A 55660-nucleotide genomic window follows, 5' to 3' on the forward strand; every position below is an offset into this window, starting at 1 on the left:
AGATCCGGTGCGCGGTCGCCGCCGGAGACGAACCGGGGCTGTGCGAGACGCCGCGGGAGGTCTCGGCCGGGGAGCCGGACAGCTACTCGGCCGTAGCGGAATTTGCAGTTCCGGATGATGAAGGCCAGCTGTTGTTGCGGTCCGGGAGCAACTCACCGGCACCGGAAGACGGTTGAGACCGCCGGAAATGGAAGGGCCCGGTCGCTGGCGACGGGGGATGCACCAGCGACCGGGCTACAAGAACGGTAACAAGAGATCGCCTGTTCGCAAATTCGATCTCTGATATTCAGACATCGATTTGCAGACGATTAGCGGGAGTTGTGACACCGGTCACCGGTTACCGGTCACCCGTCCCGCGCGGGGTGCCGGTCAGCTGAGGGTCACCTGTCGGTTGGTGAGCCCGCCGCGCGCCCGGCGCTCCTCCGTGGTCAGCGGGGTGTCCGTGGCCAGTGTGGCCGTCAGCCGCTCCGCGAGCTCGGCCGCGGGCTTCTCGACGTCGTCCGCGGTGACCCCGGTGGGCAGGTCCCAGACGGGCACCATCAGGCCGTGCGCGCGGAAGGAACCGACCAGCCGGGTGCCCTCGCCGAGCGAGGACGTGCCGGCCGCGTGCAGCCGCGCCAGGGCGTCGAGCAGCTTCTCCTCGGGCTGCGGCATGACCCAGCGCAGGTGGTTCTTCTCGGGCGTCTCGCACCAGTAGGCCGCGTCCACACCGGCCAGCTTGACGGTGGGAATGGCGGCCGCGTTGGCGCGCTCCAGGGAGGCGGCGATCTCCGGGGAGGCGTTCTGGGCGCTCTCCGTATCCGGAATCCAGAATTCGAAGCCGCTGTGCACAACCGGCTCGAAAACGCCGTCGGTGTCCAGGAGATCCTGAAGTCGCGGCCCTTCGGCCGGAACGCGCCGAGCCGGCACCGGAGTTCCCGGGTCCGCCGCGAGCGCCCGCTCCAGGGTGTCGGCCATGTCGCGGCTGAGGTCCCCGGTGGACGACTCGTTCTGCAGGCCGAGCAGGACCGATCCGTCCTCGCGGCGCAGGGCCGGCCAGGCCATGGGCAGTACGGTCACCAGCGTGACCGAGGGAACGCCCTCGGGCAGCCCGCCCTTGAGCGCCAGCGCAACGGTGGCCGCGGGCACGAGCTCGCGCAGCGCCACCCAGTCGCACTCGCCCGGCAGCCCCTCGAAGGGGCGCTGGACGTGCTCGGTGACGGCGTGCGCGGCCGCCGCGCCGTGGCAGGCCTTGTAGCGGCGCCCCGACCCGCAGGGGCAGGGCTCGCGTGCGCCCACCACCGGGATCTCACCGTGGTGGAGCTGCGGCTTTGCAGTCTTCGCTGCGGGGCGCTTCTTGGCCATCGTGGGTGTCTCCCGGTTGCGGCGGTACGGCGTCGTGTCTGGGCGCGAGCCTAGCCGTTCGTACCGCCGGAACCGGTGGAGTGCGGCCGGGAGCACGGTCGGCGTGCGCTCCCGGCGGCCGCTGTACGGATGACCGGTACTACTGTCGGGGATCTGGGGATCCGGTCAGTGGTCAGGGATCCAGATCGTCGAAGACCCTGCCGAAGTCGATCGCCGGGGGCGCAACGCGCGTAGCGAAATCCTCATGCCGGGGCCCACAGGCGACGATCACCCACACGGTGACCTCACCCGCCGCTCCGTCCCGGACACCCCAGTCCTGGGCCAGGGCGCTGATGATGTTCAGCCCTCGGCCGCCCCGTGCGGTCACCGAGGGCGTGGCTGGAACAGGGCGGGTAGGACCGCCCCCGTCCGTGACCTCGACCGTCAGCCGCCCCGCCTTGTCGACGCGCCAAGCGGCGCGTATCTCCCCGTCTCCGTCCCCGGCCTCCCGCGTGCTCAGGGGCCTGCCATGCCGACAGGCGTTGCTGAGCAGTTCGGAAAGGATCAGTACGGCATCGTCCACGACGGATTCGGACACTCCGCTGATACGCAATTGCTCGCGCATACGGTGTCTCGCCTCGGCCACGCCAGCAGGCCCATGGCGTACGTCCATGCACGACGACGTGGGCACTTCTTGTGCCACCACCAACGCCACCCCCGGAACCTCCTTAGCCCCACGCATGATCTGGATGCCCCCCTGGCCTGGACCGGAAACCGCCGATGGGGGGCCCTCTGAGGCATTCAGGGCCGTCGAACGCGGAGCGGATGCGCCGGAGCACACCCCGTCACGAGCGGGTCAGCGGTGACGGGTGCGCAAATCGGGGCGTCAGCGCCCTAGTTGTGACAGAACCTGCCGGGGCCTGTTCGTGATGATCGCTTCTACACCCAGATCAGCGCACAGCTGAACGTCATCTGGCTCATTTACGGTCCATACGTGTACGGAATGCCCCGCGCCCTGAAGCTTGCGGATGAAGCCGGGGTGGTTGCGCACGATCCGCATTCCCGGACCCGCGATCGTCACTCCGGCGGGCAGTCGCCCGTCCCGCATCCGGGGCGAGATGAACTGCATCAGGTACACGGTCGGAATCGTCGGTGCGGCCGCGCGCACCCGGTGCAGGGAGCGCGCGGAGAAGCTCATGACGCGAACCGGGTGCGGGCCCTCGACGGGCGGGGCGTCGAGACCGAAGCGCTTGAGGAGGAAGAGGAGGCGCTCTTCCACCTGTCCGGCCCAGCGGGTCGGATGCTTCGTCTCGATCGCGAGCTGGACCGGCCGCCCGGCCGCGGAGACCAGCTCCAACAGGCGTTCCAGGGTGAGGACGGAAGTGCGCTCGGGGTCCGCGTCCCAGTCGGGGGCCTCCTCGCGGTCCTTCCAGGAGCCGAAGTCCAGGGCGGCGAGGTCGGCCAGCTCCAGGGCGGAGACGGCGCCGCGGCCGTTCGAGGTGCGGTTCACCCGGCGGTCGTGGACGAGGACCAGATGGCCGTCGGCGGTGAGCCGGACATCGCATTCGAGGGCGTCGGCGCCGTCCTCGATGGCCTTGCGGTAGGCGGCCAGGGTGTGCTCGGGGGCATCCTCCGAGGCGCCGCGGTGGGCGACGACCTGGATGGGGCGCGGCGTTGCGTGGGTCACCGGGTCATGGTGCCACCGAGAGGGGTCGGGACGTCGAGCCCGGGTGCCTCGGACGCGCCCGAAATGTCGGTTATAAAGAAAGGGGGAAGATGCACAGGTCCGGCTTACAGTGCTCTGACGGGACATGGGAAAGGCTTTACCCAGGAACTTGTGCGGCACGTCGAACGTTCAGTCGAACCGATATCGCCAGAGATTTCTGAAGCCGTGTGTGACGAGGAGAGAGCGCTGTGAGCACCGAGAACGAGGGCACCGCGGCCCCCACACCCCCCGCGGCCCCGTCCGCACCCCCTGCTCAGGCCTCCGAGACGCAGGCGCCGGTATCTGCTCCGCAGCCGGCCGTCGCGCCGCCGGCCGACGCACCGCAGGTTGCCCCGGTACCTGCCGCCCCGGCCCCGGCCGAGCCGGTGACCCAGCAGCTGCCACCCACCCAGGCGCCCCCGGCTCCGGCCCAGGCCCCGGCCTACGCCCAGGCCCCGGCCTACGCCCAGGCTCCCGCTCCGCATGGCCAGCCTCCGGCCGCGCACGGAGCCGGCGGCTGGCCGCCCCCGCCGCCCCCGGTCCCGGCGTACGGTGCGGGCGGTGGTCACGGCGGCGGTGCCTGGGGTGCTCCCCCGCACCCCGAAGGCCACCCGGCGCCCAAGCCGAAGGGCAGGGGCGGCCTGATCGCGGGCGTGCTCGCGGCGGCCCTCGTCGTGGGCGGCGTCGGCGGCGGCGTCGGCTACTGGGCCGCGGACCGCAGCGACAACGGCAGCGGCTCGACCACGGTCAGCGCCGGCAACGCCCCCAAGGACTTCAAGCGCGAGGCCGGCTCCATCGCGGCCCTGGCCGCGGGCGCCCTGCCCAGCGTGGTCACCATCGAGGCCTCGGCCGGCGACGGCGAAGGCGGCACCGGAACCGGCTTCGTCTACGACCAGCAGGGCCACATCCTCACCAACAACCACGTGGTGGCCTCCGCCGCGAACGGCGGCAAGCTCTCCGCGACCTTCTCCGACGGCAAGAAGTACGAAGCCGAGGTGGTGGGCCGGGCCCAGGGGTACGACGTCGCCGTCCTCAAGCTGAAGAACCCGCCGAGCGGCCTCAAGCCGCTGCCGCTCGGCGACTCCGAGAAGGTCGCGGTCGGCGACTCGACCATTGCCATCGGCGCCCCCTTCGGTCTGTCCAACACGGTCACCACCGGCATCGTCAGCGCCAAGAACCGCCCGGTGGCCTCCGGTGACGGCTCCGGCGGCAAGAACTCGTACATGAGCGCTCTCCAGACGGACGCGTCCATCAACCCGGGCAACTCCGGCGGCCCGCTGCTCGACGGGCGCGGCGCCGTCATCGGCATCAACTCCGCGATCCAGTCCGCCGGCAACGGCGGCTTCGGCGGCGGCCAGGCCGGTTCGATCGGCCTCGGCTTCGCCATCCCGATCAACCAGGCGAAGAACGTGGCGGAATCGCTGATCAAGACCGGCAAGCCGGTCTACCCGGTGATCTCGGTCTCCGTGGACCTCCAGTCCAAGGTCGAGGGCGCCAAGATCTCCGAGCAGGGAGCTCCGGCCAACGAGCTGGTCGACCCGAACGGCCCGGCCGGCAAGGCCGGCCTCAAGCCCGGCGACATCATCACCGAGTTCGGCGGCAAGCCGGTCGACAGCGGCCCGACCCTGATCAGCCTGATCTGGACGTACAAGCCCGGCGACACGGTGAAGCTCACCTACCTGCGCGACGGGAAGCCGACGACGGTCGACATCACGCTCGGCTCGCGGGTCGGCGACAAGTAAGGCGCCCCGCGAGAGGCGCCACGTACGGGGCGCCGGGCACAGGCGGTGGCTTGATGGGGAGGGGCCGTAGGCGGGATTCCGCCTACGGCCCCTCCCAACGTCCGCTTATGCTTCCCTCGTGTTCGATTCCCGGCACATACGGACGTTCCACGCGGTGGTCGCCTCCGGGTCCTACTCGGCGGCCGCTCGCGCCCTCGGTTACACCCAGCCCGCCATCACTCAGCAGATGAAGGCGCTGGAACGCTCCGTCGGAACACCTCTGTTCACCCGTGTCGGCCGCAAGATGCTGCTCACCGAGGCCGGGGAGTCCCTCTCCCGGCACGCCGAGACCATCCTCGGCAGCCTCTCCGCCGCCGAGGCCCAGCTGAAGGCGTACGCGCGCCTGCGCACCGGCCGGGTGCGGCTGTGCGGCTTTCCCAGTGCCAATGTCACCCTCGTCCCCGAGGCCCTGAGCGGCCTCGCCAAGGACCATCCGGGCGTGCAGGTCGAGCTGCTGGAAGGTGAGCCGCCGGACTCGCTGCGCCGGCTGGAGCGCGGGGAGTGTGACATCACGCTGGCCTTCACCTATCCCGGCCTGCACGAGGAGATCCCGGACGAGGTCACCGAGGTCAGGCTGCTGGAGGACCAGCTGACGGTGCTGCTTCCTACCGGGCACCCGCTGGCCCGGCGCCGGGCCGTACACCTGGCCGACCTCGCCGAGGAGCGGTGGATCGCGGGCTGCCCGCGCTGCCGGGCGAACCTGCTGCACGAGTGCGCGGAGCTGGGCTTCGTACCGGACATCCGCTTCGCCACCGATGACAACCTGGTGGTGCAGAGCCTCGTCGCGCAGGGCCTGGGCGTGGCCATGATGCCCGCGCTGGTGCTGCCCTCCCTGTCACTGAACCGGGTCTGCGGGCGGGCGCTCCAGCCCGCCGCCCGCCGCCATATCGCCGCCTACGTCTACCGCGACCACCTGCGGGTTCCGGCGACGGCCGTCGTGCTCGACGCGCTGAAGCAGGTGGCCGCGAACCGGGTCGGCTGCTGACCGATCCATAAGCCGCGCTTGGGATTTCCGGTCACAACTGTCGTTGGACGTGATGGAACGGCGGCAGCACGCTGCGGATATGACCACCACCACGCCGGCCCGCACCACCACGAGGATGGCCGCCCTCGTCCGTGATATCCGTACCGTCGTGGACCGGGGGCTGGCTCCGGACGTGACCGCCTACCTCGTGGGCCAGCGGGTGGCCCCGCACCTGGGGACACCCGACCTGCTCACCCCCGAGCAGCGAGAGGGTCACCCCGACCGGTACCGGCAGCACATCCTGCATGCCGAGCCGGACGGGAGCTTTTCGGTGGTGGCCCTGGTGTGGCTGCCCGGGCAGGAGACAGCCATCCACGACCACGTCTCGTGGTGCGTGGCCGGCGTGCACGAGGGCGAGGAGAGCGAGCTCCGCTACCGGCTGGCCCCGGCCACGGCCACGACGGGCGCCCGCCTGGTGGCGACCGAGGAAGTCGTCAACGGCCCCGGCGACGTCTGCGGATTCGCGCCGCCCGGCGACATACACAAGGTCCGCAACTCCTGTCCTACGACCGCGATATCCCTCCACGTCTACGGCGCCGACGTCGCCCGTCTGGGCAGCAGCGTCCGCCGCGTCTACACGCTCCCCTCCCACTGATGGCCCTGCTGAACCGCCCTGTCGTACGGGCGGCGCGGACGGATCGTGTTTCACGTGAAACATCGACTCCCTGGCCGGGATTGGGGTTCGCCGTCGCCGGCGCCCTCGCGGCGTGGTGCGTACACCGCCTCCTGCCGGCCGTACCCATGCTGACCGCGTCCGTGGTACTGGGCATCGCGGTGGCGCACCTCCCCGGCCTGCGGTCCTTGGTACGCGGAACCGCGCGCCCGGGGCTCTCCCTGGCCGGTCGGCGGCTCATGCGCATCGGCATCGTCCTGCTGGGCCTCGGCCTGGGGCTGGACCAGGTGCTCCGGCTGGGCTGGGCGACCGTGGCCATGGTGATCGGGGTCGTCGCGGCCACCTTCTTCGGCACCCTCTGGCTGGGCCGACGTCTCGGACTCCCGGGCCGGCAACCGCTGTTGATCGCCACCGGGTACTCGATCTGCGGAGCCTCGGCGATCGGCGCGGTGAGCGAGGTCTCGGGCGCCGACGAGGAGGACGTGGCCGCCTCGGTGGCGCTGGTGACCTTGTGCGGGACCCTGGCCATAGCGGTGCTCCCCCTGCTCCAGACTCCCCTGGGGCTCTCCGACCCGGCCTTCGGCCGCTGGGTGGGCGCGAGCGTCCACGACGTCGGCCAGGTGGTGGCGACCGCGCAGACCGCGGGCCCGGGCGCGCTCGGCGAGGCGGTCCTGGTCAAGCTGATGCGGGTGGCGCTGCTGGCTCCCCTGGTGGCGGCCGTGGCCTTCTCCGTACGGGCCCGGCGGCGCGGGGTGCGCACCGCCTCGGGGCGCCGGCCGGCTCCCGTGCCCCTGTTCGTGGCCGGGTTCCTCGCCGCGGCCGCGCTGCGCGCCACCGGGGCACTGCCCGACGTAGCGCTGGAGTGGGCGCACACCGCTCAGGAGGCGCTGCTGGCGGCGGCCCTGTTCGGCCTCGGGAGCGCGGTGCATCTGCCGACGCTGGCCCGGACCGGCGGGCGGGCCGCGGTGCTGGGGCTCGGGGCGTGGGTGGTGGTGGCCGGCGCCTCGTACGCGGGCGTGATGCTTACCGTATGAGGGCTCGGACGGAAGGGAGTTGGCCAACTTGTGGCCGGAACCGACCGAACGTTCCGACTGCCTCCTGACATTGACGCGCTGCCGTGCCACTCTGCCTCCGCACGTCGCACAGCCGATCCGCACCGACAGTTCTTCACCCCCCACCCTGCTCGGGTCCGACCGACGGACCGGGCACGGCAGAAGGAGTCCTGCGTGAATCGTCATCGCACGGCCGTATCCGTCCTCATGAGCGCGGGCACCCTGATCGCGGGCGCGCTGACGGCGGCCACCCCCTCGGTCGCCGCGGACACCCCCGCGTCGTTCAGGCAGCAGCACACCCAGGGCTTCTGGACCGCGGAGCGGATGCGTGCGGCCGCCCCGCTCGACATCACAGCGGCGCCGGGAGCGTCCCGTACGCCGGTCGCCACCTCGGCCACCCCCACCCGCATCCCGGCGACGCCCGCCGCATCGCCCGCCGCATCGCCCACCGCGTTCCCGCAGGCGGGCGGGGCCTGGACGGGCGGCGGCGCGGTGGTGAGGACCTCGGGCCGGGTCTTCTTCACCATGGGGGACCGGACCGCCTCCTGCTCCGGCGACTCGATCACCAGCGCGAACGGCAGCACGGTCATGACGGCCGGTCACTGCGTGAAGTACCAGGGGTCCTGGCACACGAACTGGGTCTTCGTCCCCGCGTACGACAACGGCGCCGCGCCCTACGGCCAGTGGTCGGCCACCAAGACCTTCGCCACCGACCAGTGGGCCGCGAGCGAGGACATGAACATGGACGTCGGCCTCGCCGTCGTCGCCCCGCTGAACGGCCGGACACTCAGCCAGGCCGTCGGAGCCCAGGGCGTCCTCTTCAACGGCGGCTACAACAAGAAGATGTACTCCTTCGGCTTCCCCGCGGCCGCGCCCTACGACGGCTCCAAGCTCGTCTACTGCAGCGGCAACAGCGGCAAGGACTTCCTGCTGACCAAGGACCACAGCCTGGCCTGCAACATGACCGGCGGCTCCAGCGGCGGCCCCTGGTTCCAGGACTTCAACGAGACCACCGGCCTCGGCACCCAGGTCTCGGTGAACAGCTTCGGCTACACCTTCCTGCCGAACCGGATGTACGGCCCGTACTTCGGCAACGAGGCGAAGGCGGCCTACGACAGGGCCCAGAACGCCTGACCCCCCACCCACCCCCGCTCCCGCCCCCGCGGACCCCCCACCGCCCGGTACTCTGTACCGGCCAGGTGGGTTGCCCGAGCGGCCTAAGGGAACGGTCTTGAAAACCGTCGTGGCGCGAGTCACCGTGGGTTCAAATCCCACACCCACCGCACCAGGTCAGAGAACCTGCTGATCAGAAGGGGTGCCCCTCATGGAGGGGCACCCCTTCGTCGTTCACCCTGTCTCACCCTGGATCGCCCCTGTCGCCATGGTGACCAGCATGTGTGGCCAACTTGTGGCCAGGCCATCAGGACTCCCCCGCTGTGCCTTCGTCCGCCAGGGCCTGGTCAATGAGCTGGTTCGACACCTGCTGCTGGCCGCGAAGGATCTTGGCGTAGAACTTCCAGAGCACCGCCACGCTGTGCCCGGCGCGACGTGCAACCTCTACGGGGTCCACACCAGCCTTGATCCACAGCGATACGCCGGCATGCCTCAGGGAGTACGGGACCTCACCGAGTGGCGTCCCGACATCCTGAGCGGGGAGCGCCTTCCGGCGTGCTTCGTTCCACACCCGGGTGTACTCGTTCGAGCCGACCCGGCCACCCTCAACCGCACGGAAGAGTCGCCCATCGGCGGCGACACCATCGCGATCCAGGTGGCTCCGGAGCAGCCGTACGAGCACGGGCGGGATGGGTACAGACCGGCTGGCCTTCCGAGCCCTCCGCTTGAGACCCCGTTCGTCGTAGGGTGTCCCGCCATCCGTCCACCCCGCCCCGACTTCCGGTCGACTCCGGCGAAGGACGAGCTCTCCCCATCCCTTCTGGGGAAGCTTGCAGTCAGCCTTGGTGAGTGCTGCCACTTCGGACGGACGCATGGCGGCGTAGTAAATGCAGCCGAAGAAGGCATGGAGGTGCTCGCCCCGGGTGCCCTGAGCGCGCACGGCACCCAGGAGCCGACTCGCAAGCTCGGGACCGGGAACGTACTGGAAGTCGACTTCGTCATCGGTCTGCGGAGGGTCCCAGTCGACCTTGGGGAGAGGGTTGGTGGGCAGGGCGTCACACTCGACTGCGTACCGCAGGGCGTTGCTGAGGACTGCACGCTTGCGCCGGACGGTGTTGTCGGCTGCGCGCTTGCCGTTGAGGAGCCGCGAAACAGCGGACAGGGCACGGCGAAGGTTCTCCGATTCCGCCACATCGGTCACGCGGAGGGAGTTCTTTGCGATCCAGTCCAGGGCCTGAGCAGCGTCCGCCGGCGGCTGGTCAGCATCCATTCGGGCTACCACGTTCCCGTTGCTGTCTACCGTCATCTGGAAGGCCCACGATCGCAGAGCCAGCCGGAGAGCCTTCGGGTCGGGAGCCGCCTTGCCGCCGGTCACCAGTGCCATGGTCACGTTGGTCATCGCCTCAGCGATGCCGACGCGGTGTTTGGCGGCTGCGTCCGGCCACTTCATGCAGGTGTAGGCGCGGGCGTGCTCGAACCAGGTGGGTGACTTGAGCTGACGAAGCTCCGAGACGGGGAGCCCAGATGCGATGTCGAACTGTTCGCCGTCGCGGACGGCGCCCATGAGCTGAGCGCGTCGACCGTCGGCCAGCGTCTTGGTCAGGAACGGAGCCTGGTGCTCCTTACCCCCGACGACCCATCGCAGCTGGTAGGGGGCGCTCTTGCTCTGCCTGGAACGGATACCCCAGATCCGCACGTCATAGCTGTACAAGGTGACTCCGCTCAAAGGGGAGGGCCCCAGCCGGACGGCTGGGGCCCTGTGATGTACGGGTCGGGTCTACGCGGCCGATACCTCGCACCCGCTCAACCAGGCGTCCAGGTCGGACCGCCGGACACGGAGTTGACCGTTCGGGAGCTTGTGGAGTCGGGGCGCGTTGCCACGGGAGCGCATGCGGTAGAAGGCGGCACGGCTCATGTCGATCTCTTCGAGTACCTCAGCGAGCTTGAGCATCTGAGGGCGGGCCATCGTTCACTCCTTGCCGTCTGGCGGTCGTGCGCGAGTTGGATTCACATTGCGTTGAGTCGCGACTCAACGCGTCTCAGACGTGGTCTATGGCCGGTTGAGTCGCGGTGAGTCGCGACTCAGGGGAATGTGGATCGGACTGCTTGAGCGTGATCCCGCTGTACGCGGGCACCTGCCGGCCGTACTGGTCGCGCGGGCGGGTGCGGCGGAGCTGGGGGACGACCGACTGGAGATTGCGGCCGAAGACCTGCTTGGTTCCGGCGCGTACGCCGTTGTCCTCGGCCCACTCGCGCCAGATGGCCCACAGGGCGTCCACGGGTACTTCGCAGGCCGGTCCGGTGTTGCAGCGTTCGCGGACGAAGGCGCTGGTGGGGGAGGCGGTGTCTTGCATGATCATGACCGCGTCCTGGGAGGAGGCGGGTTGGGTGATGCGGCCGGTTTGCTGGAGGCGGGCGAGTCCGTCGAGGGCCCAGTTGAGGATGCCGGGCATCTCGCGCTTGAGGGATTCGTCGAGGGTGGTGTCTTCCTTGCCGAGCCAGGAGACGGTCATGTTGAGGACGATGAAGCGTCGGGCGATCACGCCGGAGGAGTCTCCAAAGCTGGGGAGTTCGTTGGTGAGGATCATCAGCCGCGTGGGCAGCTTCCCGGTCCAGAGGTCGCGGTACTTCCGGTCGATGTCGATGGTGTCCTCACCGGAGATCGTGAGGAGCCGTTCCACGACCTGACCGCCCTCGTTGCCGGTCAGCCGGGCGTCGGAGATGACGGCCAGCGGCTTGTCGACGAGGGAGGACAGTCCGAAGTTGGTGCCCAGGCTGGCCAGGGTGGGGCCTGCGATGTTCTTCTTGCCGACGAACTCGGTCAGGACCCGGGTGATGGTGCCCTTCCCGGACCGGGTGGGCCCCTTGATGAGGAGGATCTTCTGTTGGTCGGTGCGGCCGGACAGGACGTAGCCGAACCATTCCTGCAAGGCTTGGATGGCGCTGGGGTCATCGGGCCAGAGCTGGTTGAGGAATTTCTGCCAGGCCGGGGCCGTGGCGTCCTCGTCGTAGGCGAACGGCACGGACACGAGATTGAAGAACCCCGGTGTGTGGGGCAGCAGGGCCCTGTCCCGGATCCGCAGGAGTCCGTTCTCACAGGCCACGATCGGGCTTCGGTCGGCCGCAGCTTCCTCCCGGTCGGTCCAGGAGGGGGCGTCCACCTCCGAGGGCAGCAGGGTGATGGCGGACAGGGCGTCCAGGAGGTTGCTGAGCTTGGTGCGGGTGGGCGCCCAATCCTTGACCTCGGGCAGGCCGTCCTTGTCGAGGCCCGCTACGTAGGTCGCGTGCTCCAGCTCCTTGTAGAGGGTGGCGCGCATCTGCTGCTCCTCGAACTCGCGCCAGCAGGTGCCCGTCCAGCGCATCCACGCTCCCCGCCACCGCCTGCACAGCAGACGCTCCTGCTCGTCCTGCCAGCCGGGCAGGATCCGGCGCGCAACGGCCATTGGGTTGGACGGAGCGGGCAGCTCCTCGGCGAGGCTCATGCGACCTTCCTCCGTTCCTGCGTGGTGTCGATGTGGGGGCAGATGGTGCGGTGCTGCTCGTGGTCGGCGATCAGGGCGAGCGCGCGCCGCTGGCCGGCGGCGAACAGGTCCCTTCCGCACGCGCACCAGGACCGGACCGATGGGGTGGCGCCGCGTCCGGGGGCGTTGATGTGGAGCCAGGCGACGGGGCGGCGCCCGTCGTCCCAGCGCGGGTCAGAGCGAAGGGCAGAAAGGACGCCTTCGGCGACGACCTTCGGCGCACCACTCGCGTCGGTGGCGGGGGTCGGTTCGGCGGAGCGGGGGCCGGTGGTCACGTCGCCCTCACCGCCACAGCGGCAAGGCCGCGCGTGACCGCGCGCTCGGCGTACGCCTCCGGTACGCCGACGGCGACGGCCGCGTCGATGACCTGGCGCCCGAGCATCTCCAGCCCGCACGGCCCCGGGCAGGCGGTGTGCTGGTTGGCGAGGAAGCGGGCGACTCCGTAGGCGGCGCTGCCGGCACCCTCGTCGTGGCAGGCGGCGACCCTGGCGAGTCCCCGGGTGAGGCCGGTGTGTACGAAGGTGTCGGTGTGGCGGCACCCTGTGGCCACCGACCGGTCCCAGGCGGCGCGGGCGGGAGAGGAAGAGTCCACCTCCCCGCGAGGCCGGGTGGACTCTTCCCTCAAGACCAGCCTCCGGACGAGGTCCGGCAGGGCCGCGATGGGACCGGTGCCGGGGCTGCGCCACACGGCGTAGGACATGAGGGATTTGATGTCTACGCCGGGCCGAACCTTGTTGGCGGACTGCATGGTTCCCCGGTAGATCCAGTGCTCCCCGCGCGAGGTGGGCACCACCTTGGTGGCGGGCAGGGTCTGGCGGGCCCAGGCGACCGCGTCGGCGTTGTCGAGGTCCACGACGGTGAGCCGTGCGCCGCCGGGGTGGTAGGCGACTCCTCCGGCCTGGCGCCAGGCCAGGGCCCAGGCAGGTCCGGTGAGGACGTCGGGGTTGGTGGTGGCGGCGGCCCAGCCGTGGCAGGGGGCCGGGCACTGGCAGGGCCCGGCGAACTTCATGTGCGGGCGATCCCCGCACTGGCACGGCCCGGGGGCCTTGCTGCTGGTGCAGGCGGGGCAGTTTCCGAAAGGGAGCTTGCCCTCCCTCAGCGGCAGCACGGGCAGGCCCAGTTCCGTGAGCCAGAGTGCGGTCCGCAGGTGGCCGGTAGCGGTGCTCATGCGGCCACCGCCGGGGCGGCGAGGTGGGCGAGGGCCTGGTGGCCGATGTGCTCGGCGTAGGCCGGGGGGATGCATTCGCGGATGCCGTCGCGGTTCATCCAGGGGACGTCCATGACGCGGCGGGCGTGGGGGACGCCGGAGAAGTTCCCGACGAACTGCCCGAACCAGCCTTCGGGGATGGGGCGGCCCATCTTGGCCTGCGGGGCGGTGTGGGCGGGGTGTGCGGGCGGGGTGAGGGTGAAGCCTCCGCCGGTCTCGAAGTACCGGTGCCGGTAGGTCTCCAGGCCGAACATGGCCCCGCACAGCATCACCGGCCGGTGCAGCTTGTAGGCGGCGCCCCGGACGTTCTCCATCACCCACGGCCGCCCCGTCGCGTTGAGGGCTTCGCGGGTCGGGCCGATGAGGTCGGGGTGGGTGTTGCCCTGGATGCGCTGGCAGTCGGTGTCGTGCTGGCAGGGCGGGGAGGCGTGGATGAAGTCGAACCCAGCGCCGAACTTCTGGATGAAGTCGATGGCGTCGCTCTGGTGGAAGCCGAGCGGGTAGCGGGTCTGGGCGTCCTTGTCGACACCGGTCACGTCGAAACCGGCGCGGTAGTAGCCCATGCCGGCGCCGCCCTGGCAGCAGAACGCGTCCAAGAGGCGCGGCTGCTGCTCGCGCGGGATGTCGGTGGTGTGGGTCATGCTGGTCTCTCCAGTTCTGTTGGTTCTGGATGAGGGCGGCCCCGGACTTTGGCGAGACGGGGGCCGCCCTTTGTCATGCCTGTCGAGCGGTCGGGTCCTAGAGGTTGGGGATGGCGGCGACGATGGCGTTGGCCATCTCGTTGATGGGGCCCGCGGCGCCGGTCGAGGCGAGGAAGAACCCGAATCCGGCGGCGACGAACGCCCCTCCGGCGCTGAGGCTGTGGGAGCGCAGGAGGAAGTACAGGACGAGTCCGAAGAGCGCGACGAGCGAGACGGTGATGGCCATGCCGGAATCTCCTTTGACGGTGCTCGGGGGGTGCTGGGAGGCTGCGCGTACTTCGGGTGCTGACAAGCTCGGGGTTCTACCGGTGGCCGTGTCCGCCTAGCTCCACCATCGGAGCGGGGTCCGCCTTATGGCGTGCGGCCACCGGCCTTCTGCTGTCCGGGATCAGCGGCTGCCGACGCGGTGGATCTCCCGGCTCTGGTTGTGCAGGCGGCGCCCGACGCGCAGGCGCTTGCCCTGGCCGCGGCAGCGGCGGCAGGGCTTGACCCGCTTGACCTTCCCGGACCGCTTGAGGGTGAGCTTGGCGCCGATGCCGTCGCACTTGCGGCAGGTCCCGAACGGACTGGCCATGCACAACAGGGTGTAACCGGCGAGGGCGGCGAGGATGAGGGCGCTAGCGATGAGCATGCGGGTCTACTCCCAGCGTTGGGGCGGTTTCCAGGTGTTCTCGCAGATGGGCCGCTAGACACTAGATCCCTGATCAGAGCCCTGATGGGGTGCTAGCGGGGCTGCTAGACCTAGCAGCAGCGGGTGCTAGGTCTAGCAGCGGTTCCAGGGTCAGGCGGCGGCCCGATCGGCGTCACGGCGAGTGATGGCGGCGGTGATGTCGGCGCGCTTGATGCCGCGCCGGTTCTTGCCCTCGCCCTCGTCGTCCTGGCCCCAGACCTGTCCGGGCTTGATGCCCCAGGGCTTGAGTGCGGCGGTGACGTTCTCACCCTTCCACCCCGCATAGGCGTCCGGGCGGAGCCCGGTGAGGCGGGCGGCGATCCGCTCGCACCACACCGCGTCCTCGTCGCCGGGGATCACGGCGAGGGTGTCGGTGAGGATGTCGAGTCCGGCGGTCGCTTCCGGTCCCTTGCCGATGGCGTGGCCGGTGACGTTGCCGTACTCGTCCCGCATCTTCCGCGCTCGGGCCACGACCTGCTCGGCGGCGACCGCGTCGACGAAAGCGGAGGCGACGATGCGCGGGTCGTCGCCCTCGCCGGCCATCCAGCAGATGCCCCGGTCGGAGCGGGAGAACATCGTCGCCCGGTACCCGGCCTTGTACATCGACGTGCCGAGGATCATGTCGTTGGCGGGCTGGCCCATGACCTTGAGCGCGAACCGCAGGACCGCGTTCGCGGAGATGCCGGTCGGCAGGGACTTGGCGTCGGGGCGCTGAGTGCCGAACATGCCTACGATGCCCAGGGCAGGCCCGCGCTTGGTGATGTCGGTGCAGATGTCCTCGATCTCCGCCCCGTACTTCTCGTGCTCGAACGGCACCTGGCACTCATCCAGACCGACGACGATCGGATGCAGCCCCAGCGTCTTGTCGCTGGCCAGCTCGGGGGTCACCTTCGACTCCGGGCACCGCGAGCGCGGCAGGGACTTGATGACCTTCGCCCGCCGGCGCAGCTCGTCCTTCAGCTCGCGCAGGGCTTGGACGACGTACTCGATGTCCTCGTCTTCCTCGCCGGCGCGGTAGCGGTGGCAGACCGGCTCCAGCGCGGAGAAGTCACCGGTGCCCTTGAAGTCGAACGCGTAAATCTGGGCGCGCGGGTCGAGAGCCGCGATGAGCAGGAGCAGCCGCATCAAGAACGTCTTGCCCATGCGGGGAATCGACCCGACGACGACCGCGGCGAACATGAGGGTCACGGACACGTCCCGCATGCGCTGGTCGTTGCCGAACACGACCGGCTTGAACAGGTCCACCTGCCCGGACTTCAGGAGCGGCCAGGCGGGCTTGGTGGTCTCGTTCATCGGCTTGTCCCCCACCCACAGCACGAGTCGTCCTTCGTGCTCGGCCGGGTCGGGGGACGGCCAGACGCAGCCGACCTTGCGCCGCAGTCCGGAGGCCAGGGGCTTGCGGGCCTCCATGATGTCCTCCGGCGTCACCCCGTATGGAAGGTCGAGGTCAGCTCGGTAGCCGGGCCCGTCCCTCACGATCTCCGAGGTGAAGCGAAGACCGTTCATGTCCCCGCCCTTCTTGATGGCGGCGGAGATCTTCGCGTTGCCGATGCTGTCCAGACCGCGGAGCACGATGGAGCCGGTCATCTTCTGCAGCTCGGTCTTCAGGACGGCCGGGCCGATGACGGGGGCGTCGGGCTGCTGACCGGCGAAGCCCAGGAGAAGGACTCCGCCAGCGGCGAACGCGTAGAGGAAGGCGGGGGCGAGGACGTAGAGCCACAGGGCGAAGCCGAGCCCGAATACCGCGGCGACGAGGGTGACCAGGCCGCGCAGCCGGATGCGGCCCTGGCGGAGCCGGGCCAGGCGCATGTACTCCTCGACGTCCTCGGTGCGGACGGCGAAGTCCCGCAGCGGGGCCGCTTCCCGGTCCCACACCCACCGGTTGGTGGTGGCGATGAACCGGCAGGCGCCCCGCGGCGACATCAGAGCGAGGCGGCCCGCGTAGACGGGCATCCGGACGCCGTGGAAGAGGGTGGCGTAGCCGAGGTTCGCGCCGGCGTGGCGGGCGGTGGCGGTGAAGTCGCGCCGGTTGGTGAGCCAGCCGGCGAGGACGGGCTTGCGCTTCTCGTCGCGGACCTTGGGGTCGGGCAGGTTCGGGTTGTCGACCATGGTCGGGATCACCGGCTCGACGTCCTCGTCCGGGACGGCCCACAGGTGCGTGCTCGGGGAATCGGTCATGCTGAGAACTCCTGCTCTCACTGACTGGCTCAGGGTGGGTGGGGCCCGGGGCGGCCGGCGTTCTTTGGCGAGAGGGCGGCCGCCCCGGGGCACAGCTACTTGCGCTTCTTGTTCTTGCTGTTCTTGGCGTTCTGCTCTTCGCGTTCGCGGGCGCCCTCGACGATCCGGGTGAACTTCCGCTCCAGGTCGCCCTGGTAGACGGTCTGGCTGGCGATACCGCGCTTGGCCATCCGGGCGGTCAGCCACACGAGCTTGGTGACTTCACCGGCGGTGTACTTCGGGTCCTTCGCCATGACGCTCCCTCCGGAGCCCGGGGCTGTCCCGGCTCCCCTCACCACCCGCACAGGCCGGGTGGATCGGGCAGCCGTCAGCGACGGCGCGGGAGCAGGATGTGAACCACGAGGACGGTTTCCACGGCGAGGAACGCAGTCCAGCCGATCTGGTGGCCCCAGGTCCGGGACATCCACAGCAGGGCCATTCCCAGCGCGAGGCCGAGAAGGACGATGAGCAGGTACCGGCTGACGATCGAGAGCATGCGAGAACTCCTCACGAGAGGTGACGGGAGAGGTCAGCCGCGACGGCGGCGGGCCTTGCGCACGTTCTTCACGGCCGCCGTACCGCTCGATCCGCCGATCGACTTCACGACGGTGTGGACACCCCACGCGAGGATCAGCGCGAGGAACGCGAGCATCGCGATGTTCACGGCGATCGCGGTCAGCACCCCGACGAGCAGCGGCCCGAAATACACGCCGGCCGCCACCGTCCCGGCACCGATGCCGGAGCCGAGCGCGATGCGCTGGACGGTCCGGTCGGGCGGGGCCTGGTGAATGTGCTGGTGGACGACCTGCGGCCCGGCGTACGAGGCGGGCAGGGCTGCCGGGTCGGCGTAGACGTGGGTGCCGTCCGGGAGCTGGACGACGGTGGCGTGCATGGGTTCGGGCAGGTGGTTCACGGTCAGCCCCCTTCGGGGTAGGCGCAGGGAACGCACATGCCGAGCGAGGCCGGTATGACGTATCCGGCGTCGAAGCGGCATTCGGGGCAGGTGCGACGAGCGGCATTGGCCTTCGCCAGCGCGGCGGTCTTGGCCGGCGTCATCGGTCGGACGGGCTTGGCCCGGTCGACGCGGTAGAGGAACGCGGCGAGCGGGCCGCGCCGGAAGCGCGGGCGCAGGACCTGACCGGCAATGTCCTGACCGCCGGGGCGCAGGCCGAGGGCTCGTAACTGCCGGCGGGTGGCGAGACCGTCCGGGGCCAAGCGCCACGGGAAGGTGGGCAGGCCGTGGACTCTTCCCAGCGGATCGTGGCAGTCGGCGAATGACAGGCTCATCCGGCCACCACCGCAGCAGCGTCCCGCTCACGCTCAGCCTTCAAGGCCTCCCGCACGACCCGGGCCTTCGCCGGGGACGTTCGCAGGGCCTTGCGGATCCCTTCACCGGTCAATTTCTCGACCGGCCACGACTCAGTCAGACTCCGCGCCTCACCGAGCAACTCGACGTCCGTTCGGGTCGGGCGGGTCGATCGGGCGGCCGCCGGGACTCGACCGGTCGCCCGACGGGGACGCGGCGACTCAGCCGCCGCGACGAGCGGCGGACGCTCCTCGATCGACTCGACCGGGACGGTAAGGGAAGAGTCCACCTCCCGCTTCGGCTCCGGCAGCTCGACCGGCGGTTCCTCCTGCTCAGGAGTAGACCGATTTACAGCAGTCTGTGCCGATTCTTGAGCGAGCGGTTCGATCGGGGGCTTGTGGTGGAGGACTTTGGCGACGAGATCGGAGCCGAAGTAGATCGACCCCACCGGAAGCGACGTCGCCAGCAGCACGAGCGCCCAGTTCGCCGGATCCCAGTCGGCCAGTCGAGTCCAGTCGATCGACTCAGCATGCAGCTCCGGCAGCAGCCCGTGCACGTAGTTCAGCACCAGAGACGCGAGCGTGTAGGCGGCCAGAACGCGCAGGGCGAACTGTCGGGCGGCGCCAGTGAGCACAAGGGCAGCGACGAGGGCGAGGGCCATCAGGCCGTCGACGACGAAGGGGTACAGCGTCGCCGCCGTGTCGTCCGCACCAATCGCCCGGGCCACGTCCCGCAGGGCGTTCCACGAGACTCGGAATGCCATGCCCACGACGGCGACCAGTGCGAGCACCAAAGCTGTCTTGGCCCGGCGGTTCACGAGGCGCCGCCGATCGGGCGCACGTCGAGCGCGGCGAGCAGCCGGACCCGGGCCGTGGCGCCGCTGACCAGTTCCTGCCACAGCCAGGTCGCGCCGCTCACCGGTTCGTATCCAAGGCCCGCCAGCGCCTCGGTGCGCTCGGCAAGCGTGGGGACCGGCGCGCTGTGACCGAAGTCGTGCTCCGGCCAGTTCAGCGAAGGGACGCCGCTGCTGACGACGTAGACCTCCCAGTCGCCGGAGTAGCTGTTCGAGAGGCGGGCGCTGTGGCTCATGCGGCACCGCCCGGCATGTTCACGGAGGCGGCCTGGTTGATCAGCGTCCGGCGGGCGGCGAGGACCCTGCGGCGGGCCCGGCGGACCCGGCGCTCGTCCAGCTCGGCCGGCGCCCGGTCCAACATCGTGATCTCCGCGTCGAGAAGGTCGACCTCCGCCAGGATCAGCGGCAACTCGAACTCGATCGCGTCCAGCTCCGCGTCCGACGGCTCCAAGCCGTCCGACCACGGGGTAACACGGTTCTGAAGTGCAACGATGGACTGCATGGGTCTTGCTCCTTCGAGAGAGGAACGGGGCCCGAACAGCAGCCCCCGGCGTTCGAGCGCCGGGGGCTGCACTGCGTTCGTGGGTCGAGCGGTATTTGCTCGGCTCCCTGCGACCCCGCCCGTACGAGACGGGCGGAGGAGGCAACCGGCCGCGCCGAGCGGCACGGAAGGTTGAGCAGTACGCATGTCTCCTTCAGGTCTAGGACCTGGCGTAGGCGTATGGAGACGTGACCTTTCGGTCTAAGCCCTCCGGTGAATGACAAGGCGCCGGGTCGCCTCCCCCCGTCCGATGCGGGGCTCCTGGTCGTACGTGCACACCGAAGTTGAGCCCTTTCGGGCCATCTGGTGCGCACCAGAAGCATGGCATCTGGTGCGCACCAGATGCAAGCCCTTGGTTCGTTCGGGGCTTGCCGGTGTTGTTCCGGTGTGACTTCAGGAAACGACCCAGACGGGGAGTCGCGGTAGCCAACAGGGGTTAACCTCATGGGTGTTAACCCGCTTTCACCTGCGGCGATTGGGTTAAGCCCGCGCAGGTGGCACGGCCATCGGAGGCGATGCACGTGGGCAAGGGATTACGAGATGTTCGTACGGCGCGGGGATGGTCGCAGGAGCGGCTGATCTTCGAGATCGAGCGCTACGCGCGGCAGCACATGCTGAACGTCGCGTCCAGCGCGAGCCTGAAGACCTACGTGTCGGAGTGGGAGAACGGCCGGCGGGCCATCACGGAGCGGTACGCCCTGATCCTCCGGCCACTGCTCGGGGTTACGGACGCCGAGTTGGGCGGGGAGCGTGCACACGCGGTCCCCCAGCAAGCTGACGGCTACGAGGACCTGTTGAGTCGGATCGACTCGGCGCGGAGTGTCAGCGACTCCATGGTGAGCACCTTCATGGACCAGACCGAGCTACTACGGACCATGGACCGGCAGATGGGTGCATCGGGCCTGGTGGACCAGATGGGCGGACACCTGGCGAGGATGGAGGACGCGCTCACCTTCGCCGTCCTGCCAGGAACGCGCCGTCCCATCGCAACGGCATTGGCCGGGGCAGCGACATTGGCAGCCTGGCAGGCGCTGGACGCCGGTTCCGTGGAGCGCGCCTGGCGGCACTACGAGTTGGCGAAACGAGCCTCGCAGGATGCGGACGCGCCCCAGTACTTGGCTCACGCCATGGGCGAGCAGGCGTACGTCCTGGGTGATGCCGGTCGACCCGAGATGGCAGTGGAGCTGATTCGTGACGCGCAGCGTACGCACGCGGAGCGACAGTCACCTCGCCTTCGGGCATGGCTGAGCGCGGCAGAAGCGGAGCTGTGCGCCGCTGCCGGCATGCACGATGATTCCAGGCACGCGCTCGACCGGGCGGCGGCCTCACTGCCGGAAGGTGTGGATGCCCGCGACCCGGACATGCTGAGCATCTTCCTGAATGCTGACCACCTGGCGCGCTGGCGGGGAAACGTCCTGGCGCTCCTGGGAGACAGCTCGGCCATGGATGACCTGTACGCATCGCTCCAGACGACGGACCCCACGTTCGTCCGGGCCAAGGCAGGTCTGCACAGCGATTTGACGCAGGCCCACCTTGCCCGCGGCGAGTTCGACGAGGCCCGTTCCAACCTTCAGCAGGCGCGCCTGTTGGCGAACCGCACGGGGTCTGTGCGGCATCGCCGGCGTGTGGAGCTGCTTACAGGGCGGTTGTAGCCCGCGACGCGAGGACGTGCAGGAGCGCGACCAGGGTCCCGGATCCCATGAGCTTCCCTTCGGCCATGAGCCGGGGGATGTCCGCCAGGGGTACCCAGGCGATCTGGCCGGCCTCCTCGATGTCCGTGGGTTCGCCCACCTTCACCGCACCCCGCGCCACGAAGATCTCGTGTGGCGAGTCGACCATGCCGATCATGGGCTGGTACGTCACGACGTGCTCGACGTTCGTAGGGCGCCAGCCGGTCTCTTCCTCGGTCTCCCGCGCTGCCGTGGTCGCCGCATCCTCACCCTCGTCCACGATCCCGCCGGGAAGCTCCCATCCCCACTGCTGCGGGACGAAGCGATAGCGCCACAACATCAGGACGCGCTGCTGCTCGTCGATCACAGCGGTGATCGCCACATGGTGGAGGCGCACCACGTGGTGCTCGAACCGCTCGACCCCGGGCGGCTCGACGTCGACGAGGTCGAGGTTCACCCACCGGTTCTCGTAGACAGTCCTGCTGCCGTGGATCGTCCAAGGCTCCAGCTCTGCCGGCGTGGGGACGGTATCGCCACCCATGACTCGGTACGAGCTGCGGTCGTACGCCTTGATGAGCCGCTCGTTCGCCAGCCGCGCGAGCACCTGGCGCAGGGCTGTGCGGCCGATGTCCAGCTCGGCGCTCATGACTCGCTCAGAGGGAAGCTTCTCGCCGGGGCCGTACTTCCCCGAGTCGATCCACGACCGGATCGTCTGGTAGACCCTCGTCGACTTCGGTCCCATCCTCAGAGCACTCTCCCCGTTCGTCGACTGGTGGTGGCCAGCGTAGTCGGGGGGAATCACGGAGGGCTCAACCATGCTCATCTCGCTCCTGATCTGACGTGAGGGCATCGCAAGGGCGGGCATCTCCGAGAGTGCCCGCGGCTGGTGATGGACATGCCGAATGATCACGGCTGTAGCCGACCTCTGGACAGCAGGACCACGACTGCGGGCGACGGGGCCAGAGGGCCAAGGCGCGGATGCGCGGGCGGTCGGTCAGCTGCCGTACGCAGTGCCAGCCTTGTGCTCAGATGCGACGTAGGCCCAGGTCGGAAGTTGTTCCGACCTGGGCCTACGCACAGAAACTCCGCAACTGGTCAAGCCCGGGACTCAAGTCCCGGGCTCGCCATTCTTGCTCCGAAAGAGAGGGATTACTCCATCCGCAGTATCAATTTCCTGAACCTCTAGGAACAGATCTTCGCGCACTGGGGATCTGGCTGTCACCGTTCGGAAGATCCCGGGAGTCACTCGTGATTCCCTAGCCAGGGAGAGTTCGTCCATTCCTACACTCGAAAGGATCTCCACAGCCTTCGGGTAAAGGGATGGCTGTTCCACAGCCGGCATCTCACCTGGTTCTCGGCGACGCCAGCCCTTGGAAGACAGGTAGGCGACTGCATTGCGATAGGTTACGTCGCTCATTACGCCAAGAGCCCTGGATCGGTATAGCAGGGCCTGGAGGCTCACGCCGTAATTCTCCTTCAGCTTGGCGAGAATTCTCCAGTCCGCCTTACTCGGGAGGAGATCGCGCAGCTCGGCTTCCGGAAGTAGGAATTCAGCTGCGAAGCGGTGAGCTTGATTTTCTACTACCTTACTTCCCGGTTCAGCATCTACATGCATTACGAGATGCCCAATTTCATGCGCAACGTCGAAGCGCTGGCGGTAGTAATCCTCCTTGGCTGGATTCAGTACTACCGTTGGCCTATAGCCATCGTCGAAGGAATAGGCGTCCACGGCGGCAGTTTGTGCGGGGCTAAACACCACCACGACACCGTGATTCTCCGCCAGGCGCACCAGGTGGCCAACTGGCCCAGAGTCGACGTCCCAGTGCTTTCGGAGGAGGCGGGCTGCCTCCTCCGGAAGGCTACTGGAGTCATCTTCCACGTCGACGCTTAGCCTCGGAAGGTCGGGCTCCGGAAACTCGACGTGCCGTTCGAGGGCTGCGCCTACATCCCCAGAGATCACCCCGTAGGCGAATGCTTGGTCACGCGCCAATTGCGTCGTCGAACGCAGCGACCGGAAGTGAGGCACGGAGTCGCTGGACGTTGACTGGTTGGGTCCAGGAAGGAAGAAACCGGGGTCCACGCCAAGCGTCAGGCATAGCTGCGCAACGGTAGCGGGAGCCGGGCGCTTCGTATTGTTTTCATACGCTGCGACAGCGGTGGGACTCTTGTCGATCTTTACTGCAAGAGCGTTCTTCCTCAGGCCGATCAGTTGTCGCGCAAGCGTCAACCGTCGGCCGTCGAAAAGGCGAGAGGCGTCACCAACCTGCACCTCTGTGCGGCGTGGGGAATTCATGACCATCCACTCGTTTCATTACTTGTCGATCTATGCCTACGCCTAGCGGTGCTCGCCGCTCCCTTCCGACGGCTGACGGCGAAGGCGAACGGGTGCATCCTGAACGTCGGGGGAGCCGGGGAGCGGGCCGGGAGGCGCAGGAATCGGTTCGGCAGTGAGAGTTCCCGGGTTGGCAGCAAGTAGATCATGCTTCCAGAACCAGGCATCTCCGCCCCCACGATTCAGGCGTGAGCGCCCCAAGTAAAGCTCTCGGATACCCAGCTCTCGTTCAATGCTGTGAGCAACGATGAGCGACGTTGCGTTGAGTTCCGCGTCCTGTTCCCTAACCGCGGCGGTGGCTGCGGCAAGGAACTCGGGCTCCTCGTCGAACAGGGTGGGGTTGGGGTCCAGCCACCCACGCGGCTTCCCCTGCGACGCGACGCGCTGCTTGGTGGGACTCTTCTGCGGCCAGGGGATGCGATTGCTCTCGCCGTAGACGAACGATGTGAGCAGAAGGCGCCAATCCCCGCACCGCCAGCCCGGCGACTGGTTGAGGGGGGACCACACAACCACGCCCGGGGTGATGAGCGGCATCTTCCGATGCTCGCCCGGGGCCAGCCCGGCGGCCACCAGGTCCAGGCCGGCGAAGGCAGACTCAGGCGAATCGACACCGTGCTTGCCCGTGGCGAAGGCGCGGTGCAGTCGGTCAACCAAGAGCCGGTGAGCTGTAGAGCCAACCCAGCCCTGGTCATGACCCGTGTCGGGGTCGAAGTCGTCCATGGTGCGCCGGTAGGCCGACGCGTCAGCCCATGCCAAGGCTGCGAGAACACCACTGGACTCAAGGTCCTCAAGCGCATCCTGCTGTTCGCTCATGCCGCATGACTCTACCCCATCTAAGTAACTGGCGCGGAAAACTAAACCATCAACCTGCGGCAAAGCTTCGAAGTAAACCGAACATGTGAGCGATTCGATGCAGCCTACCGCCCTTACGGTGGCTCCATCAGTGCCTCAGGGCCGCTCGTGCCGACGTACATCGGCGTCAGGCGGGCATCATGCCTGTGGCCAACCTCTGGCCAACATGACTGCCAGAAAGCGGACGTGAGGGCCAAAGGGCCAGGTGGGGGGATGGAGTAGTTCCGTCACGCGATCGGTCTTGAAAACCGTCGTGGCAGCGATGTCACCGTGGGTTCAAATCCCACACCCACCGCAGGTAAACGGCCCCTGACCAGTCAAAACGGTCAGGGGCCGCGTTCATGCGTCTCTGGGCGGCAGCCTGTGATTCCCCCTGATTCCCCACCCGGTCGGGCACGAGTGGGGCACGGCCCTGATGCGACGATGGGTGGGTGGCTGCGATTTCCGGCGCCTGGGAGAGGCGTGTACGCGACCTGACCGAGATTGTGATGAGCCCAGACCTTCCGCTGCGACAGGATGTGCTCGACTTCCTGAGGTGCGGCGAAGCTGCCTTGGCCGTGGAGACCTTGGCCGACTGGATCGGGGAGCTGGAGGACACGTCGGTCGTTTCCCGTGCGCATCGCTTCGAACTGATCGATCTGTCGTCGGGATTCTCCGAGGAGACACGCGACCGGGTGGCAAAGGCCGTCGCTGAATAGGCGCGGAGCCGACCGCCCCAGCCACCCCGGGCTACCGTCCTGCATCTGGTGGCCTCGCTCAGCCGCGCGGCCGGCGGAGCCGGGGCCCGGAGCGGGGCGCAGACAGGAGCGAGCCGCCTTGATGAGGTAGAGAAACCTGTAACAGGCCCGCGCCGACGGAGCCTGTCCGGCCCATCACGCGACCGTCGCGCTCGGCTCCTGGCCGGTGCCCGTCGGCGACCACCTCCACGGTGTTGTTTCGGGAGCGCTAGGCGATACTCGTCCGATGGAGTGGTACGAGCAGGCCCGGGCAGCGGAACAGATCCGGGATTGGGATACAGCTATCGCGTTGGTCAGCGCCCATGCCGAGTGCTACTCCGCCGATTCGTACGCGCACGACAACCATCTGTGGCATATGCGTTTGCTCGTCTGTGAGGAGCGGTCCACGGAACTCACGGAACTCGCACGCACAGATGTCCACGCACGTCGGAGACTCAACAGATCGCTTCACGAGCGGGAGATGGACGCGGCGCTGTGCAACCGTGCTGAAGACGGCGACAGTGGCGCCCTGTACCACCTTGTCAGGTTGCTGTGCGAGATGGGTCGGGTCCAGGAGGCCTGTCGAGCGGTCCAGGACCTCGGCCCGGAGGATGAGTACGCGCACCAGCTCGTGGCCGACTTTCGAACGCCCTCGAGCCGTGCGCGGTAATGCTCTGCACTGCCACCGCCGTCGACGACCCCGGGGTTAAGCAGGCGGTGAAGAAGCAGCGGGTGAGGCCGTCCGTCCGCAGCTGCTGGCCCCGGGGCGGGTGGTCGTAGCAGGAGGGCGGTCCGTTGCCGTCGGTGTCGACCACTCTGATCGTGTAGCGCGGGAACAGGTCCGTGTCGTCCGGGAGGCCGTAGCGGATACGCAGGAGCTCGGAGGTGGAGTGCGCATCGGCCGGAATGGTCAGGCAGTGCGAGAAGACGCCGTTGCCGGTCTCCAGCCGCACGGCCCCCGCGTCGTCGGCGAAGCTCCCGGCGGGCAGGACCTGACAGCCTTCCTGGAGTACGTCCGTACGCACGAAGTGGACCCCGTAGGGCCCGGTCGCGGTGGCGTCGCCGGCGCGCACCATCGCACGGAACGGCGCCGTTCCGGTCAGGGCGCAGCCGCCCTGGACGAGATCACCGGCGCGGCCTGAGCGGCGCTGACCGGCAGGAGGAGTGGGGCGAGGACGGCGAGCAGGCACGTCAGTACGGTGGAAATCGGGCGTCTTGTGGACGCCGATGCCATTGGCATGAACCCCCCAGGGTGGTGTGCGACGAGTGATCGTCGCACACCCGTATAGGGCCGGCGGAGGAGTGTGCGGTCAGCGGGGCCTTCCACTGCCACGCGGGCTCGAAGGTGTTCAGTGCACCGAGCTGATCGGGGAGCTCGGCTATATGCGGATTGGCCGTACCACTTCGGAGCTGAGGGTCTCGGTGTCCTCTGGGCCAGGGCCGCGACGTCACGAGGTCCCGCCATGGCGAGGCCGAGTGGGAATGAGCTCCGATCATTCCTCCTGGTCAGCGGCGCTCGTTGGTCTTTCTGCTGAGGGAATTCGGCGTCCATGGTGGGGAAAGCGCATTGCGTGCAGGGGTCTTGGCAGATTGGCTTGCCGAGGTCAAGACGGCGGGGTCGCTCTCCGGCGTCGAGAAGGAGGGAGAAGGGAGATAGGGGGTCGCATTGCGGCATTGACCCGGATGAACACCGGCCGGCCCGACGGTCGGCGGGAGCCCGGCTCCTCCCTGGACATCGCCGTCGTGCTGGACCGGCCCTTAACTGGTACAGAAGGAAACGAATGACATCCATGCTCGACGGCTGCACACCCTGGCCCGAAGAGTTCGTCGACCGCTACTGGGCGGCCGGGCACTGGCATGGCAATACGCTGGACAACCTGCTGCGCGGCTGGGCCATGCAGTACGGACCGCGGACCGCGCTCGTGCACGGCGGCACCCGCCTCACGTACGCGAACCTGAACCGGCGCGTGGACCGCATGGCGGCCGGATTCCGGTTGCGCGGCCTCCGGCCCGGGCAACGGGTCGTCGTCCAGCTACCGAACGTTCCCGAGTTCGTCATCACCGTGTTCGCGCTGATGCGCGTCGGCGTGGTCCCCGTGTTCTGCTCGGTGTCGCACCGCGCGTCCGAGGTGTCCCACCTCGTGCACGTCACCCAGGCCGTCGGCTACGTCGGTCCCTCGACGTACCAGGGCTTCGACCACACGGCGATGGCCGCGGACATCGCGGCCCGAGGGCCCTTCCTGCGGCGGGTGTTCACCCTTGAGGCGCCGGGCGACTCGTCCCCGTACGGCGGCCTTACGACCGACCCGTCGGGCTGCCACTACTGCCCGCTGGGCTCCATCGACGCCCCGCCCGGGCCGGCGCTCGCGCAGAGCGCCGACCAGGTGGCGTTCTTCCTGCTCTCCGGCGGTACCACCGGGGCGCCCCAGCTCATTCCGCGCACCCACAACGACTACGCCTACCAGGCGCGGGCCGCCGCCGAGCTGGTGTCGCTCACCGAGAACGACGTGTATCTCGCCGCGCTGCCCGCCGGGTTCAACTTCGCCTTCGGCTCCCCGGGCATCGTCGGCACCCTCTCCGTCGGCGGCACCGTCGTCCTGGTCGAGAACCCGGAACCCGCCGAATGCCTTCCGGTCATCGGACGAGAGCGGGTCACCATCACGTCGGTGGTGCCCGCCACCGCCCAGCTCTGGCTCGACGCACTTCCCACGGTCCAGGCCGACTTGAGCAGCCTGCGTCTCGTGCAGATCGGGGGCGCGCCCTTGCCCCGGGCGACCGCCGAACGGATAGGCCCCGAACTGGGCTGTCGCCTGCAGCAGGTCTTCGGCAGGGCTGAGGGGCTGCTCACTCTCACCCGGCTCGCCGATCCGGACGAGACCGTGCTCACCACGCAGGGCCGCCCGCTCTCGCCCGACGATGAGATCCGCATCGTCGACGTCGACGGGAAGGACGTGCCCGACGGTGAGGCCGGCGAACTCCTCGCCCGCGGTCCCTATACCCTGCGAGGCTACTACCGGGCGCCCGACCACAACGCACGCTCCTTCACCACCGGCGGCTACTTCCGCACCGGCGTCCTCGCGCGGCGCACCCCGGACGGCAACCTGGTGGTGACCGGCCGCCTCCAGGACGTCCCGCGGCGGGCTGACCAGGAAGATCCATCTGTTCTGTGACGGGCAGGGCCGGAGCGGTGCTGGGGCCCGGGCGGCTCGGGCTCCGAGGGCGGCTCGGGGTCCGAGGGCGGCCGGACCCGGTGATCAGTCCCAGCCCATGGAATCGGTGTGGGTCGGGGTCGGCGCCGTCACGGCGGTGGCGGTGGCGGGGGCGGCGGAAGCGGTCACGGTGGTGGCGGCGCCCTGAGCGAAGAAGACCGGTACGACCGCGGCGGCGGTGATGACGAGCGCGGTCCTGGCAGCGGTCAGGCAGGTGCGGAACACGGGAACTCCTCGAAGATCACTGAGAAGACGTCTACCTGACCGGACGGCACGCGACGGATGGCGCGATCAGGAGTTCGTCAGTTCGGTTACCTCGGGCGTCCCCGGTGTGACTCTGAGTCTTCCGCGGTCCGCAGGGGGCCGGAAGAGGACAGCGCTGGACGGAAGGGGCCATGGCATGTTCCGGCAGGGGCCGACATGAATAAGCCGGGACCGCCCCCCTACAGGGGCGGCCCCGGCCACGGGACGACAGCGGGACGCAGGGTCAGTGCGCCGCGCTCGCGGTGTTGAGCCAGCCCTGCTCCACGGCCAGGGCCCCGGCCTGGAAGCGGCTGCGGGCGCCGAGCCGGGCCATCAGGTCGCTGGCCACGCGGCGGGCCGTACGGGGCGAGACTCCCAGCCGCTTGGCTATGGTCTCGTCCGTCATCCCCCGGTACAGGAAGGTCAGCACCTCCCGCTCCTGCGGGTTCAGGCCGGCCTCGTCCCGCTGCGGCTCGGAGCCCAGGTCGCTCGCCGTCGCCCAGACGCCGTCGAACAGCGCGCCCAGGGCGGTCAGCGTCCCCTGGCCGGTCAGGACCACGGCGGCCCTGCGGGAGTCCTCCGAATCCACCGGGATGACGGCGATCTCCCGGTCCACCAGCACCATGCGCACCGGGAGGGAAGCCGTCGTGCGTACCTGCCCGCCGCGGGCCGCCAGCCATTCGGCGTACGCGACGGTGTGCGGGCTGTTGCGGACGCTGTCCAGGTACACCGTCCGCATCCGCACCCCCCGTTCGAGCAGTTCCTCGTCCAGCGGCTTGGCGGCTTCCAGATTCCCCTCGCTCTGCGCGCCGCCCGGGTGGAAGGTCATCACCTCGCGCCGCACCCGGCGCGTCAGTACGGCGAGCTTCTCCCGGATCTGCTCGATCCCCACGAGGTGTTCGACATCGGCCCCGCCGGGGACCGGTCGGCGGTCGGCGAACTGGGCGATGAGCTGCGCGGCCGCCACCCGCGAAGCCTCGATGCGCTGCTGCTGCGCGGCGAGCTCGGCCTGCTGCTGGGCCAGTAGCACTTCCATGCCCAGCTCCGGTGTGACGGCGCGCAGCCCGTCCTCCTGTGACGGGCGGATGAGCGACAGTTCGTGCAGACGGTCCAGCGAAGCCCTGATCTCCGGCTCGGATCGACCCAGCAGCGCGGCGAGCTCCGCGACCCCCATGCCGGGATGGGCGAGCATCGCCCGGTAGAGCTCTTCAGCCCAGGAATCCAGGCCCAACAGTGCGAGCACAGGTTCCTCCCCTCATCAGACTGAGAATGACACCGGACAGTAGATCATCTACTTCGTGGCCTTTCTGTGCAGCGGCCGGAACCGTCCACGCGCACGACTTGCGGGGTGGGCCGCCCAGCCGCAAACGTCATTGCCATGCACCTCATTCACGTGCGCCTGCACCCCTCCTCCCACGCCCCTCCGCTGCCCGAAGACACCGCGACGCGGCTGATGGAGCACGCCCTGCCGGAGGACGGGCTGGAGCACGTCAGCATCGCGGGGGACCGCCGGTTCGCTCCGGTGCTGGGGCTGTTCGTCTCGCTGATCCCGCTACGGGACGCGGAGGCGGCCGCCGCCCGGGTCACCACGCGGGCGCTGGGCTCCGGCACGCTGCGCGGTTACAGCGCGGACGGCTTCGAAGGGGCGCTGGTACCGCGGTTCCACCCCTTGTTCCAAGGTCTCTCCGGGTTCCACCGCAGCTGAGGCGGCAGGGGCCTCGGGACCTTGAGGCCTTTGGGTCTTTGGGCCTTCCGAGTGGTGTTTGTCGGAAGATCGGCGCGCGTCGTGGGGTCGGTGCGGTTGCGACCACATCATGACGAATGTATGCAGATCCGCCCGTCGGAACATCGCGAAACGAGGCACCCCGTCATGGCTCAGCGCAACCCTGTCACGTCGATCTGGACCGCCGTCCTCGCCGCTCTCGTGGCCCTCCTCTCCTCCCTCGGATTCGGTGGCAAGGCCGCTCCGGCCGCCGCCTCCGCCTCGGCTCCCGCCGCGACGGTCCCCGCGCCGGTCCCCGCCGCCGCACGCCGGGCGGCCGTGACGGCGCGACGGACCTGGCGGGCGATGATGCGGGGCGGTTCGCTCCCGCCGACCATCAAGCAGCGGATCCGCGCCGAGGCCCACGGCAAGACCCCGTCCGTCCGCCGCTCGACCACCGCCGCGTCCATGGGCGCCGGATCGGGAGCCACTGACCGGGACGTGCTCGCGCTGGCCGCGTAGGTCCCGTACCGCGCGGTCGAGAGCAGTCGAGTCCAGAGCCATTGCAGGGTCCGGTTCCGCAGGCGTACGCGCCGCCGCCGGGCAGGAGTACGCGCCGAGGCCGGCGCGGCAGGACGTACGGAAGCGGGCGCCGGAGCAGGCGCTGAAGCAGGAGCAGGAGCAGGCCAGAGCTAGGACCAGAGCCAGGGCCAGGGCCTGAGCAAGAGCGGGAGCAAACCAAAGCCAGAGCAGGAAGCAGGCGCAGGAGCAGGACAAGAGACCAGCGCAGGCGCTGGAGCCCGGTCGGTCGTGACCGTGGATCGCGCTGCGAGGTGCCCCCGGAGCGGGGCACGGATGGATCCCCCGGCGGGCGCCGGGGGCGTGCGGGGGCGTGAAGCCTGGTATCGCAGGGCCGTAGGCCCGGGAGTCGGTGGGGTTCCCGGACGACGCGGCCCTTTTCGGCATGTCCGGACGCGCCGCCCGGGCGGAACGCGTCAGCGCTTGCGCCACAAGGGGCTCAAGGGTTGGCCACCCGCTCCGGTGCCTCCCACCAGAACAACACCGCGCAGGTCAACGGCTCGGCCTTCACGGCCGTCAACCAGTCCCACTCGAACGTCTCGGTCAACTTCCACACCTGGTGGTAGCCGCGGCCTGAACCGGCCGAACTGTTGAGGGCGCCCGACCTTGACACCACCGGTAAATCTGACGGACAGTCAGGTCACATCGACGATGTGATGCCGGGAGGCCAGCGCCGTGCACCTCGCCCCGACCGAAGGCCAGTTGCGGCTGCGCGCCGAACTGCGGGAGTACTTCCTGGCCTTGTTGCCCGACGGAGTACCCGACGAACCCGACCGCCAGCGCGAGCTGCTGCGCCGCATCGGCGCCGACGGCCTGCTGGGTCTCGGCTGGCCCGTGGAATACGGCGGTCAAGGCCGGGGCGCCGACGAGCAGTTCGTCTTCTTCGACGAGGCCTACCGGGCCGGCGCCCCCGTCTCGATGGTCACGCTCAACACCGTCGGCCCGACCTTGATGAAGTACGGGACCCAGGAGCAGAAGGACTACTTCCTGCCCCGGATCCTCAAGGGCGAGCTCGTCTTCGCCATCGGCTACTCGGAGCCGGAGGCCGGCACGGACCTCGCCTCGCTGCGCACCCGAGCCGTCCGCGACGGCGATGAGTGGCTGATCGACGGGCAGAAGATCTTCACCTCCAACGCCCAGAACGCGGACTGGATCTGGCTCGCCTGCCGCACCGACCTGCAGGCCCCCAAGCACAAGGGCATCTCGATCATCCTGGTGCCCACGGACGCCACCGGCTTCGCCTGGACCCCGATCGACACCGTCGGCGGACTCACGACCACGGCGACATACTACGACTCCGTCCGCGTGCCCGTCGGCAACCTCGTCGGCTCGGAACACGGCGGCTGGGGCCTGATCACCAACCAGCTCAACCACGAACGGGTGGCCCTCGCCGCCATCGGCATGCAGGCCGAGGACTTCTACGAAGCCGCCCTCACCCATGCCCGAACCCCTGACCCGGTCACCGGCGACCGCCCGGCCGACCGCCCCTGGGTGCGGTCGCGACTCGCCGAGGCGCACGCGCGACTGGCCGCCGTACGCCTTCTCAACTGGCGCCTGGTCCAGGACGTGGGCCACGGCGCCCTGGCCCCCGGCGACGCGAGCGGCGTGAAGTTCCTCGGCACCGAGTCCACCGTGGAGGTCTACCGGATGTGCCAGGAGGTGGTGGGGGAGGAGGCGCTGGTACGGGGCCCTGCGGCCTTCGCCGGCGGCGAGCTGGAGCGGATGAACCGGGCCGCCCAGATCAATACCTTCGGCGGCGGCGTCAGCGAGGTCCAGCGGGAGATCGTCGCGATGACGCGGCTCGGCATGAAGGGGAGGAAGCGATGACGGCGGACGGGAGCGACGGCCCCGGCGCACCGGCGAAGCCGGGCGGTACCGCGGAGCTGGCCGGTACCGCGGAGCGGGGTGGTACCGCGGAGCCGGGCGGTCCGGCGGAGCCCGGTGGGGCCGAGGAAGCAGCCCGGTTCCACCAGCTGCTGAAGGCCTTCGAGGGGCAGCCGGCCGCCACCGGCGGCCGCGGCAAGGACGTGGTCAACGAGCCGATGATCCGCCACTGGTGCGAGGCGATGGGCGATGCCCATCCCGCCTACACCGGGCCGGACGCCATCGCTCCGCCCACCATGCTCCAGGCCTGGACGATGGGCGGGCTCTCCGGCCACACCGACCGCTCGGCCGCCTACGACGCGCTCTTCGCACTCCTCGACGGCGCCGGGCACACCTCCGTGGTCGCCACGGACTGCGAGCAGGAGTACCTCCGTCCACTGCGCCCGGGGGACACCGTCACCTTCGACGCCGTCATCGAGTCCGTGTCGCCCCGCAAGACGACCAAGCTCGGCACCGGCCACTTCGTGACCACCCGCATGGACGTCAGGGCGGACGGCGAACTCGCCGGGACACACCGATTCCGGATCCTGAAGTACAAGCCCGCCGCACCACCGCAGGCCGACGCCGAGGCCGTGACCCGGACCGAGGCCGGAACCCGGACCTGGACCGGAACCCGGACCGGCACCGGCACCGGCACCGGAACCCGCACGTCGGCGCAGCCCAAGGCGCAGCGCCCCCGCCCCGTGATCAACCGCGACAACGAGGGCTTCTGGGACGCAGTCCGCGACCACAAGCTCCTCATCCAGCGCTGCAAGGCCTGCGCCACCCTCCGCTTCCCGTGGCTCCCCGGCTGCAACGCGTGCGCCTCGCCCGACTGGGACACGGTCGAGGCGTCCGGCGCCGGCGCCGTGTTCAGCTACGTCGTCATGCACCACCCCCCTTTCCCGGCCTTCACCGCCCCCGCTCGTCCCGGTGACGCGCCCGGCCCCTACGCGGTCGCACTCGTCGAGCTCGCCGAGGGAGTCCGGATGATCAGCAACATCACCGGCATGCCGTACGACAAGGTGCGCATCGGCCTTCCCGTCCAGCTGGAGTTCCTGCGCCTCGACGACGGCCTCGAACTCCCCGTCTTCCGCGGGAGTGAGGGCTGATGGACTTCCGCCCCACCGAGGAGCAGGCCGCCGCGGCCGGCCTCGCCGCCCGGGTCTTCCGCGATCTCGCCACCCACGACCGCCTCGCCGCCGCCGGCACCGGCAGCGACGCCGAGCTGTGGAAGGCCCTCACCACGGCCGGCCTGATCGCCGCGGTGGAGGACATCGGCCTGCTCGGCCTGGTGCTGCTGCTGGAGGAACAGGGCCGCACCACCGCCCAGGTCCCGTACGCCGCCACCTGTGTCTACGGCATCCTCCCCATCGCCGCGCACGGCAGCGCCGAGCAGCGCGCCCGCCTGCTGCCCGCCCTCCGCACGGGCGAGGCGGTGGCCACCGGAGCCTTCCCGGCCCGCGGCCGGATCACGGCCGCGGGGTCCCGGCTCACCGGCACCGCGCCGGTGGTGCCCTGGCTGCGCGACGCCACCCATGTGCTGGTCGCGGACGCGGCCCGGGCGTTGTGGCTCGTACGGGTGGACGCGCCCGGCGTGGAGACGTCGGCGGTGGAGACCACGGCGCCCTGGTCGGCGGGCCGGCTGACCCTGACCGCCGCCGCGGCGGAGCGCATCGGGGCGAAGGGTGCTGCGCGCACCGGGCGCGCAGGGGACGTTGAGGACCCCGGGGACGCCTACGAGGACACGCTCGCCGCCGCCCGCACCGCTTTCGCGGGGCTTCAGGCGGGCGTCTGCGCGGGCTCGCTCGCCCGCGCGGTCGCGTACACCTCCACCCGCGAACAGTTCGGCCGTCCGCTCTCCACCAACCAGGCGGTCATGCTGCGCGCGGCCGACGCGTACATGGACACCGAGGCGATCAGGGTCACCGCGTACGAGGCGGCCTGGCGCATCGACCAGGGCCTCCCGGCGCGCGAGCACGCGCTGACGGCGGCCTGGTGGGCCTCGGAGGCGGGCAAACGGGTCGTACACGCGGGCCAGCATCTGCACGGCGGCATGGGCGCCGACCTCGGCCACCCCGTCCACCGGCACTTCCTGTGGGGGCGCCAGCTGGACGCGTACCTGGGCTGCGGCAGCGAGCTGCTGGACGAACTGGGCGCCGTACTGGCGCGGGAGGGCTGAGGCATGGGAGTCGTCACGATCAGAGCCGGCGAGGAACTGCCGCCGCTGGAGGTCCCGGTCACCCGCACCCTGATCGTCGCGGGTGCGATCGCCTCCCGCGACTACCAGGACGTGCACCACGACGCCTCCCTCGCGCGGGAGAAGGGCTCCCCGGACATCTTCATGAACATCCTGACCACCAACGGCCTGGTCGGCCGGTACATCACCGACCACCTCGGGCCCCGGGCCGTCCTGCGCAAGGTGGCCATCCGCCTGGGCGCCCCCAACTACCCGGGCGACACCATGACCCTGACCGGCACCGTCACCGCCCTCGACGGGGACACCGCGGAGATCCGCGTCATCGGCACCAACGGCATCGGCCACCACGTCACCGGCACCGTCACGGTCACCCTGGCTCCCAGGAGCACCGCATGAGCGTCCGCACCCGCGACGAGCTCGGCGGCCGCGCCGCCATCGCCGGCATCGGGGCGACGGAGTTCTCCAAGGACTCCGGCCGCAGCGAGCTCAAGCTCGCCGTCGAAGCCGTGCACGCCGCCCTCGACGACGCGGGGCTCACCCCCGCCGACGTCGACGGCATGGTCACCTTCACGATGGACACCAGCCCCGAGATCACCGTCGCCCAGGCGGCGGGCATCGGGGAGCTGTCCTTCTTCTCCCGCGTCCACTACGGCGGCGGGGCGGCCTGCGCCACCGTCCAGCAGGCCGCGCTCGCCGTCGCCACCGGCGTCGCGGAGGTCGTGGTGTGCTACCGCGCCTTCAACGAGCGCTCCGGGCGCCGTTTCGGCTCCGGTGTGCAGCAGCGCGAGCCATCGGCGGAGGGGGCGGCGCTCGGCTGGTCGCTGCCGTGGGGGTTGTTGACCCCCGCCTCCTGGGTCGCGATGACCGCCCAGCGCTACCTGCACGCCTACGGCCTCACCCCGGAGGCCTTCGGGCACGTCGCGGTCACCGACCGCCGGCACGCCGCGAACAATCCCGCCGCGTACTTCCACGGCAAGCCGATCACCCTCGCCGACCACGCCGCCTCGCGCTGGATCGTCGAACCGCTGCGGCTGCTGGACTGCTGCCAGGAGACGGACGGCGGCCAGGCCGTCGTCGTGACGAGCACCGAGCGGGCCCGCGAACTGCGGCACGCTCCCGCCGTGATCACCGCGGCCGCGCAGGGCGCCGGCCGCCGCCAGGAGGCCATGACCTCCTTCTACCGCGACGACCTCACCGGACTGCCCGAGATGGACGTGGTCGCGCGCCAGCTGTGGCGGACCAGCGGGCTGCGGCCCTCGGACATCGACGTGGGCATCCTCTACGACCACTTCACCCCCTTCGTGCTGATGCAGCTGGAGGAGTTCGGCTTCTGCCGGCCCGGCGAGGCCGCCGATTTCGTGGCCGCCGACGCGCTGCCGCTCAACACCCACGGCGGCCAGCTCGGGGAGGCGTACCTGCACGGCATGAACGGCATCGCCGAGGCCGTCCGCCAGTTGCGCGGCACCTCGGTCAATCAGGTCGAGGGCGCCGCGCACGCCCTGGTCACGGCCGGTACGGGGGTACCGACCTCGGGGCTGATCCTGGGCGCCGACGGCTGAGGTCGGGGCCGCGCCGCTGCCCCGCACCCCCTTCCCGGGTGTGCTCGCTCTCCACCTTCAGGAGGTGGAGTTATCCCTACCTCTACAACCTGAGAGGGACCCGGCTTCGGCACTTGCGGCCGATCCCAGGCCTGACCTCCGCTCCTAGCGTGGAGTCATGACCCCGCCTGTGTGCACGCTCGCCTCGAATCCGACGCCGTATCCGTCGTTCTCGGCGTACGTCCGGACCCGCGGCACGGTCCTGATGCGCACGGCACGCTCCCTCACCGCCAACCCGTGCGACGCCGAGGACCTGCTCCAGACGGCCCTCACCAAGACGTACGTCGCCTGGGACCGGATAGAGGACCACCGCGCCCTGGACGGCTATGTCCGCCGGGCCCTGGTCAACACCCGTACCTCGCAGTGGCGCAAGCGCAAGGTCGAGGAGTTCTCCTGCGACGAGCTCCCGGAGACCGAGGCCGTGCCGGCCGCGGACCCCGCGGAGGCGCAGGCACTGCGCGACGCCATGTGGCGCGCGGTGACGCGGCTGCCCGACCGGCAGCGGGCGATGGTCGTCCTGCGCTACTACGAGGACCTGAGCGAGGCGCAGACCGCCGAGCTGCTCGGCGTATCGGTCGGCACGGTCAAGAGCGCCGTCTCCCGCGCTCTGGGCAAGCTCCGCGAGGATCCGGAGCTCCTTCCGGTCCGGTGATCCCGGGGAAGGTCCCGCCGGTCCGGCTCCTGGACGCATGGTCGCCCCCTCCCCCCGGTCGCTGCCCCCGCCGGCGCATTAGAGGGTGGTGATCGATTGCTATAGCGTGCTCGCGTCAAAAGGATGCACACACGCTCACGGGGGACTTCCACATGACCTATCCGCCGCAGCAGGGCCCCGGCCCGTACGGCCAGCCCGCCCCGTACGGACAGCAGCCGCCGCAGGGGCAGCCGCCCCAGCCCGGGTACGGGTACCCGCAGCAGCAGCAGCCCTTCCCGCAGCAGCAGGCGCAGCCCCCGTACGGCGGCGCACCGCAGCAGCAGATGTACCCGCCTCAGCAGCAGATGCAGCCGCCGCACCAGCAGCAGTGGTCCGCTCCGCCGCCCCAGGCACCCGCTCCGCCGTCCCGGCGCGGGGGCATGGGCGTCATGAAGATCCTGAAGATCATCGGTGTCGTGATCGTCCTCATCATGTGCGCGGTGGGTTACTTCGCGAGCCGGGACGACGCCGACAAGGCCGAGGTCGGGGACTGCCTCAAGAACAACGGGTCCACGGTGACTCCCGACCTCCAAGTGGTGAAGTGCGGTGGCGCCGACGCCACGTACAAGGTGGTCGAGGTGATCCCCGACACGCTGGACACCGAACGGTGCCAGGGCAAGTCGGACATCGGCTATCACGAGCAGACCAGCGGTTCCCGGCGCAGCTCGGGCAAGCAGTTCGTGCTCTGCATCAACGAGATCAAGAAGTAGGCGAAGGTGCGAAGGGGGCATGTTTCACGTGAAACATGCCCCCTTCTCCCGTCCGGGCCGCCGAGCCCTCGGTACACGATGTACGCCCGAGGTAGTGACATACCAAGTGGTATGCCTACAGAATCGCCCTGAGTAGCTACCGCCGCGTAACTCAATGGGGAGGCCCCCGGTGTACAGCACCATGCAGGACGTGCCGCTTCTTGTCTCTCGAATCCTGACCCACGGGTCGACGATTCACGGGAAGTCCCAGGTCACGACCTGGACCGGGGAGGCGGAGCCGCACCGCCGCAGTTTCGCCGAGATCGGCGCCCGAGCCACCCGCCTCGCCAACGCCCTGCGCGACGAGCTCGGGGTCCAGCAGGCCGACCGCGTCGCCACGCTCATGTGGAACAACTCCGAGCACGTCGAGGCGTACTTCGCCATCCCCTCCATGGGCGCGGTCCTGCACACGCTCAACCTGCGGCTGCCCCCCGAGCAGCTGGTCTTCATCGTCAACCACGCCGCGGACAAGGTCGTCCTGGTCAACGGCACGCTCCTGCCCCTGCTCGTGCCGCTGCTGCCGCACCTGCCGACCATCGAGCACGTCGTGGTCTCGGGTGTCGGGGACCGTTCCGGGCTCGAAGGCCTGAACGTGCGCGTGCACGACTACGAGGACCTCCTCGCGGGCCGCGCCGACACCTACGACTGGCCGCAGCTGGACGAGCGTCGGGCGGCGGCGATGTGCTACACCTCCGGCACCACCGGGGAGCCCAAGGGCGTCGTCTACTCCCACCGCTCCATCTACCTGCACTCCATGCAGGTCAACATGGCCGAGTCGATGGGCCTGACCGACAAGGACACGACGCTCGTCGTGGTCCCGCAGTTCCACGTGAACGCCTGGGGGCTCCCGCACGCCACCTTCATGACCGGCATCAACATGCTGATGCCGGACCGGTTCCTGCAGCCCGGCCCGCTGGCCGAGATGATCGAGCGGGAGAAGCCCACGCACGCCGCGGCCGTCCCCACCATCTGGCAGGGCCTGCTCGCCGAGGTCACCGCCCATCCGCGCGACCTGACCTCGATGAAGCAGGTCACCATCGGCGGCGCGGCCTGCCCGCCCTCCCTGATGGAGGCCTACGACAAGCTCGGTGTCCGCCTCTGCCACGCCTGGGGCATGACCGAGACCTCCCCGCTGGGCACCATGGCACACCCGCCGGCCGGTCTGAGCGCCGAGGAGGAGTGGCCGTACCGGGTCACCCAGGGCCGCTTCCCGGCAGGTGTCGAAGGACGCCTGGTCGGGCCCGGCGGCGGCGTCCTGCCCTGGGACGGCGAGTCGGCGGGCGAGCTGGAGGTGCGCGGCACCTGGATCGCGGGCGCCTATTACGGCGGCGCCTCCGGCGAACCCTTCCGCCCGGAGGACAAGTTCAGCGCGGACGGCTGGCTCAAGACCGGCGATGTCGGTGTCATCAGCCCCGACGGCTACCTCACGCTGACCGACCGCGCCAAGGACGTCATCAAGTCCGGTGGCGAGTGGATTTCCAGTGTGGAGCTGGAGAACGCGCTGATGGCGCACCCCGATGTCGCGGAGGCGGCCGTCGTCGCCGTTCCCGACGAGAAGTGGGGCGAGCGCCCGCTGGCCACCGTCGTCCTCAAGGAGGGCGTGACCGTGGACTACGCGGGACTGCGTGCGTTCCTCGGCCGGTCGATCGCCAAGTGGCAGCTGCCGGAGCGCTGGACGGTCATCGAGGCGGTGCCGAAGACCAGCGTCGGCAAGTTCGACAAGAAGGTGATTCGCAAGCAGTACGCGGACGGCGCGCTGGACGTCACCAAGCTCGACTAGCCGCCGGCCCGGCCGCCCGTGAGCCATGGCCGCAGCAGCCTGCTGACGGCGGGCATGGCCACGTACGTCATCAGCGTGCTGAAGACGACGGCGAAGGCGGCCGTCCGCAGCACGAAGTGCAGATCCACCAGGTACGGCCCGAGTACCGCGTTGCCGATCAGCGAGATCGGGAAGATGGCCAGCCCCGAGCTGATCGCCATCTTCCATCGCGGCGGCGCGGGCCGGGTCGTACCCGGCTTGGCGAACCAGGTCTCCATGCCGTGCAGCTCACGGCGCGCCAGCTCGGAGTGGCGGTGACCCTGGCAGTTCGCGAACCAGCGGGCCCGCTCCGGTGAGTCCTGCCACGCCTGGAACGCCGCCTGGTTGCGGAACCGGTGGACGAGGAACCAGGGCCCGCCCGGCGTCGCGGGCCGGAAGAACCCGTACCCGAGATGGTCGGGGAAGGTCGCCGCCGTGTTCAGGATCCCGGCCGCCCAGGTCTCGAAGGCCTCCTCGTGACCGGGCTCCACCTGCCGGGCGATCAGCAGCGTCACCTCCCCGTTGTCGGCGGGGACGCTGTGCTCGGTCGTGTCGATGATGGCCATCGGCCCAGGATTACTAGTTGGTGCCGATCTTGGCCAGCAGGTCCACGATGCGGCCCTGCACGTCCGGCGTGGTGGCCCGCTCGGCGAGGAAGAGCACGCTCTCCCCGGAGGCCAGCCCCGGCAGGTCCGCCGCTTCGATGCCGGTCGTGGTGTAGACGACCAGCGGCGTGCGGTTCAGCTGTCCGTTGGCCCGCAGCCAGTCCACGATCCCGGCCCGCCGGCGGCGCACCTGCATCAGGTCCATGACCACCAGATTGGGCCGCATCCGCGTCGCCAGTTCCACGGCGTCGGTGTCGGCGCCCGCCCGGGCCACCTGGAGTCCGCGCCGCTCCAGGGCGGCGGTCAGCGCGGTCGCGATCTCTTCGTGCTCCTCGATCACCAGGACCCGGGAGGGATGCTGCTCGCTGTCCCGCGGCGCGAGCGCCTTGAGGAGGACGGCCGGATCGGCGCCGTACGCGGCTTCGCGCGTGGTGTGCCCCAGCCCGGCCGTGACCAGCACGGGCACCTCGGCGGCCACCGCGGCCTGGCGCAGGGACTGCAGGGCGGTCCGGGTGATCGGCCCGGTCAGCGGGTCCACGAACAGCGCGGCGGGGAACGCGGCGATCTGCGCGTCCACCTCCTCGCGGGAGTGCACGATCACCGGGCGGTAGCCGCGGTCGCTCAGGGCTTGCTGCGTCTGCACGTCGGGAGCCGGCCACACGAGCAGCCGGCGCGGGTTGTCCAGGGGCTCCGGCGGAAGCTCATCGTCCACGGGGCGCGGCACGGGCCGGTTGACGACCTCGATGGCGCCGCCGGGACCGTCCAGCGGCTCGGGGCCCTCGTCGGAGCCGGCCTCGGGGGCCCCTATGGCGAACGCCCGGCCCTGGGGCGCGGGCTCGGAGAGGCGGCGTCGGCGGCCGGAACCGCTGGCGTCCACGGAGATGCCCTGGCCCAGGGTGCCGAGGGCGCGCACGCTGATCGGCTGCGGAGCCTGGCCCTCAGCCGGGGCGTCCTGCGGCTGCCGGGCCCCGGGGACCGCGACCTGGCCGGAGGCGTCCGGGCCGTCGGGAGCGGTGGGGGCCGCCGGGACCGGCCATGCCGGGGCGTCGGAGAGGGCCCGCCGCCGCCCGGTCGGGGGGGCCGCGGTTCCGGTCTCGCCGGCCGGCCCGGCCTCCTCCACCGCCTGGACACCGGTGACTTCGGGATCGGCGACGGGCGCGCTCAGCACCCGGCGCCCACGCCGCCCACCCGGGGCCTCGGCGTCGGCTCCGGGAGCGGGAGCCGGGCCGGCCATGGCGCGGGCCTGCGGAGCGGGCGCAGCCGGTGCGGGGCTCGGGCTCGGACCCGCGGGCAGCGCGAAGCCGCCCTCGGGAGCGATGGGCCGAGCGGCAGACGGTGCGGGTGGGGGCGTCGGCCGCAGCCCGGTCGCCGGCACGGGACCACCGGGGTGCGCCGGACCGGCCGGACCCAGCGCCCGCCGCCGCCCGGCGGGATGCTCGGTCACCGGAACGGGGGGCACGTGCGGCCCCGGCGCGGGCGCAACGGACGGGACGGGAGTCACGGGAGTCACGGGAGTTACGGGCGGGAGCGCGGGCATGCCGGTCCCCTGCGGGGCCACGGTGTGCCCGCTACCGCTCTGACCGCCCTGGCCGCTGCCGTCACCGTCGCGGCCACGGCGGCGCCCGGTGCCGAGCCCCGCCGGATTCACCGGGGACTGCGCGAGCTCGGGGGCTGCCACGTCGACGGCTTCGGAGCCCGGGCCCGCTTCGCCCGCCCGCCGGCGCCCGGACGGCAGCGCCAGCGCGCCTCCGCCCTCGGGTGCCTTCGCGGCGCCGTCGGCCCCGCCCGGGACCTCGTCGTCCAGGAAGGCGTCCACCCCGCGCCGGGCCCGCCGTCCGCCGGAGACCTTCCCCGCGGCGGCTTCGTCGCCCCCGGCGGCCGACGGCTCCTCCGCCGGTTCGGGCAGGGTCACCGTCCCGGCTCCCGCGCCCAGCGGCAGCTCCAGCACGTACGCCCCACCGGGCGCGCCCGGCACCTCCACCGTCTGCAGCACACCGCCGTGCGCGGCCACGATGCCCCGCACGATCGGCTCGTGCACCGGGCTGCCGCCCTCGTACGGCCCGCGCACCTCGATCCGTACGACCTCACCGCGCTGCGCGGCGGCCACCACGATCGTCGAGTCGCTGTAGCCGCTGCCCTGGCGGGTCTTGCCGGTGGCGTCCACCCCGGCCACGTCCGCGACCAGGTGTGCGAGCGCGGTCGCGATCCGGTCCGCGTCCACCTCCGCCTCGATGGTCGGCGCGTGGACGGCGAACTGCGCGCGCCCCGGCCCGATGAGCTCGACCGCGCCGTCGATCCCGGCCTTGACGATGCCGTTGATCAGTACGTTCTTCTTCGCGAGCTTGTCCGCGCCGGCGTCCAGGCGCTGGAAGGCGAGCACGTTGTCCACCAGCGTGGTCATCCGGGAGTACCCGGCGGCCAGGTGGTGCAGCAACTGGTTCGCCTCGGGCCACAGCTGTCCCGCGTCGTCGGCGGCCAGCGTCGACAGTTCCCCGCGCAGCTCCTCCAGCGGCCCGTGCAGCGATTCGCCGAGGACCGCCAGCAGCTGCGCGTGACGCGCGGCGAGCGCGTCGTAGGGCCGCCGGTCGGTGAAGGTCATGACGGCGCCGACGAGCAGCTCCCCGTCCCGTACGGGCGAGGTGGTCAGGTCGACCGCGACCGGCTGCCCGGACTTGTTCCACAGCACCTGTCCGCGCACGCGGTGCTTGCGTCCGCTGCGCAGGGTGTCGGCGAGGGGGGATTCCTCGAAGGGGAACGGCGAGCCGTCGGTGCGCGAGTGCTGGATCAGCCCGTGCAGTTCGCGGTTGCCGAGGTCGGTGGCGCGGTAGCCGAGGATCTGCGCGGCGGCCGGATTGACCAGCACCACCCGTCCGTCGGTGTCCGTGCCGACGACGCCTTCGGCGGCGGCCCGCAGGATCATCTCGGTCTGCCGCTGCGAGCGGGCCAACTCGGCCTCGGTGTCCACGGTCTGGGAGAGGTCCCGTACGACGAGCATCAGCAGCTCGTCGCCGGTGTAGGACGGCTGCGGCTCGCGGTAGGCGTCACGACCGTCGAGATGGGCGCTGGTGACCTCGACGGGGAACTCGCTGCCGTCGGTCCGCCGCGCGATCATCCGGGTGGGCTTGGCCCGGCCGCCCTCGGCCTCGCCGGGCCGGCGCATCGAGCCCGGGATCAGCTTGGAGTCGAACTCGGGCAGGAGGTCGAGCACGCCGCGCCCGACGAGGCCGGTGCCCGGGCTCTCCATGACCTCGAGGGCGATCGAATTCGCGTTGACGACCGTGCCGTTGGCGTTGACGAGCAACAGCGCGTCCGGAAGAGCGTCGAGTATTGCTGCGAGGCGAGCAGCGCCTCGGGATGGCCTGCTGCTCACGACGAGCTTCCTCCCTGACCACAACTACCGGCATGTCACGGGAGGAGTCTAAGGCCACAGCCCCGCGGCGGGGTGGCGGAAGTCGGGTGGATACCGCCCATCCCCCGCATCGTCCCAGGTCAGGAACGCCCACTCGGAAGCAGAGGTTCCAATTCGTCCCAGCGGCTGATTTCGCATCCGTTCGTCCGCCGGAAGGTCGCGTCCACCTTGTGACCGTTCCAGGTCCCGGTGATCCGGGCGGTGGCCGGGCCTCCGTGCTGCAGGGAGCAGACCTGCCGCTTGGAGACGGGGGCGAAGGGGTCCCTCCCCTCCTCGGCGAACTGATCCAGCCGCGCGCAGGCCTGCCGCGCCTCGGGGTGGTCACCGCCGACGGGGTCGCATTCGAGCCGGTACTCCCGGTCCAACTGGCGGTTGCCGGTGTCGGTCATGGCGATGGTGAGGCGGTCGGGTGCCGCCAGCAGCCGCCCCAGGGGCAGCGGGGGCAGTGGCCCCGCCGCTGCCGCGGCCAGGGCGGAGGTGACGGCGAAGGCGGCGAGACGCAGCATGGGCACTCCAGGTCGTCCGTACGTCGTACGCCTGACCAACGACGCGGGCGCGCCGACGTTGCGTACCGGGGGCTTAAGGCTTTGCCCTCGGCCCGCCCGTGCTAGTACCGTGGGAGCGGATTGGTGACCGGCCCCGCGCCTGTGTCATCATCTGCAGGCACCTTCGTACGCGAGGGTGTGCTGGAGGCGTCGCCTAGTCCGGTCTATGGCGCCGCACTGCTAATGCGGTTTGGGGCTTACCCCCCATCGAGGGTTCAAATCCCTCCGCCTCCGCGCTTCACGAAGCCCCGGTCCGTATGGACCGGGGCTTCGATGCTTTCCGGGGGCGGCGGCGCGCGCCGCACCCGCCGGGATCGCTCGGGCCCGCCCCGACGTGTGTGCGACCCCCGTCCGCCCCCCACCCCTCCCCCGCGCGTCCCCTGCGAACCCAACCGGATGATCTTCTTCCGGCTCGTTTCCCCAGGTCACTAGCGGTTTCGGTAATGGATTTCGCGTCCCGGCGAGGTCCATGTATTGTTGTTCTCGCAAGGCCAACGGGGCGCAAAACCCCAGCAAGCCAAGCACTCGTAGCTTAACGGATAGAGCATCTGACTACGGATCAGAAGGTTGCAGGTTCGAATCCTGCCGAGTGCACAGCCTGAGAGGCCCCCCGGTTCACCGGGGGGCCTCTTGCGTTGCCCGGAGTCGGCGTTGCCCGGATCGGGCGGGGTGGGATCTCCTCCTTGGTGAGGACGGCGTACCCCGGAGGAGGTGGGGGGCGAAGTCGCTCTGGTGGGGGACGCCGGCCGATGGGGGGCCTCGGTACGGTGTGGAGATCGTTCGGACCTGAAAAAAAGGGGGGCCCTCATGGGGCTGTTCGGGAACGCACACACCGTCGACCCTGTGTCGGCGCAGCGGGACTACGCGCGGCTGCTGGGGCAGGGGGAGCAGGTGCATGCGGCGTACCTGCTGATCCGGGACACGATCCTGTTCACCGACCGGCGGCTGGTGCTCGTCGACAAGCAGGGGCTCACGGGGAAGAAGGTGGAGTACCACTCCGTCCCGTACCGGAGCATCACGCACTTCTCCGTGGAGACCGCCGGCCACTTCGATCTCGACGCCGAGCTCAAGATATGGATATCGGGGAGCTCGGCACCGATCGAGAAGACCTTCACCAAGGGTGTCGACATCTACGAGGTCCAGGCGATCCTGACGCAGTTCGTCGCCCGGTAGCCGGCCGCGGCAGGCCTCTCCCTGGACCCGCGGGAGACCCGTCACGGCCATCACCGGCGAGGAGAGCGAGGTGATGGTGGTGAGGAAGGGGCGGTTGCTCTGGGGGCCGCCGAAGGCGGTGTTCGAGGCCGGTTCGGGGGCGCGGACGCGGCTGGTCGGGGTGGCGTCCGGTTCGGTGCGGGGGGCGTGCCGGTTGTCCTGCTCATAGGTGATCAGGTGGCCTTCGTGGCCGAGGTGTTGCGGTTCGGGTGGCCGAGCCGGGGAGCGGAAGGCGCAGAGCGCGTCGGCCGCCTCGTCCCGGCGAAGCATCCGGGCGTCGGGGACGTCGCTCCACACCGGTTGCCGCCAGGCGGGCAGATGGAGCGGGCCCTCCGCCCAGCGGAGTCGTCGCAGAGCCGTTCCAGGCGGGCGTCGCCGTTGGTGCGGCGGCCGGTCCGGTGGGGTTGCCCAGAATCTCGTACAAGGCGAGACCGGCTATGGCAGGCGCTGGCGCCACTGGTGCGGTGATGTGCCGAATGTCGTTCGGCATGAGGGTGGGATTGCAGGAACAGGTACCTTCTTCGCGAGAGCCGAGCGGCTCATGGGAGGAAGATCGCGTGGACGACATCGACCGGGCGCTCGTCCTGCGCCTTCAGCAGGACGCGGGCCAGTCGTACGCCGCCCTCGGCGCCGCCGTCGGGCTGTCGGCCGGGGCCACCCATGAGCGCGTACGCAAGCTGCGCGAGCGCGGAGTCATCCGGCGGACCACCATCGACGTCGATCCGGCCGCCGTGGGCAGCGGGGTGCTCGCCTACGTGATGGTCGACTCCAACGCCTGGATGGGCGAGTCCGGTGGCGCCTTCGCGGAGATCCCCGAGATCCAGGAGGCGCACATCATCGCGGGCAGCGCTTCCGTGCTGGTCAAAGTGCGCACGGCCTCCACCGAGCAGCTGCAGGACGTCCTGCGCCGCCTTTACGCGATCGACGGCGTCAGCGGGACGCACGCCACCGTCGTCCTGGACACCTTCTTCGAGCGGTCGCTGCCGCTGTGACGTGGTGGTGCACCGGTATCCGGTGGAACGACGGCCGCCCCGCCATCGGCTGGTACCGCGAGGGGCGCGGCGAGCGGGCAAGCTCGCTGTCGTACGGGCAGCAGCTGGCCTTCGTCGCGCGCGGGGAGCGGCGCTGCCTCGGTGTGCGGCGGGCGGGGAAGCGGACACCGTGCCCCACGGCCGCCACCGTGCCCGGCCGGACCGGCCATGCGCAGTGCCCCGCATGCGCACGCCTCGACCGGTCGTTCTCGGTGGCCGCCGACACCAACACCGCGGATCCTCGCACCTATCGCGTCTACCTGGCGTGGTTCGGTCCCGGTCTGGTCAAGGTCGGCATCACCGCCGAGGAGCGCGGGCCGGCCAGGCTGCTGGAGCAGGGGGCGGTGACCTGGGCCTGGCTGGGGCGCGGGCCGTTGATGGCCGCCCGGCGCACCGAGGAGTTGCTGCGGGCCGCCCTCGGGGTGCCCGACCGGATCGCGTACGCCCGTAAGCGCGCCGTACGAGGTCACCTGCCGCCCGCGTCCGAACGGGCCGGGGAGGTCGCCGAGCTGCATGCCCGGGCGGCCGGGCTGCCCGGTTGGCCGGAGTCGCTGGAGCGGGTGGCGTGCGAAGTCACCGACCACGCCGGGCCGTTCGGGCTGGACGGGCTGCCCGCACCGGTACGGGTGATCACCGAGATGGTCCCCGGTGGGGCGGTGGCGGGTCGCCTGGCGGGCGCCGCCGGGCCCGATCTGCACCTGGCGGACGGGCTCGTGGTCGACACCAGGCTGCTGGCCGGCTGGGAACTCGCCGCACCGGGAGCCGAGGCCGTGACGGCGGTACCGGTGTCGCAGATCCCGCCCGCCGCCGGCGGAGCCGTCGACAGGCAGGACGGGCTGTTCTGAGGATTCCGGGCGGATCCGGGGGCGCGCCGGGCTGCGTCCATGGTCAAAACTTGGATCCCTTTGGCCTCCCGGGGCGGATTCCTGTGGACATGCCCGGGGCGCGCCGCAGAGGGTGGGTGACATGAGCATTCAGCCGGTACAGGCCTTCGAACCGCCGTACGTGATGGCCGTTTTCAGCAGTGTCCACACTTCCGACGACAGCGGTTACTCCGAGACCCTCGCCCGGATGAACGAGATCGTCCGCGAGAACCCGGGCTTCCTCGGCTACGAGTCCGCGCGCACTCCCGGAGGCCTCGGCATCACCGTCGCCTACTTCCGCGACCACGAGTCCCTCACCGCGTGGCGGCAGGACCTGGAACACCAGGCGGCCATGAGGCAGGGTCGCTCCGACTGGTACGAGAGCTACACGCTCCACGTCGGGACCGTCGAGCGGAGCCACGGTTTTGTCCGCAACGGCTGAGGCGGTCCGCGCCTTCCGCGAGCGGCTCGGGCTGCGCGGACTGGTCGACGTACATACGCACTTCATGCCCGAGCGGGTGCTGGACAAGGTGTGGGACTACTTCGACGCGGTCGGTCCGCTGACCGGCGTCCCGTGGCCCATCACCTACCGGCACGAGGAGGAGCAGCGCGTCGCGCTCCTGCGGGAGTTCGGGGTCCGGGCCTTCACCGCCATGCTCTATCCGCACAAGCCGCAGATGGCCGCCTGGCTCAACGCCTGGTCCGCCGATTTCGCCGCCCGGACGCCCGACTGTCTGCACACCGCGACCTTCTTCCCCGAGGCGGGCGCGGACGCGTACGTACGCCAGGCCGTCGAGGCGGGGGCGCGGATCTTCAAGGCGCACCTCCAGGTCGGCGGGTACGACCCGAACGACGACCGGCTGGACCCGGTCTGGGGGCTGCTCGCCGAGGCCGCCGTCCCGACAGTGATCCACTGTGGTTCGGGGCCCGTCCCGGGCAAGTACACCGGACCCGGGCCGATCGCGGGGCTGCTGGCCCGGCATCCGCGGTTGCCGCTGGTCATCGCCCACATGGGCATGCCCGAGTACGCCGACTTCCTCGACCTCGCCGACCGGTACAGCGAGGTGCGCCTCGACACGACCATGGCCTTCACCGACTTCTCCGAGCAGTTCAGCGGCTTCCCGCCCGGGGACCTCGGGCGGCTCGCGGACCTCGGCGACCGGATCCTGCTCGGCACCGACTTCCCGAACATCCCCTACCCGTACGAGCACCAGCTCGCCGCTCTCGAACGGCTCGGGCTCGGCGACGACTGGCTGCGCGCGGTCTGCCACGACAACGGCGCCCGGCTGTTCCGCCTGGACGCCCTCGATGGCCTCGACGCCCTCGATGGCCCCGACGGCCCCGACGGCCCCGACGCCCCCGGCGGTCCCCACCGGCTCGACGGCCCCGACCGACCCCTCAGCTGAGCGGCGCCGATTCTCAGGAGATTCACAGGAAGGGACAAGAACGCTCTCAGAGGCGCCGGACAACGTGATCGCATGACCGCGCCGACCACCTCCCACGCGTCCACGTCCACCAGCAACGCCACGGCCCTCGTCCGGCCCGACGGCGGCCCCTGCCGGGTGCTCGTCGTCGACGACGAGGCCGCCCTCTCGGAGCTGCTGTCCATGGCCCTGCGCTATGAGGGCTGCGAGGTCCGCACCGCCGGCGACGGGGCGGGCGCGGTGCGTGCGGCACGCGCGTTCCGGCCGGACGTCGTGGTCCTCGACATCATGCTCCCGGACATGGACGGGCTGGCCGTCCTCGGTCGGCTGCGCCGGGAGATCCCGCACGTGCCCGTGCTGTTCCTGACCGCCAAGGACTCCGTCGAGGACCGCATCGCGGGCCTCACGGCGGGCGGCGACGACTACGTCACCAAGCCGTTCAGCCTGGAGGAGGTCGTGGCCCGGCTGCGCGGGCTCGTCCGCCGCTCGGGCGCGGCGCAGGCGGCGCGAGGAGGTTCGGTGCTGGCCGTCGGCGATCTGCGGCTCGACGAGGACAGCCACGAGGTGACCCGTGGCGGTCAGGAGATCCACCTGACCGCCACCGAGTTCGAGCTGCTGCGCTACCTGATGCGCAACCCGCGGCGGGTGCTGAGCAAGGCACAGATCCTGGACCGGGTGTGGTCCTACGACTTCGGCGGCCAGGCCAATGTGGTCGAGCTGTACATCTCCTACCTGCGCCGGAAGCTGGAGAGCGGGCCCGGCCGGCCGCCGATGATCCACACCCGGCGCGGCGCCGGCTACCTGATCAAGCCCGCCGAGTAGTGCGCCCCGACCTCGGCCTCGCGCGTCGCGGTCCGCGCCGCCGCCCGGCGGAGGCCCGGCGGCCCTGGTCCCTGCGTACCCGGCTGGTCGTATCGGCGGTCGCGCTGATCGCGGTGGTCGGCGCGGCCATCAGTACCGTCACCACCCTCGCGCTACGCTCCTACCTCGTCGGCGAGCTGGACGAACAGCTGCGCACCGCCGTGGAGATGGCCTCGCAGGTACCGGACGCCAAGTCCCGGCGCGACATCAACCGCAGCTTCCTGCTGGCTCCCGGCACCCCCCTGGGCACCGCCGGGATCCGCCTCGACTCGGACGGCAAGCCCTACGGGGCGGGCCGCAGCGTCGCCGTCGAGGGGCCCTACCGCGACCACCGGGTACCGCTCACACCCGCCCAGACCGATGCCTTCGCGAGGGCGGCCAGGACGACCTCCGCCGACGCGGTGGATCTCGACGTCCCTGAGCTCGGCCAGTACCGCGTGCTCACCGCCCCCGACCGCAGCCTCGTGCTGGGCTTCCCGCTGGCCGAGGCCGACCGCACCGTGCGCACCCTGATCGCGGTGGAGGTCTGCGTCACCCTGGCCGGACTGATCGCGGCCTCCCTGGCCGGGCAGGCCCTGGTCGGGGTTGCCCTGCGCCCGCTGCACCGGGTGGCCGCCACCGCCGCCCGGGTCTCCGAACTCACCCTGCACAGCGGCGAGCCCGCGCTCCACGAGCGGGTCCCGGACGCCGAGGCCGACCCACGCACCGAAGTGGGCCAGGTCGGTGCGGCCCTCAACCGCCTGCTGGGCCACGTGTCCTCGGCCCTCACGGCCCGCCAGCAGAGCGAGACCCGGGTCCGGCAGTTCGTCGCCGACGCCAGCCACGAGCTGCGTACGCCGCTGGCCTCCATCCGCGGCTACGCCGAACTCACCCGCCGCGGGCGGGAGGAGCCAGGCCCCGATACGCGCCACGCTCTGGGCCGCATCGAGTCCGAGGCCACCCGTATGACCGGCCTGGTCGAGGACCTGCTGCTGCTGGCCCGGCTCGACGCGGGCCGCCCGCTCTCCTCCGCCGACACCGACACCGACACGGACACCGGCACGGACACCGGCACGGACCTCGCCCCGCTCGTCGTCGACGCCGTCAGCGATGCCCGGGCCGCAGGGCCCGGGCACCACTGGCACCTTCGGCTGCCCGACGAGCCCGCGCCCGTCCGCGGCGATCCCGCCCGGATCCAGCAGGTCCTGGTCAACCTCCTCGCCAACGCCCGCACTCACACCCCGCCGGGTACCACTGTCACCGCCGATGTTTCACGTGAAACATCCGCCGTCCGGCTGCGGATCGAGGACGACGGGCCCGGCATCCCGCCCGCCCTGCTCCCCCATGTCTTCGAGCGCTTCGCCCGAGGCGACGCGTCCCGCTCCCGGGCCGCGGGATCCACCGGCCTTGGGCTCGCCATCGTCCACGCGGTGGTCTCGGCGCACGGTGGCCGGGTCGCCGTGGAGAGCGAGCCGGGGCGGACCTGCTTCGAGGTCCTGCTGCCGCTCGCCGAGGGCGCACCGAGACGACCGCCGGAGTGGGAGACGAACCCGCCTTCGGACGAGGCGACGAACTCGACGAGCTCGACGAACTCGACGAATTCGACGAACGCACAGACAGGCCACAGGCTCACCACACAGCGGTGACAGGGCGCCCGGCGAGGGTCGGTGGATGCCCCTCGACACCTCTCCCGGTGCCCTCCCGGCGCGGGCGCCCCTCGCGCCCGCCCCCGGCGCGCCCGTTCTCGACGTGGTGATCCCGGTCTTCAACGAGGAGAAGGACCTCGGCCCGTGCGTGCGCCGCCTGCACGAGCACCTCACCCGCACCTTCCCGTACCCCTTCCGGATCACGGTCGCCGACAACGCGAGTACCGACCGCACCCCCGCGATCGCGGCCGAGCTCGCCGCCACCGTCGACGGCGTTCGCAGCACCAGACTGGAGGAGAAGGGCCGCGGCCGGGCCCTGCGCACGGTCTGGTCCGACTCCGACGCACCCGTCCTCGCATACATGGACGTGGACCTCTCCACCGACCTCAACGCCCTCCTCCCGCTGGTCGCCCCGCTGATCTCGGGCCACTCCGACCTCGCCATCGGCACCCGCCTCGCCCGCACCTCGCGGGTGGTGCGGGGAGCGAAGCGAGAGTTCGTCTCGCGGGCCTACAACCTCCTGCTGCGCTCGTCCCTCGCCGCCCGCTTCAGCGATGCCCAGTGCGGCTTCAAGGCCATCCGGCGGGAGGTCGCCGAGCGGCTGCTGCCGCTGGTGGAGGACTCGGGCTGGTTCTTCGACACCGAGCTGCTGGTGCTCGCCGAGCGGGCCGGGCTGCGGATCCACGAGGTACCGGTGGACTGGGTGGACGACCCGGACTCCACCGTCCACATCGTGAAGACGGCCACCGAGGACCTGAAGGGCGTCTGGCGCGTGGGCCGGGCCCTGGCCGTCGGCGCGCTGCCGCTCGACCGGCTCGCCCGCCCCTTCGGCGACGATCCGCGCGACCGCACCGACCTCCCCGGAGTGGACCGCGGGCTGGCCCGCCAGCTCATCGGCTTCTGCGCCGTCGGAGCGCTGTCCACGCTGCTCTACCTGCTGCTGTACTCCGCCTTCCGCGCCGCGGCCGGCCCGCAGCTCGCCAACGGCGCCGCCCTGCTGCTCTCGGCCGTCGCCAACACCGCCGCCAACCGCCGGCTGACCTTCGGCGTCCGCGGCCGGGACGGGGCCGTGCGCCACCAGGCACAGGGCCTGGCGGTGTTCGCCATCGGACTGGCCCTGACCAGCGGCTCGCTCGCCGCCCTCGGCGCCGCCACCGCCGATCCCGCACACAGCACCGAACTGGCCGTGCTGATCACGGCCAACCTCGCCGCCACCGTCCTGCGGTTCCTGCTCTTCCGCGCCTGGGTCTTCCCGGAACGCCGTGCCACCCACGCCAAGACGCCGACTTCCAAGGAGGGCCGATGACCACGGCCGTACCCTCAGCCTTCATCCCGCCCGTGCCCGAACGGACCACGGCCTCCGCGGGCGTCGGCCGGCCCCGCTGGGAAAGGCCCGCCCTCGGCGCGCTCCTCCTCGCCACCGCCGTGCTGCTGCTCTGGAACCTGGGCGCCTCCGGCTACGCCAACTCCTTCTACTCCGCGGCCGTGCAGGCGGGCAGCGAGAGCTGGAAGGCCTTCTTCTTCGGTTCCTCCGACGCCGGGAACTCCATCACCGTCGACAAACCTCCTGCCGCCCTGTGGCCGATGATGCTGTCGGTCCGGCTGTTCGGGCTGGGAGCCTGGCAGATCCTCGTCCCGCAGGCCCTGATGGGCGTCGCCACCACGGGTGTGCTGTACGCAGCCGTGCGGCGCCAGTTCGGCCCCGGCGCGGCGCTGCTGAGCGGCGCCGCCTTCGCGCTCACGCCCGTCGCCGCGCTGATGTTCCGCTTCAACAACCCCGACGCGCTGCTGACCCTGCTGCTGACGGTCACCGTCCACTGCGTGCTGCGCGCCCTCGACGGGGCCCACACCCGGTGGCTGGTCTGGGCCGGTGTCGCGGTCGGCTTCGCCTTCCTCACCAAGACCCTCCAGGCCTTCGTCATCCTGCCGCCGCTCGCCCTGCTGTACGCGGTCTGCGCACCCACCCGGCTGCGCAGGCGGCTGGGTCAACTTCTGCTGGCCGGCCTGGCGATGGTGGTGGCGGGCGGCTGGTGGGTGGCCGTCGTGGAGCTCTGGCCCGCGGGCTCGCGCCCGTACATCGGCGGTTCGCAGACCAACTCCTTCCTGGAGCTGACGCTCGGCTACAACGGCCTCGGCAGGATCAACGGCAACGAGACCGGCAGCGTCGGCGGCGGAAACCGCGGTGGCGGTGGCGGCGGGGGCTGGGGCGAGACCGGCGTCGACCGGCTGTTCTCGGCCAATATCGGCGGTCAGATCTCCTGGCTGCTCCCGGCGGCCCTGGTCCTGCTCGTCGCCGGACTGGTGGTCACCTGGCGGGCCCGCCGGGCCACCGACTCGCTGGAGAGCATGGCCCGGGCGGCCTTCCTGGCCTGGGGCGGCTCGCTCCTGCTCACCGCGCTCGTCTTCAGCTTCATGCAGGGCATCTTCCACGAGTACTACACCGTGGCGCTGGCGCCGTACGTGGCCGCGCTGGTGGGCATGGGCGCCGCCGTGCTGTGGGAGGAGCGGGGCAGCCGCGCCGCAGCGCTCGCCCTGTCCGCGACCCTCGCCCTGACCGCCGTCTGGTCGTACGTGCTTCTGGGCCGGGCCACCGACTACCTGCCGTGGCTGCGCTGGACGGTGCTGGTGGCGGGAGTGCTCGCGGCGGTGGGGCTGCTCTTCGGCGCCGGGCTGGGCCGCCGGGGTCTGCTGGCCGCGGCCGGACTGGGTCTGGGCGCGGCGCTGGCCGGGCCGCTCGCGTACTGCCTGACCACGGTGAGCACACCGTACTCGGGCTCGATCGTGACGGCCGGCCCGGCCGTGGCGGGGGGCCGCGGCGGGCCCGGCATGCGCCTCGGCGCAGACGGCGAGCAGTTCCCGGGCGCCCCGGGCGCAGTGCCGCAGGGCGGTGGACCGGGCGGCACGGCCGCTGCACCGCAGTCCCCCCGGGGCGGGGTGCAGGATGATCCCGGCCGGACGGGCCCCCGTAACAGCCAGGCCGGTCCCACGGGCGCCGGTGGGGGCGGCGAGCTCTTCGGCGGCGGCCTCAGCGGCCTGCTCAACGGAACTCGGGCAACGGCCGAGGCCAAGGCCGCGCTGCGCGAGGACGCGGAGCGGTACACGTGGGGTGCGGCTGCCGTCGGCTCGCAGATCGCGGCCAGTTACCAGCTCGCGTCCGGCACCCCGGTGATGCCGATCGGCGGATTCAACGGCAGCGACCCGTCCCCGACGCTCCAGCAGTTCAAGGAGTATGTGCGGGCAGGCGAGATCCACTACTTCATCGGTCAGAGCGGGACGCAGGGCAACGGCCGGGGTGGTGAGGGAGGCCCGGGCGGTCAGGGCGGCGGAAGCGGTCCCGTCATGCGCCAGGGCGGACCGGGAGGTGGTACCAGCACCGCCATCGAAACCTGGGTGAAGGAGAACTTCACCGCGCAGAGCATGGGCGGAGCCACCTTCTACGACCTCACCGCACCGAAGTCCTGACGGCCCGGACCCCAGACCCCGGACCGTGGCCCTCAGGCCTTGGCCGAAGCCTCCGCAGGAGTGCCGGCCGCGGTGTCCTGCGCGGCCCCGGCCTGCGCGGCCCCGGCCTCCGCGGCCCCGGCCGCGGCAGGGGCATGGGCCGCGGGTTTCGACCTCAGCGCGACCTCCTTGATGAACACCACCAGGACCAGCGACAGCAGCGCGAACGGCGCGGAGTAGAGAAAGACATCGCCGACGCCGTGCCCGTACGCGGACTCGATGACCTCGCGGAACGGCGCGGGCAGCGTGTCGAGGTCGGGGATCCCGCCCCCGGCGGTGCCGCCGTGGCCCAGTGCCGCGGCCTTCGGGCCCAGGGCGGTGAGCCCGTCCTGGACGTAGTGGGTGACCTGGTTGGCCATGACCGCTCCGAGCGCCGAGACGCCCATGGCGCCGCCGAGCGAGCGGAAGAAGGTGACGACCGAGCTGGCCGCGCCCAGGTCCTCCGGAGCCACCTGGTTCTGGGTGGCGAGGACCAGGTTCTGCATCATCATGCCGAGGCCGAGGCCGGTCAGCGCCATGTAGATCGCGATGTGCCAGTACGGGGTGTCGTACCGCAGGGTGCCCAGCAGGCCGAGTCCGGCCGTCAGGAGTACGCCGCCGATGACGAGCCATGCCTTCCACTTACCGGTCCTGGTGATCACCAGACCGGAAAGGGTGGAGGAGACGAAGAGCCCGGCGATCATCGGAATCGTGAGGACTCCGGACATCGTGGGGGACTCGCCCCGGGCCAGCTGGAAGAACTGGCTGAAAAACAC

At 70.6% G+C, this 55660-nt stretch carries 56 protein-coding genes, 3 tRNA genes and 2 pseudogenes (2 of these 61 running past the window's edge); 32 read left to right on the plus strand and 29 right to left on the minus strand.

Features of this window, described 5'->3' with window-relative positions:
• Nucleotides 1-176 carry the 3' portion of a hypothetical protein gene (locus ABZX75_RS07580; RefSeq protein WP_355408877.1) on the plus strand. The gene continues 421 nt to the left of window position 1, outside the view, so 176 of the gene's 597 nt are visible here — the last part of the coding sequence; its start codon lies beyond the left edge, outside the window; the stop codon is at nucleotides 174-176.
• A 193-nt stretch (nucleotides 177-369) separates the two neighbouring features.
• Here ABZX75_RS07580 and ABZX75_RS07585 read toward each other — a convergent pair whose 3' ends face one another.
• From ABZX75_RS07585 to ABZX75_RS07595, 3 genes and pseudogenes are all read right to left on the minus strand, one after another.
• Nucleotides 370-1344, minus strand: a complete 975-nt coding sequence (locus ABZX75_RS07585) for a DUF5926 family protein (RefSeq protein ID WP_355408879.1) — start codon at nucleotides 1342-1344, stop codon at nucleotides 370-372.
• A 172-nt stretch (nucleotides 1345-1516) separates the two neighbouring features.
• Nucleotides 1517-2124, minus strand: a pseudogene (locus ABZX75_RS07590) (ATP-binding protein).
• 85 nt (nucleotides 2125-2209) lie between these two features.
• Nucleotides 2210-3010, minus strand: coding sequence for a glycerophosphodiester phosphodiesterase (locus tag ABZX75_RS07595; RefSeq protein WP_355408881.1), 801 nt, complete (start codon nucleotides 3008-3010; stop codon nucleotides 2210-2212).
• 227 nt (nucleotides 3011-3237) lie between these two features.
• On the opposite strand from ABZX75_RS07595, the gene ABZX75_RS07600 reads away from it, so the two are divergent.
• The 6 genes from ABZX75_RS07600 to ABZX75_RS07625 all read left to right on the plus strand — a co-directional run bounded on the left by ABZX75_RS07600 (nucleotide 3238) and on the right by ABZX75_RS07625 (nucleotide 8781).
• Nucleotides 3238-4770, plus strand: a complete 1533-nt coding sequence (locus ABZX75_RS07600) for a trypsin-like peptidase domain-containing protein (RefSeq protein ID WP_355408883.1) — start codon at nucleotides 3238-3240, stop codon at nucleotides 4768-4770.
• A gap of 118 nt (nucleotides 4771-4888) precedes the next feature.
• The gene (locus ABZX75_RS07605; RefSeq protein WP_355408885.1) at nucleotides 4889-5794 is read left to right on the plus strand and encodes a LysR family transcriptional regulator; all 906 of its coding nucleotides are present in this window, start codon (nucleotides 4889-4891) and stop codon (nucleotides 5792-5794) included.
• A gap of 79 nt (nucleotides 5795-5873) precedes the next feature.
• Nucleotides 5874-6428, plus strand: coding sequence for a cysteine dioxygenase family protein (locus tag ABZX75_RS07610; RefSeq protein ID WP_355408887.1), 555 nt, complete (start codon nucleotides 5874-5876; stop codon nucleotides 6426-6428).
• Nucleotides 6428-7480, plus strand: a complete 1053-nt coding sequence (locus tag ABZX75_RS07615; RefSeq protein ID WP_355408889.1) for a putative sulfate exporter family transporter — start codon at nucleotides 6428-6430, stop codon at nucleotides 7478-7480. Before ABZX75_RS07610 ends, ABZX75_RS07615 begins: the two co-directional genes overlap by 1 nt.
• Nucleotides 7481-7672: 192 nt before the next feature.
• Nucleotides 7673-8632 carry a peptidase gene (locus tag ABZX75_RS07620; protein WP_355408891.1) on the plus strand — a complete coding sequence of 320 codons (960 nt, stop codon included), beginning with the start codon at nucleotides 7673-7675 and terminating at the stop codon, nucleotides 8630-8632.
• 64 nt (nucleotides 8633-8696) lie between these two features.
• Nucleotides 8697-8781, plus strand: a tRNA-Ser gene (locus tag ABZX75_RS07625).
• A 137-nt stretch (nucleotides 8782-8918) separates the two neighbouring features.
• Here ABZX75_RS07625 and ABZX75_RS07630 read toward each other — a convergent pair.
• From ABZX75_RS07630 to ABZX75_RS07705, 16 genes are all read right to left on the minus strand, one after another.
• On the minus strand, nucleotides 8919-10322 hold the full coding sequence (locus tag ABZX75_RS07630; protein WP_355408893.1) for a site-specific integrase: 1404 nt from the start codon (nucleotides 10320-10322) through the stop codon (nucleotides 8919-8921).
• Nucleotides 10323-10388: 66 nt separating this feature from the next.
• Entirely contained in the window at nucleotides 10389-10577 is a 189-nt protein-coding gene (locus ABZX75_RS07635; protein WP_355408895.1) for a helix-turn-helix domain-containing protein, read from the minus strand.
• A gap of 73 nt (nucleotides 10578-10650) precedes the next feature.
• Nucleotides 10651-12093, minus strand: coding sequence for a phage/plasmid primase, P4 family (locus ABZX75_RS07640; RefSeq protein WP_355408897.1), 1443 nt, complete (start codon nucleotides 12091-12093; stop codon nucleotides 10651-10653).
• A complete protein-coding gene (locus ABZX75_RS07645; RefSeq protein WP_355408899.1) occupies nucleotides 12090-12407 on the minus strand; it encodes a hypothetical protein in 318 nt (105 codons plus the stop codon). Before ABZX75_RS07645 ends, ABZX75_RS07640 begins: the two co-directional genes overlap by 4 nt.
• On the minus strand, nucleotides 12404-13300 hold the full coding sequence (locus tag ABZX75_RS07650) for a bifunctional DNA primase/polymerase (RefSeq protein ID WP_355408901.1): 897 nt from the start codon (nucleotides 13298-13300) through the stop codon (nucleotides 12404-12406). Before ABZX75_RS07650 ends, ABZX75_RS07645 begins: the two co-directional genes overlap by 4 nt.
• Nucleotides 13297-13980 carry an SAM-dependent methyltransferase gene (locus ABZX75_RS07655; protein ID WP_355408903.1) on the minus strand — a complete coding sequence of 228 codons (684 nt, stop codon included), beginning with the start codon at nucleotides 13978-13980 and terminating at the stop codon, nucleotides 13297-13299. The genes ABZX75_RS07650 and ABZX75_RS07655 overlap by 4 nt, the downstream gene beginning before the upstream one ends.
• Nucleotides 13981-14077: 97 nt before the next feature.
• Entirely contained in the window at nucleotides 14078-14266 is a 189-nt protein-coding gene (locus tag ABZX75_RS07660) for a hypothetical protein (protein WP_254381992.1), read from the minus strand.
• A 162-nt stretch (nucleotides 14267-14428) separates the two neighbouring features.
• Nucleotides 14429-14671, minus strand: coding sequence for a hypothetical protein (locus ABZX75_RS07665; RefSeq protein WP_355408905.1), 243 nt, complete (start codon nucleotides 14669-14671; stop codon nucleotides 14429-14431).
• Nucleotides 14672-14821: 150 nt separating this feature from the next.
• Complete coding sequence (locus tag ABZX75_RS07670) at nucleotides 14822-16888, minus strand: cell division protein FtsK (protein ID WP_355408907.1); 2067 nt, start codon at nucleotides 16886-16888, stop codon at nucleotides 14822-14824.
• Nucleotides 16889-16983: 95 nt separating this feature from the next.
• A complete protein-coding gene (locus tag ABZX75_RS07675) occupies nucleotides 16984-17181 on the minus strand; it encodes a DUF6257 family protein (RefSeq protein ID WP_355408908.1) in 198 nt (65 codons plus the stop codon).
• A gap of 74 nt (nucleotides 17182-17255) precedes the next feature.
• Complete coding sequence (locus ABZX75_RS07680; protein WP_355408910.1) at nucleotides 17256-17423, minus strand: hypothetical protein; 168 nt, start codon at nucleotides 17421-17423, stop codon at nucleotides 17256-17258.
• A 33-nt stretch (nucleotides 17424-17456) separates the two neighbouring features.
• Nucleotides 17457-17840 (minus strand): DUF6251 family protein, encoded by a 384-nt coding sequence (locus ABZX75_RS07685; RefSeq protein WP_355408912.1) that lies wholly within the window; start codon nucleotides 17838-17840, stop codon nucleotides 17457-17459.
• A 2-nt stretch (nucleotides 17841-17842) separates the two neighbouring features.
• Nucleotides 17843-18214: an RRQRL motif-containing zinc-binding protein gene (locus ABZX75_RS07690; protein ID WP_355408914.1), complete on the minus strand. Its 372-nt coding sequence runs from the start codon at nucleotides 18212-18214 to the stop codon at nucleotides 17843-17845.
• The gene (locus ABZX75_RS07695; RefSeq protein ID WP_355408915.1) at nucleotides 18211-19050 is read right to left on the minus strand and encodes a DUF2637 domain-containing protein; all 840 of its coding nucleotides are present in this window, start codon (nucleotides 19048-19050) and stop codon (nucleotides 18211-18213) included. The genes ABZX75_RS07690 and ABZX75_RS07695 overlap by 4 nt, the downstream gene beginning before the upstream one ends.
• A complete protein-coding gene (locus tag ABZX75_RS07700) occupies nucleotides 19047-19322 on the minus strand; it encodes a DUF6303 family protein (protein WP_355408917.1) in 276 nt (91 codons plus the stop codon). Before ABZX75_RS07700 ends, ABZX75_RS07695 begins: the two co-directional genes overlap by 4 nt.
• Nucleotides 19319-19588 (minus strand): DUF6284 family protein, encoded by a 270-nt coding sequence (locus tag ABZX75_RS07705; RefSeq protein ID WP_355408919.1) that lies wholly within the window; start codon nucleotides 19586-19588, stop codon nucleotides 19319-19321. Before ABZX75_RS07705 ends, ABZX75_RS07700 begins: the two co-directional genes overlap by 4 nt.
• Nucleotides 19589-20148: 560 nt before the next feature.
• Between ABZX75_RS07705 and ABZX75_RS07710 the strand changes: the two genes are divergently transcribed.
• Nucleotides 20149-21279 (plus strand): helix-turn-helix transcriptional regulator, encoded by a 1131-nt coding sequence (locus ABZX75_RS07710; protein ID WP_355408921.1) that lies wholly within the window; start codon nucleotides 20149-20151, stop codon nucleotides 21277-21279.
• On the opposite strand, the gene ABZX75_RS07715 is transcribed toward ABZX75_RS07710, so the two are convergent.
• From ABZX75_RS07715 to ABZX75_RS07730, 4 genes and pseudogenes are all read right to left on the minus strand, one after another.
• Entirely contained in the window at nucleotides 21263-22039 is a 777-nt protein-coding gene (locus tag ABZX75_RS07715) for an NUDIX domain-containing protein (RefSeq protein WP_355408923.1), read from the minus strand. The two genes, ABZX75_RS07710 and ABZX75_RS07715, sit on opposite strands and share 17 nt — an antisense overlap.
• 366 nt (nucleotides 22040-22405) lie before the next feature.
• Entirely contained in the window at nucleotides 22406-23257 is an 852-nt protein-coding gene (locus ABZX75_RS07720; RefSeq protein ID WP_355409097.1) for an ImmA/IrrE family metallo-endopeptidase, read from the minus strand.
• Nucleotides 23258-23374: 117 nt separating this feature from the next.
• A pseudogene (locus ABZX75_RS07725) lies at nucleotides 23375-23596 on the minus strand (helix-turn-helix transcriptional regulator); the annotation flags it as partial.
• A 36-nt stretch (nucleotides 23597-23632) separates the two neighbouring features.
• A complete protein-coding gene (locus tag ABZX75_RS07730; RefSeq protein ID WP_355408925.1) occupies nucleotides 23633-24442 on the minus strand; it encodes a hypothetical protein in 810 nt (269 codons plus the stop codon).
• 470 nt (nucleotides 24443-24912) lie between these two features.
• Here ABZX75_RS07730 and ABZX75_RS07735 point away from each other — a divergent pair, with 470 nt between their 5' ends.
• From ABZX75_RS07735 to ABZX75_RS07745, 3 genes are all read left to right on the plus strand, one after another.
• Nucleotides 24913-25179 (plus strand): hypothetical protein, encoded by a 267-nt coding sequence (locus ABZX75_RS07735; protein ID WP_355408927.1) that lies wholly within the window; start codon nucleotides 24913-24915, stop codon nucleotides 25177-25179.
• Between the two features lie 935 nt (nucleotides 25180-26114).
• Nucleotides 26115-26339, plus strand: coding sequence for a hypothetical protein (locus ABZX75_RS07740; protein ID WP_355408928.1), 225 nt, complete (start codon nucleotides 26115-26117; stop codon nucleotides 26337-26339).
• Nucleotides 26340-26978: 639 nt separating this feature from the next.
• Nucleotides 26979-28367 (plus strand): AMP-binding protein, encoded by a 1389-nt coding sequence (locus ABZX75_RS07745; protein ID WP_355408929.1) that lies wholly within the window; start codon nucleotides 26979-26981, stop codon nucleotides 28365-28367.
• 84 nt (nucleotides 28368-28451) lie between these two features.
• Here the strand turns inward: ABZX75_RS07745 and ABZX75_RS07750 are convergent, their stop codons facing one another.
• A complete protein-coding gene (locus ABZX75_RS07750) occupies nucleotides 28452-28631 on the minus strand; it encodes a hypothetical protein (protein ID WP_355408931.1) in 180 nt (59 codons plus the stop codon).
• Nucleotides 28632-28893: 262 nt separating this feature from the next.
• Nucleotides 28894-29892 (minus strand): LuxR C-terminal-related transcriptional regulator, encoded by a 999-nt coding sequence (locus tag ABZX75_RS07755; RefSeq protein WP_355408933.1) that lies wholly within the window; start codon nucleotides 29890-29892, stop codon nucleotides 28894-28896.
• Between the two features lie 135 nt (nucleotides 29893-30027).
• Here ABZX75_RS07755 and ABZX75_RS07760 point away from each other — a divergent pair, with 135 nt between their 5' ends.
• The 10 genes from ABZX75_RS07760 to ABZX75_RS07805 all read left to right on the plus strand — a co-directional run bounded on the left by ABZX75_RS07760 (nucleotide 30028) and on the right by ABZX75_RS07805 (nucleotide 39811).
• The gene (locus tag ABZX75_RS07760; protein ID WP_355408935.1) at nucleotides 30028-30354 is read left to right on the plus strand and encodes a hypothetical protein; all 327 of its coding nucleotides are present in this window, start codon (nucleotides 30028-30030) and stop codon (nucleotides 30352-30354) included.
• Nucleotides 30355-30519: 165 nt separating this feature from the next.
• Nucleotides 30520-30873, plus strand: coding sequence for a DUF6344 domain-containing protein (locus ABZX75_RS07765; protein WP_355408937.1), 354 nt, complete (start codon nucleotides 30520-30522; stop codon nucleotides 30871-30873).
• Nucleotides 30874-31605: 732 nt separating this feature from the next.
• Nucleotides 31606-32757: an acyl-CoA dehydrogenase family protein gene (locus ABZX75_RS07770; protein WP_355408939.1), complete on the plus strand. Its 1152-nt coding sequence runs from the start codon at nucleotides 31606-31608 to the stop codon at nucleotides 32755-32757.
• A complete protein-coding gene (locus tag ABZX75_RS07775; protein WP_355408941.1) occupies nucleotides 32754-33905 on the plus strand; it encodes an OB-fold domain-containing protein in 1152 nt (383 codons plus the stop codon). Before ABZX75_RS07770 ends, ABZX75_RS07775 begins: the two co-directional genes overlap by 4 nt.
• Nucleotides 33905-34975, plus strand: a complete 1071-nt coding sequence (locus ABZX75_RS07780) for an acyl-CoA dehydrogenase family protein (protein ID WP_355408943.1) — start codon at nucleotides 33905-33907, stop codon at nucleotides 34973-34975. Before ABZX75_RS07775 ends, ABZX75_RS07780 begins: the two co-directional genes overlap by 1 nt.
• A gap of 18 nt (nucleotides 34976-34993) precedes the next feature.
• The gene (locus ABZX75_RS07785) at nucleotides 34994-35389 is read left to right on the plus strand and encodes a MaoC family dehydratase (protein ID WP_355409098.1); all 396 of its coding nucleotides are present in this window, start codon (nucleotides 34994-34996) and stop codon (nucleotides 35387-35389) included.
• The gene (locus ABZX75_RS07790; RefSeq protein WP_355408945.1) at nucleotides 35386-36552 is read left to right on the plus strand and encodes a lipid-transfer protein; all 1167 of its coding nucleotides are present in this window, start codon (nucleotides 35386-35388) and stop codon (nucleotides 36550-36552) included. Before ABZX75_RS07785 ends, ABZX75_RS07790 begins: the two co-directional genes overlap by 4 nt.
• 157 nt (nucleotides 36553-36709) lie before the next feature.
• A complete protein-coding gene (locus tag ABZX75_RS07795; protein ID WP_355408947.1) occupies nucleotides 36710-37243 on the plus strand; it encodes a SigE family RNA polymerase sigma factor in 534 nt (177 codons plus the stop codon).
• A 152-nt stretch (nucleotides 37244-37395) separates the two neighbouring features.
• On the plus strand, nucleotides 37396-37992 hold the full coding sequence (locus ABZX75_RS07800; RefSeq protein ID WP_355408949.1) for a hypothetical protein: 597 nt from the start codon (nucleotides 37396-37398) through the stop codon (nucleotides 37990-37992).
• A gap of 169 nt (nucleotides 37993-38161) precedes the next feature.
• Nucleotides 38162-39811, plus strand: a complete 1650-nt coding sequence (locus tag ABZX75_RS07805; RefSeq protein ID WP_355408951.1) for a long-chain fatty acid--CoA ligase — start codon at nucleotides 38162-38164, stop codon at nucleotides 39809-39811.
• Here ABZX75_RS07805 and ABZX75_RS07810 read toward each other — a convergent pair.
• The 3 genes from ABZX75_RS07810 to ABZX75_RS07820 all read right to left on the minus strand — a co-directional run bounded on the left by ABZX75_RS07810 (nucleotide 39808) and on the right by ABZX75_RS07820 (nucleotide 44349).
• Entirely contained in the window at nucleotides 39808-40395 is a 588-nt protein-coding gene (locus ABZX75_RS07810) for an antibiotic biosynthesis monooxygenase (protein WP_355408953.1), read from the minus strand. The two genes, ABZX75_RS07805 and ABZX75_RS07810, sit on opposite strands and share 4 nt — an antisense overlap.
• Nucleotides 40396-40408: 13 nt before the next feature.
• Complete coding sequence (locus ABZX75_RS07815; protein WP_355408955.1) at nucleotides 40409-43804, minus strand: PAS domain-containing protein; 3396 nt, start codon at nucleotides 43802-43804, stop codon at nucleotides 40409-40411.
• A 119-nt stretch (nucleotides 43805-43923) separates the two neighbouring features.
• Nucleotides 43924-44349: an SSI family serine proteinase inhibitor gene (locus tag ABZX75_RS07820; RefSeq protein WP_355408957.1), complete on the minus strand. Its 426-nt coding sequence runs from the start codon at nucleotides 44347-44349 to the stop codon at nucleotides 43924-43926.
• A gap of 182 nt (nucleotides 44350-44531) precedes the next feature.
• On the opposite strand from ABZX75_RS07820, the gene ABZX75_RS07825 reads away from it, so the two are divergent.
• The 11 genes from ABZX75_RS07825 (at nucleotide 44532) to ABZX75_RS07875 (ending at nucleotide 54866) form a co-directional block, all read left to right on the plus strand.
• A tRNA-Ser gene (locus ABZX75_RS07825) sits at nucleotides 44532-44622 on the plus strand.
• A gap of 287 nt (nucleotides 44623-44909) precedes the next feature.
• Nucleotides 44910-44982, plus strand: a tRNA-Arg gene (locus ABZX75_RS07830).
• Between the two features lie 213 nt (nucleotides 44983-45195).
• Nucleotides 45196-45561, plus strand: a complete 366-nt coding sequence (locus tag ABZX75_RS07835; RefSeq protein WP_301369204.1) for a PH domain-containing protein — start codon at nucleotides 45196-45198, stop codon at nucleotides 45559-45561.
• A gap of 596 nt (nucleotides 45562-46157) precedes the next feature.
• Complete coding sequence (locus ABZX75_RS07840; protein ID WP_355408959.1) at nucleotides 46158-46592, plus strand: Lrp/AsnC family transcriptional regulator; 435 nt, start codon at nucleotides 46158-46160, stop codon at nucleotides 46590-46592.
• Nucleotides 46589-47476 carry a DUF2797 domain-containing protein gene (locus tag ABZX75_RS07845; RefSeq protein WP_355408961.1) on the plus strand — a complete coding sequence of 296 codons (888 nt, stop codon included), beginning with the start codon at nucleotides 46589-46591 and terminating at the stop codon, nucleotides 47474-47476. Before ABZX75_RS07840 ends, ABZX75_RS07845 begins: the two co-directional genes overlap by 4 nt.
• 121 nt (nucleotides 47477-47597) lie before the next feature.
• Nucleotides 47598-47936, plus strand: coding sequence for an antibiotic biosynthesis monooxygenase (locus ABZX75_RS07850; protein ID WP_355408963.1), 339 nt, complete (start codon nucleotides 47598-47600; stop codon nucleotides 47934-47936).
• On the plus strand, nucleotides 47920-48900 hold the full coding sequence (locus ABZX75_RS07855) for an amidohydrolase family protein (protein ID WP_355408965.1): 981 nt from the start codon (nucleotides 47920-47922) through the stop codon (nucleotides 48898-48900). Before ABZX75_RS07850 ends, ABZX75_RS07855 begins: the two co-directional genes overlap by 17 nt.
• A 72-nt stretch (nucleotides 48901-48972) precedes the next feature.
• Nucleotides 48973-49740, plus strand: coding sequence for a response regulator transcription factor (locus ABZX75_RS07860; protein WP_355408967.1), 768 nt, complete (start codon nucleotides 48973-48975; stop codon nucleotides 49738-49740).
• The gene (locus tag ABZX75_RS07865) at nucleotides 49740-51404 is read left to right on the plus strand and encodes a HAMP domain-containing sensor histidine kinase (protein WP_355408969.1); all 1665 of its coding nucleotides are present in this window, start codon (nucleotides 49740-49742) and stop codon (nucleotides 51402-51404) included. Before ABZX75_RS07860 ends, ABZX75_RS07865 begins: the two co-directional genes overlap by 1 nt.
• A gap of 25 nt (nucleotides 51405-51429) precedes the next feature.
• Entirely contained in the window at nucleotides 51430-52710 is a 1281-nt protein-coding gene (locus tag ABZX75_RS07870) for a bifunctional glycosyltransferase family 2/GtrA family protein (RefSeq protein ID WP_355408971.1), read from the plus strand.
• Nucleotides 52707-54866 (plus strand): glycosyltransferase family 39 protein, encoded by a 2160-nt coding sequence (locus ABZX75_RS07875; RefSeq protein ID WP_355408973.1) that lies wholly within the window; start codon nucleotides 52707-52709, stop codon nucleotides 54864-54866. The genes ABZX75_RS07870 and ABZX75_RS07875 overlap by 4 nt, the downstream gene beginning before the upstream one ends.
• 32 nt (nucleotides 54867-54898) lie before the next feature.
• On the opposite strand, the gene ABZX75_RS07880 is transcribed toward ABZX75_RS07875, so the two are convergent.
• Nucleotides 54899-55660, minus strand: partial view of an MDR family MFS transporter gene (locus ABZX75_RS07880; protein WP_355408975.1) — the end only. 927 nt of this gene lie beyond the right edge of the window; 762 of the gene's 1689 nt are visible here — the last part of the coding sequence; the start codon falls outside the window, past its right edge; its stop codon occupies nucleotides 54899-54901.

The organism is Streptomyces sp. NPDC003038 (genome assembly GCF_040611115.1).
In the GTDB taxonomy this organism is placed as follows: domain Bacteria; phylum Actinomycetota; class Actinomycetes; order Streptomycetales; family Streptomycetaceae; genus Streptomyces.

Excerpts from the sequence above, each read along its gene's own strand:
- ABZX75_RS07680 (WP_355408910.1), bottom strand. The coding sequence starts at position 17,423 with ATGCTCTCGATCGTCAGCCGGTACCTGCTCATCGTCCTTCTCGGCCTC.
- ABZX75_RS07665 (WP_355408905.1), bottom strand. The coding sequence starts at position 14,671 with ATGCTCATCGCTAGCGCCCTCATCCTCGCCGCCCTCGCCGGTTACACC.
- ABZX75_RS07700 (WP_355408917.1), bottom strand. The coding sequence starts at position 19,322 with ATGAGCCACAGCGCCCGCCTCTCGAACAGCTACTCCGGCGACTGGGAG.
- ABZX75_RS07610 (WP_355408887.1), top strand. The coding sequence starts at position 5,874 with ATGACCACCACCACGCCGGCCCGCACCACCACGAGGATGGCCGCCCTC.
- ABZX75_RS07660 (WP_254381992.1), bottom strand. The coding sequence starts at position 14,266 with ATGGCCATCACCGTCTCGCTCGTCGCGCTCTTCGGACTCGTCCTGTAC.
- ABZX75_RS07820 (WP_355408957.1), bottom strand. The coding sequence starts at position 44,349 with ATGCTGCGTCTCGCCGCCTTCGCCGTCACCTCCGCCCTGGCCGCGGCA.
- ABZX75_RS07670 (WP_355408907.1), bottom strand. The coding sequence starts at position 16,888 with ATGACCGATTCCCCGAGCACGCACCTGTGGGCCGTCCCGGACGAGGAC.
- ABZX75_RS07860 (WP_355408967.1), top strand. The coding sequence starts at position 48,973 with ATGACCGCGCCGACCACCTCCCACGCGTCCACGTCCACCAGCAACGCC.
- ABZX75_RS07795 (WP_355408947.1), top strand. The coding sequence starts at position 36,710 with ATGACCCCGCCTGTGTGCACGCTCGCCTCGAATCCGACGCCGTATCCG.
- ABZX75_RS07765 (WP_355408937.1), top strand. The coding sequence starts at position 30,520 with ATGGCTCAGCGCAACCCTGTCACGTCGATCTGGACCGCCGTCCTCGCC.
- ABZX75_RS07635 (WP_355408895.1), bottom strand. The coding sequence starts at position 10,577 with ATGGCCCGCCCTCAGATGCTCAAGCTCGCTGAGGTACTCGAAGAGATC.
- ABZX75_RS07650 (WP_355408901.1), bottom strand. The coding sequence starts at position 13,300 with ATGAGCACCGCTACCGGCCACCTGCGGACCGCACTCTGGCTCACGGAA.
- ABZX75_RS07800 (WP_355408949.1), top strand. The coding sequence starts at position 37,396 with ATGACCTATCCGCCGCAGCAGGGCCCCGGCCCGTACGGCCAGCCCGCC.
- ABZX75_RS07675 (WP_355408908.1), bottom strand. The coding sequence starts at position 17,181 with ATGGCGAAGGACCCGAAGTACACCGCCGGTGAAGTCACCAAGCTCGTG.
- ABZX75_RS07705 (WP_355408919.1), bottom strand. The coding sequence starts at position 19,588 with ATGCAGTCCATCGTTGCACTTCAGAACCGTGTTACCCCGTGGTCGGAC.
- ABZX75_RS07690 (WP_355408914.1), bottom strand. The coding sequence starts at position 18,214 with ATGAGCCTGTCATTCGCCGACTGCCACGATCCGCTGGGAAGAGTCCAC.
- ABZX75_RS07835 (WP_301369204.1), top strand. The coding sequence starts at position 45,196 with ATGGGGCTGTTCGGGAACGCACACACCGTCGACCCTGTGTCGGCGCAG.
- ABZX75_RS07775 (WP_355408941.1), top strand. The coding sequence starts at position 32,754 with ATGACGGCGGACGGGAGCGACGGCCCCGGCGCACCGGCGAAGCCGGGC.
- ABZX75_RS07655 (WP_355408903.1), bottom strand. The coding sequence starts at position 13,980 with ATGACCCACACCACCGACATCCCGCGCGAGCAGCAGCCGCGCCTCTTG.
- ABZX75_RS07760 (WP_355408935.1), top strand. The coding sequence starts at position 30,028 with ATGCACCTCATTCACGTGCGCCTGCACCCCTCCTCCCACGCCCCTCCG.
- ABZX75_RS07780 (WP_355408943.1), top strand. The coding sequence starts at position 33,905 with ATGGACTTCCGCCCCACCGAGGAGCAGGCCGCCGCGGCCGGCCTCGCC.
- ABZX75_RS07790 (WP_355408945.1), top strand. The coding sequence starts at position 35,386 with ATGAGCGTCCGCACCCGCGACGAGCTCGGCGGCCGCGCCGCCATCGCC.
- ABZX75_RS07640 (WP_355408897.1), bottom strand. The coding sequence starts at position 12,093 with ATGAGCCTCGCCGAGGAGCTGCCCGCTCCGTCCAACCCAATGGCCGTT.
- ABZX75_RS07745 (WP_355408929.1), top strand. The coding sequence starts at position 26,979 with ATGACATCCATGCTCGACGGCTGCACACCCTGGCCCGAAGAGTTCGTC.
- ABZX75_RS07875 (WP_355408973.1), top strand. The coding sequence starts at position 52,707 with ATGACCACGGCCGTACCCTCAGCCTTCATCCCGCCCGTGCCCGAACGG.
- ABZX75_RS07810 (WP_355408953.1), bottom strand. The coding sequence starts at position 40,395 with ATGGCCATCATCGACACGACCGAGCACAGCGTCCCCGCCGACAACGGG.
- ABZX75_RS07850 (WP_355408963.1), top strand. The coding sequence starts at position 47,598 with ATGAGCATTCAGCCGGTACAGGCCTTCGAACCGCCGTACGTGATGGCC.
- ABZX75_RS07870 (WP_355408971.1), top strand. The coding sequence starts at position 51,430 with ATGCCCCTCGACACCTCTCCCGGTGCCCTCCCGGCGCGGGCGCCCCTC.
- ABZX75_RS07730 (WP_355408925.1), bottom strand. The coding sequence starts at position 24,442 with ATGAGCGAACAGCAGGATGCGCTTGAGGACCTTGAGTCCAGTGGTGTT.
- ABZX75_RS07585 (WP_355408879.1), bottom strand. The coding sequence starts at position 1,344 with ATGGCCAAGAAGCGCCCCGCAGCGAAGACTGCAAAGCCGCAGCTCCAC.
- ABZX75_RS07615 (WP_355408889.1), top strand. The coding sequence starts at position 6,428 with ATGGCCCTGCTGAACCGCCCTGTCGTACGGGCGGCGCGGACGGATCGT.
- ABZX75_RS07715 (WP_355408923.1), bottom strand. The coding sequence starts at position 22,039 with ATGGGACCGAAGTCGACGAGGGTCTACCAGACGATCCGGTCGTGGATC.